A 56056-nucleotide genomic window follows, 5' to 3' on the forward strand; every position below is an offset into this window, starting at 1 on the left:
ACACCCGTCATGGCAGCCTCCTGTGTCAGATCAGGAGATTATGAACCCATGCGCAGGAGGTGCAACTGTAGTGCTAAGGCAGAGCGCGAAGGCCAGCGCGCTCAAGTCAATGTCCTTCGGCTCTCTATCCGGGTTGATCAGAAGCCTCCAAGCCTCAGCTTCGTGATGCTCATCATGAGGTCTACGCTGAAATTCTGCTGAGGGGAGAATTGGTCGAACAACGTCAAGACTGGCGAGGTTGCCACGGCACTGGCGTTGGTCGCGTCCCACATGGCGCTAAACCGCTGAATGAGCTTGTCGACCTTCTTGGGATCCTGGAGATCCTTGACGTTCAAGTGCTTCTCCAGATTTCGCACCTGCAGGTCGAGGTCGGCTTTCGAAGCCGATGCTGGTATTCCAAAGGTCGTCTGAACGAATTTCAGAAGCGCCTTGTCAGCCAAGATTCCCATGGTTGTTGTTACGGAAGGAGCCTTGCGCTTGAAATACACAGCAAGCTGAACCCCTTGGTTCTGCTCACCCTCCTTCTTCTCCAACGTGATCTGAATATATTTCTGAACGGCTTCCGTCGTGGCGCTCGCCGCTGACGTGGCAGCAGCCCCCTTCCCTACGAAATCGAACGCCTTCGCAAAATCCTTATAGAGCGGGTTGGACATCTTGTTGGCCATGCTCAGGCGGTCGGTCACGCCACCTTGAAGCATCTTCTTGAAGAGCCCTTTCGCATAGGCCATGTCCTCAAGCCCATACGCCTTCATGGCAAACTTGAAGATGCGATCGTTCTTGACGAACTCGTCGATTGTTTTGATGTTTTTGATGTTTGTTTGATAATACTCAATCTCACGTTTCGTCGTGGGATCCTTTTCAATCGTCGCCTTCGTGCGCGCCAGGTTATTCGAGATGATCTGGTAGCGTGCTGACGTGCTGATCATGGTGCGGCCTTGGATTGCCCAGGAGTCTGAAGAATCGACTTGGCGCCGAGGATATCGCGGCAATCCTTCCTGAACCTTTCGGTGACGGTTTTAGTATCACTTACGTTGAGCCGGAATTCCGACTTTTGTGTCTCATAACGATAATTCGACAGCTCGACGACAAGACGTTGCGCCCCCTCAAGTTTCTCAACGAGGGCATTCACCTGGACAGGGTCTGGAACTTGGCCGTAACGGTCGCGATAGATCCAGTGCCCCACCTCCGGGCTGTCATCGTCGACCCAGTACACGGTGCTTCTGCCGCGTGGGTCGCTCCGCCCTAAGAACTGCTTCTGAGATACGGCTATGGTGACGAAAGGAACCGACGGCCCGTCGCTCTCAAGGACCTGTCGCGAACAGGTCAGGACCAGGAGGGACCCGCTCTCTCCCGGGAGACGGGCATAGGCTGCCTGAGGGGCGCCTTCATTGTCATGCCTGAGCACGTAATGACCCGCCCCCATGAAGAGGTCCGGTTGGAATGTTAGTGGAGTGACGGCCTTTCCGCCAGTGCGGGCGGCGGGACTGGCCGGGGTTGCGGGGCAGCTCGCACGGACATGGCAGGCACGAACACCTCCGGGGCCGGAGGCCTGTAGCCGAGGGAGCCGTGAGGCCTCACGGTGTTGTAGTGGCGCCGCCAGCTTTCGATCACGATCTTTGCCTCCTTGAGGGAGTAGAAGATCTCCCCATCGAGCAGTTCATCCCGAAGCCGCGCATTGAAGCTCTCGATGAACCCGTTCTCCCAGGGGCTGCCTGGAGCGATGTAAGCCGTCCTCGCCCCGACAGCGGTGATCCATTCCTGGACCGCTTTGGCGACGAACTCGGCACCGTTATCGGAACGAATGTGGCCGGGCACACCGCGCAGGATGAACAGATCCGAGAGCGCATCAATCACATCAACCGCTTTCAGCTTCCGGTTCACCCGGATGGCCAGGCACTCATGCGTGAACTCATCGACCACATTCAGCATCCGGTACTTTCGCCCGTCATGGGTGCGATCCTCCACGAAGTCGTAGCTCCAGACATGGTTGGGCCTCTCGGCTCGCAGCCGGATGCAAGATCCGTCACCAAGCCAGAGGCGACCTTTCTTGGGTTGCTTTTGCGGCACCTTCAGCCCCTCCCGTCGCCAGATCCGCTCGACCCGCTTGTCGTTGACAACCCAGCCGGCGGTTGAACGCAGAAGCTCTGCGATCTTCCGGTAGCCGTAGCGGCCATACTGGCGGGCAAGATCGATGATATCGGCCGTGAGCCTCTCCTCATCGTCTCGCCCCCGCGGAACACGCCTTTGCGTCGAGCGATGCTGTCCGAGCACACGGCAGACCCGGCGCTCGGACAGCTTCAGGGTGGATCGCACGTGCGCGATGCAGGCGCGGCGACGGGCGGGGCTTAGAAGTTTCCCGAAGCGGCCTCCTTCAGGATCTGCTTGTCCAAGGTCAGATCGGCCACCGCGCGGCGGAGCCGGGCATTCTCCGCCTCCAGATCTTTCAAGCGCTTGACCTGTTCTGATTTGAGCCCGCCGAACTCGGATCGCCAGCGGTAATAGGTCACTTCCGTCACGCCAATGGCGCGAACCGCATCGGCCACCGATTGGCCTTGTGAGACCATCACATCGACCTGACGTAACTTGGCAACAATCTCTTCCGGCTTGTGACGCTTCTTGGGCATTTCGGTCCTCCTGTAGGCCTCAAGACATACTTCAGGGTGGACCAGTTCAATGGGGGTGGATCAAAGGCGCTGACGTAGCTTCTTCCGCAGCTTGCTGATGTGACCCTCGACGACGCTGTCCTCGACATCCTCGCTGTAGATCCCGTACACGGCGTCGAAGATCTGCTTCTTCGTCAGACGATGGGCTTTCTTTCGGACAAGATACTCGAGAATGTGCCGCTCACGACGCGGGAGAGCGAGAGGAAGTCCGTCGATCTCCGGATCTCGTCCGTCGAAGAAAACCTTCAGCCGATCGCTCTCGTTCTGAACCTTCTTGCCCGAACTTGCATTCACCCGCCGCCAGACCGCCTCCGAGCGCGCAAGAATCTCCCGGACATGGACCGGCTTACGGACGTCGTCGAATTTTGCCGTGAAGAGTTCCAGCGTCTCCTCAAGGGATCTGACGTCGCTCAGCGCGATGATTGGAGCCTTGGAGTAGCGACGGATGCTCTCGGCAGAATGGACGCGCTCATCGAAGGTGCCGAGCACGAAGCCCTGCACTGCTTCAAGGTCGGAGTCCGACGCTGTCTCCAGCCAATCGTTGAATTCATCTGCGTATAAGCCGAGGGATGATATGCCTTCACGCTTGAAACTTGCAACATATCCAGACGTAACCATCTGCCGGTCATCGACGACGATATACATTGTTTTGCCCCGCCTTAATAATTAAGTGCGATTTACGGTTTTTTTCTTGGCCGCGCTCATTGGTTACTTACTGCAACCTTTATGTGCGAACGTCATGAAATTTATGATCTTCATTGGCGACGGACAATACGTAAATTAAGGGACCGAGCTCCTGCACATGGTTAATGGTCGTTAACCCACCTTAACCAGAAATTACCGAGGCTATTTTGTGGGAACCCCCAAGGTCGATATGAAAGCGGCCGTGGCCAAGAGATTGGAATATCTGACGATTTTACTTCAAGGCGCACTGTTTTCCGTAACAGCCTGACGGTTGCACCGCATTTTGCAAGGCTATTACTCAGGGTTTTGCGAAGAACAGCTTACGTATAAGTACCTAAAGCCGGGTGCGGACAACGCCTAAGACGGCGTTTGGGACGCCTGTGATGGAACTCGTTCGCAGGCAACGCGAACCAGCGCATTTACGAGCGCTAGACACACAAGACAGACGCTCTGCGGCAGCGTTCGGCACACACAGGGTGATGCAAGTCCAGTTAACCGTAAATTGGTGTCGACAGCTGCGGATCCTTGACCCGGGTCAAGGCAGTCAGTAGCTGATGAGGTCTGATCGTATTTCCTATCGTTGCGGGAAATGCGCCGCCCCTGCACTATGGCAGGCCTTCTATGGAGGGCTTAGCATGACGCACGCCATTTTACCGGTCTAAGCCCGGATGTCGCTTGAGCAACGGATCGAGTTCAACTCGAGGCATGATGCTATTCCGTTGAGTCGGTTGGATTCCGGCATTTCCAATACAGCTCAGGTGCTCCCGAACGGGCAATTTTCATATGGCAGAGTATCTTGGTCTCAGCAGCCCACCAGAGTGGAAGGAGGTAGACCGCCTTGCCGCGCTCCAAAGATATGACGTTCTGGACAGCGATCCTGAGGTTGAGTTCGATAACATTGCGAAGGTTGCGTCCTATATCTGCAATGCTCCCATCGCGCTGATTACGTTTCTCGATGAGCACAGACAATGGTTCAAATCGAGGATCGGGGTCGATATCGCCGAGACGCCACGTGAGCTGTCGATCTGCGCCCACGCCATTCTGCAATCGGAACTGTTCGTTGTTCCTGACATAAGCAAGGACCCGCTTTTCAGCAGCAATCCTCTATTCAAGACCGAGCCGCCCTTATCTTTCTACGCTGGCGTCCCTCTTACTACGAAAGACGCCCTGCCCCTGGGCACCTTGTGCGTTCTTGATCATAAAGCTCGCCCGGAGGGACTGACTGCGAAGCAGGCAGACGCGCTCGCAACGCTCGCCCAATCCATAATGAGCCAGCTCGAGCTAAAGCTCGCAATCAAGGCGGCCGCAGAGGGCGAAGATTTCACACGACGTCTACTTGCCAGCTCTGATGATTGCATCGCGGTTTTCGACCGAACAGGGCATCTTCGCTTCATGAGCGATGGCGGCATGCGCACAATGGAGGTCGAAAACTTCACTGCCGTTCAAGGGCTTCATTGGACCGAGATTTGGAATGGTATTTCAAGTCGCGATATCGATGACGCAGCTTCCACTGCCGAGGCGGGCAAGACAGGCCGCATTCACGGTTTTCATACAACGGCCAAGGGCAGACAGAAATGGTGGGACATTGTTGTCACGTGCATCATTGGGCGTGACGGTTTCCCTCAGGGCTTCCTGTGCGTCTCTCGCGATATAACCGAGCTTCGTCAAACCGAGCAGAACTTGCGAAAGAGCGAGAAACGTCTCCGGGCCCTCGTTGATGTCATGCCTGCTGCGTTTACATCTCCGCAGGTCGTTTGGTTCAGCGATCTTGAGGGAGAGTTCACATATTGTAATGATGTTTGGCATGACTATACCGGCCTGCGTCGCGACGAGCGGGACGTAAGTTGGATATCGGTCGTTCATCCGAACCATCGAGAGCACATCTTAGGCGTATGGCGTAGTCATCTTGCGCGGAGCACATCCTTCGAGATGGAGATCCCAATCCGCCGTGCATCGGACAATACATATCGATGGTTCATCGTCCGGGGGCAGCCGCTCAAAAGCGAACAGGGCAAGATCGAGCAATGGTTCGGCATTGCGATCGACATCGATGAACGCAAGCAGTCTGAGCAGGCACTAAGCGAGAGCGAGGAGCGCCTTCAGCTTGCCTTGCAGGCTGCTCACATGATTGCATAGGATTTCAACCAGGAAACAGGCGTCACCACCCGCTCGACGAACTCACTTGCTCTGCTTGGGATCGAGGCCGGCCCCGGCAAGGATTTCATGCTGGGAGTTCATCCTGATGATCACCAGAAGATGGAACGCTTCCTGAGGCGCATACAAAAGACCGGTACAGATTCTGTCGAGTGTCGCTATGTCGGGCCGGGAGGCGAAATACGGTGGCTCCGCACCCGCGCTGAAAAGGCGGAAGCGAACAGGATTGTAGGGGTTACATTTGATATCAGTGAGCAGAAAGAGGCTGAGGAGGAGATCTGGCGTTCTGCCAATCATGATGCTCTCACCCGACTTCCCAATCGCAATCTGTTCCAGCAGCGTCTTGAGGCTGCTCTCACGCAAGCCGGTCAGAAGGGCACGAGCGTCAGCCTGCTGTTGATCGATCTCGATGATTTCAAGGACATCAATGATACCTTGGGGCACGATGCGGGCGATGCGCTCCTGCAGGAAACGGCGCGCCGACTTTCCACCATCGTCCGCAGCTACGACACCGTCGCGCGGATCGGAGGTGACGAGTTTGCGGTTCTCGTTGTCGAACCTCTGAAGCTAGAGAATGCGACTCGCCTTGGGTCGCTCATCGCGGAAGTGCTGCGCCAACCCTTCACCTACCAGAAGAGGACCCTCGTCAGTCGCGTAAGTATCGGGGTTGCGGCATTTCCCGATCACGATGGCACACCGGCCGAATTGGTCAAGGACGCTGATATCGCAATGTACCAGGCCAAATCCCAAGGACGAAACCGAGTCACGACCTATTCGCCGGAGATGCGACGGGTTCTTGAACAGCGTGTATCCCTTGGTCGGGACCTACGTGAAGCGCTCGCCAACAACGAGATTGTCCCGTTCTATCAGCCGAAGGTAAACCTCGCGACGGGAGAGATCGTGGGCCTGGAGGCACTTGCGCGTTGGCATCATCCTGGCAGAGGAGTCTTGACGCCTTCTGTCTTCGGCGCCGTATTCGAAGATCATGATATTGCTGCGTCCATCGGCAAGATGCTGACAGGAAGGGTCGCCAGGGATGTACGCCAATGGCTCGACCTTGGAATTCCATTCGGCCGCATCGCACTCAACCTGTCGCCAGCTGAGTTCAGTCAGCCTGGTCTCGTCGACAACATGTTGAGAACGTTTGACTGGATCAAGGTTCCGGCGAGCTGCTTCGAGGTGGAAGTAACCGAGACTGTCCTACTCGGAAGAAACTCGGATAACGTTTCTTGTGCCCTTGCCGAATTCCGGCAGCACGGTGTCCAGATCGCTCTGGACGACTTCGGAACCGGCTATGCGTCGATGACGCATCTGAAGCAATTTCCTGTCGACCATATCAAGATCGACCGCAGTTTCGTGAGAGATCTCGAGCAGAATTCTGATGACGAAGCCATTATTGCCGCCGTCATCAGTCTGGGCCGAAGCCTGCAATTTCAGGTTACGGCGGAAGGAGTGGAGACGCATGGCCAAGCGCGCCGCCTTCGCGAACTGGGGTGCAATCATGCGCAGGGCTACCTCTACGCGAGGCCTATGGCCGCCTCACAGGTGCCTGATGTTCTAACGCAATGGAATGCCATGCTCATCAGACCTCGTCCTGAGAGAATGACCTCTCATCTCCTGCATTATCAGAACCCCTGACTCCGATAGACCCATGGAAGTCAGCAGGCCTGATGCCTGGAATCGGGCTTCGTCCTGTTCTCGACGTAACGGATTGACGCAGCCTGATCGGCTTATGTGTAAGTTAAAGACTATCTTCCTTTGACATCGCCGTAACTGATTTCGGCCTTCTTTGTACGGACGCGGTGAGCCGCTGCTCACTGCCCGCTTAGTCACCTGGCCCTGTGCAATTCCGGCACTTTCGCCGGACTATCGCCTACTCCCTGTAAAGGTCCAGCTCGCCTTCGCCCATTGTAGAGCAGATACGCAAGCTTTGCCGCACCCCTTGTATTGGAAGATGCCAACTTCAGCTTGTGACAAAACCGTATAATAAAGCTTCATCATACGACACAGACGCCGCCTCTATAAACTTATTCTCAAGGTAAGTATATTTTCAATCTTCTAGGTGTCGTTGACAGCTGCCGCTCAGCTACCCACTAAATACCCGACTCAAGACATGCACACTTGCTGAAGCAGATTGGTCGGAGAGACATGCCATGGCTTATGAGGAACAGGCACCGATCTCGATTGCTGCCTCCGGCGCGGCGAATGCCGGCACCTCATGGAGTACGGTTCCAGCCTGGTCGGTTCGTCCAGAGACAGAATACGTTTTGCCAGCCGACACCTCGGCTGGCCCTGAATCCGCAGCCGAAGCGCTCGTCAGCGGCACCCAGGCCCTGGCGAAATCCGCCAGTCTGATCCGCTTGGGTGAAGTCCGAAGCAATCCCCTCTTCGATGGCATCAACGGAGCAGGGATGACGGTGGTTGTCATCGACTCGGGTGCCGACCTCGATCACCCGGCTTATGGCCCAGATACTGATGGCAATGGCATTTCCGACCGCATCCTGTTCCAGCACGATTTCTATGAGGCGGGTGATGCGGACGCCAGTGACGGCAATGGTCATGGAACCCATGTGACAGGAATCGTCGGATCCCAGGACAGTCAGCATCTAGGCGTGGCACCAGGGGTCAATCTTATCGTCCTGAAAATCGGGAGCGCGACTGACGGCAGTGCCCCCGTATCGGACATGATGGAAGCTTGGACATGGGTCGTCGAGAACCATTTGCAGTACAACATCGTCGCCGTGAACATGTCCTACGGCATAAGCGGCACCTCCCACGATAACGAACTCCCAACGGAACTGTCCGGCGAGATCGAAACCCTCGCAAAAGCAGGGATCGCCAGCGTCATTGCAGGAGGCAACGACTACAACAATGCGCCCGGCGTGAGCTACTTCTCAGCGTCTCCCTATGCTTGGTCGATTGCCTCGACCCTTGATGCGGCCGATGAATTCTCGTGGTTCAGCCAGCGCTCCACAACGATGTCCGATCTCGCAGCGCCCGGCTCTTTCATCATGTCCTCCACGATCGGCGGCGGCTATGGCATGATGAGCGGCACAAGCATGGCAGCTCCCATGGTAAGTGGCCTGGTGGCTCTGGCTCAGGACCTGTCGCAGGAAATTACAGGCGGCCGAAAGATCCCCGTGATGACGCTTCTCGATATGATGCGCGCAGCGGGCATCAGTGTGACTGATGGTGTTTCGACGGTGCCGAGGATAGACGCCCTCAATACCCTGAGCTCGGTTGTTGCGTACTACCAGCAGCACACGGCCCAGGATGACACCGTTTGGGGCTGGCGCGGCCATGACAGCCTTCTTGGCGCAGAAGGGCAGGACACCATCCTGGGCCATGACGGGAATGACACTCTCAATGGAGGCATAGGGTCTGATACGCTGACCGGTGGTCATGGCAATGACATCATCGACGGCGGCATCGGAAGCGACAAGGCTATCTTTGGAGGCAACCGTCAAGATTATGTCCTGGAGAGGCATGCCGATGGATCGACCGCCATCGCGGATACCCGACCCAACGGGGAAGGACGCGATAATTTGCGCAACATCGAATGGCTGCAATGGGCGGATGGAACCTTTGATCTGAACAGCCTGCTCATCTCCTCGCCGACCAACATCCTCCTCAGCAACAGTCTCGTTCAGGAGAACAGCGCGAGAGGCACAATCGTGGGGTCGCTCAGCGCAATCGACCCGGATGCGGCCGACACTCACAGGTTTGAGCTGATCGACGATGGCGGAGGACTTTTTGAGCTGCAGGGCAACACGCTCGTTGTAGCTGACGGATCGCATCTCGATCATGAGCAGGGCCTACGCCACAACGTCACGATCAGAGCCACTGATCAGATGGCTTTAAGCACGGTACGAACCTTTGTCGTCACTGTCGCGGATCAGCACTCCGAGAGGACCAAGGGTACGAGCGCCAGCGACAGGTTCTATGGCGGCTCCGGTCCGGACACCCTTGCGGGCGGTCAGGGAGCCGACCTCCTCAAGGGCGGAAGCGGCAAGGATAAGCTTTTGGGCGGCTTGGGACGCGACACCTTGTTCGGCGGATCAGGCAAGGATGCGTTCATCTTCGATACGAAACTGAACAAGAACACTAATGTCGACCGGATTGCCGATTTCAGGGTGAGCGATGACAGCATCTATCTGGATAATGCGGTTTTCAAAAACGCAGGATCTGGCACCCTGACGAGACCCAAAAAACTCGGCGTGGATATGTTCGTCTCGGGCAGCAGGGCTCAAGATGCCGAGGACCGCATCGTTTATGATGGAAACAAGGGGACGCTCTCCTACGACGCCGACGGAGCCGGAGGGTCCAAGCAGGTTCTGTTTGCCACCCTCTCCAAGCATCTCAAGATGACCTATCACGACTTCTTTGTCGTTTGAGGCTGCCTCCTGACGGCAGACCGCCTCGGGCTGCCAAAGTTCTCGGGTGCCTTGTCTCGAGCGCTCAGGCTTCCATCTGATGGTCGTCGGCCTCATGCCAGGGTTGCTCCGGGCCAAGGGGCGCCGTCCGAAGGAGCCATGTGAATGATCGTTACGCTTTCGAGCCCGCGCCTGCAGGCGCAGGTATCCGCAGATGGGGCCGAGCTTGTCCGTCTTCAGGATGAGCAGGGTCGCGATCTTTTGTGGAATGGCGATCCTGCCTTCTGGGCCGGACGATCTCCCCTGCTCTTTCCCGTTGTCGGCCGTGTGCGGAACGATCGGATTCGGGTGGACGGAGTGGAATATGAACTGCCGAAGCATGGCTTTGCCCGCATATCCCGCTTTGAAGCTGCGGAAACCGACTCGTCCCGATGCCTCTTTCGCCTCGGTTCGGACGAGAAAACGCTCGCACAGTACCCCTTTCCATTTCGGCTCGATGTCGCCTATGCGATCGAGGAAGCCACTCTGACGATTGCAGCCTCGGCCACCAATACAGGCAACTCCGCGATGCCTGTCTCATTCGGGTTCCACCCGGCGTTCCGCTGGCCCCTGCCCTACGGCGCTCCCCGCGAGGCTCATGAGATTTGCTTCGAACATGACGAACCCGCGCCGATCCGCCGGCCGGTTGACGGCCTCCTGAGCCGTCAAGCGGATCCGACCCCTGTCCAGGACGGCAGACTAGCGTTGCGCGACAGCCTCTTTGTGGCGGATGCCATCGTGTTCGATCAGCTCAGGAGCCGTTCCGTCTCTTATGGAGCGCTTGGCAGCGGCTCGATCCATGTTGAGTTTCCAGACATGCCTCATCTGGGCATTTGGACGAAGCCCGGAGCCGGGTTCATCTGCATCGAGCCCTGGCAAGGCCATGCCGATCCGGAGGGCTTCGAAGGCGAGCTTGCAGGCAAGCCGGGCATCGTCCTCGTTCAACCGGGCGAAACGGAAACCTTTACGATGAGCATCACCATCAACAACGCAGGCCTTTGAGGCGGATCCGCAACAAGAACCAACCTTATATGAATGCTTGTTCAGGGATCAGTCGTGGATCACGAGCTCGCGAATGTGCTGAACAACGGCATTGCTGCAATAGGGCTTTGGCAGAAAGCGGCCGTCCTCGGGAAGCTGACCGGGATGAGGCTTGTGATAGCCTGAGGAAATCAAGAGCGAAATATGGGGCCATCGCTGCTGGACGCTCTCGGCCAAGGCAAGGCCATCCATGGAGCCGGGCATGTCGATATCCGTAAAAAGCACCTGAACGTCTCCGGAGCAGGCTTCCAGGACGGAAAGGGCAATATCGGCGTTGGCAGCTTCCAAGACATGGAAGCCGGCCTCCTCCAGATCGTCGGCCGCGGACATCCGCACGAGCGGCTCGTCCTCCACAAGCAGGACGACAGGAGCGTCTTGTGAGTTGCTGATCATCATAGGGCGTGGAACGAAACTAACCTATGTTAGTTCCTACTGCTCAGTTAGCTTTGTGAGTGGGCAAACGAGCCATGACGTCGCATAAGTTCCAGCTTGGAGACCGGGTCCGCCTGGTCAAACGGGCAAGCACCAACACCGTTGAGGCTTTCCTCAACATGGTGACAACAATCGACGCCACTCAGCCTCAGGACATCTGGGAGATCACCCGTCTGCTTCCGGCAAATGTGAGCGGCTTCCAGTATCACATCCGGGGAAGCCGCGAGGGGCCGGAGCGGCTGGTCTACGAAACGCAGCTGACCCCGACCTAGCTCAGCCATGAACTTGTGGCAGGGAACAGTCTGCCTATGGCAGACCGATCGGAAGCGTTCCTTGCCGAGCTTCTATGAGGTGGCAAGCCTTGCTCCTCGCCACCCTCCAATCACCCGGCCTTCTGCAGGGGCATTTCCGTGCTCTGGCTCTCGGCGCCGGTTTCCGGCCGATGCCGGGTGCGGAAATCGTGCAATTCCTGCCGAACAGTCTCGAGCATCGGATCGAAGGCGGATCCATGTTCCTTCGCGATCTCGACGAGCACATCGATCGCTCGGAGCAGGCGCTCCTCGGTGACAGGCTCCCACTTGCGCCCTGACCAATCATCCATCTCGCAACCTCCTCGTCGGTTGGGGAGACACTGATCCAGGGATTCTTGCATCCGGGTTAAAGCCGCGCTCGAAAATAACGGCCATGCACAACGGGACCGGCTACCTGTACAAACGGCTCAGCCCTCTCCGAATAAAGAGGCGGGGAGATGAAACTTTTCACGGCCGCGTTTGTTAGTTTGCAGTCAAGTTGCGCAGTGTGTCCGTGCGCGGCACAGAGCATTGCTCTGCTACCGGGGGCACTGGGCTCAAAAGAAAAGCTGCCAGATAGGCGCCTTCAGTCCCAATGAGACTGGGGCGAGAGAACGGCATAGTCGAGATGCGTTGATGTGTTGAGACCGGGCGCTCCAGCACGAAGGGCATGCTCCAGTGGGCTCATCAACGCATGCTTCGATCGTAAAATTGGTTAATTCTTTCATAAGGGGAGCATGGGCTCTTGGCGCAGTTCGAACTTAAACCACAGCGCTTGCACCGGACCGCCCTAGGCCCGCGCTATGGCGAGTCAGTTGAACGTCCCTATGAGGACGACGAGACCCATTGGACAACCCTTGAGATCGAAACCCCCAGCACCGACAAGCTTCGTCCCCTCGTGGTCGATCTCGACGGCACCCTTATCGCCTCGGATCTGCTGATCGAAACAGCTTTTTCGGAGCTGGGGCGGCGTCCCCACTCCTTGTTCGAGATGCTCACAGCACTGTCGAAGGGCAAGGCCGCTCTCAAGCATCGCTTGTCCGAGCCGGTCGACTTCGACCCGAGCACCCTTCCCTATGATCCCGAGGTTCTGGCCCTGATCCGGCAGGCCAGGGCCGAGGGACGTCCTGTGTACCTGGCCTCCGCCAGCCACCAGCGATTGGTGGAAAGCGTTGCCAATCACATCGGGGAGTTCACCGGCTGGTTCGCCTCGAACGAGACCACGAACCTGGCTGGCGCCCGGAAGGCCCAGCAGCTTGTCGAAGCCTTCGGCGAGCGTGGCTTCGATTATGTGGGCAATGACGCCGCCGATCTTCCCGTCTGGGAGAAGGCTGCCAAGTCCATCGCCATCCGCACCCCCGCCGGGGTGCGCAAAAAGCTTGCGCGCCAATGCCCAGAGGCCGAGCACCTGTCCCATGTTCGCCCAACATGGCGAACCTGGGCGAAGATGATGCGCGTGCATCAATATGCGAAGAACGCTCTTATCTTCCTGCCGATCCTGGCAGCCCACCTGTTCACGGTAGAAGCATTCGCTCAGGCCCTTCTGGCCTTCGTGGCTTTCTCCTTGTGCGCGTCAAGCATCTACATCCTGAACGATCTCGTGGATCTGCAGGATGACCGGGGCCACCGCAGCAAATGCAAGCGTCCCCTGCCGAGCGGCGCGATTCCCCTCATGCACGGCGTGATTGCCATACCGATCCTCTTCCTAGGCGCATTGGCCGTCGGAGCCGCCGTATCGCTGCCGTTCCTGGGCGTGCTGCTTGGCTATTTCGCCCTCACCACAGCCTATTCCTTCGCCTTGAAGCGCATGATGGTCGTCGATGTGATCACCCTGGCCGGTCTCTACTCGGTCCGGGTCATCGGCGGTGCCGTAGCGACATCCATCATTGTCTCGGAATGGCTCATCGCATTCTGCATGATGATCTTCATGTCGCTTGCCTTGATCAAGCGCTACGTGGAGTTGGCCGCCCGTCGCGACGCCAACCTTCCCGACCCGACCAGCCGGGATTACAAGAACAGTGACCTGGACATCGTCGCGGCCCTGGCTGCGGCAGCCGGCTTCAATGCCGTGACGATCTTCGCGCTTTATATCTCCAGCGATACGGTGAACCAGCTCTACTCTCATCCGCAGATCCTTTGGCTTGTGGGACCTCTCCTGATGTTCTGGATCGCACGGGCCCTGATGCTGGCCGGGCGACGGCTCATGGACGACGATCCTGTCGTCTTTGCCCTCAAGGACCGGGTCAGCCTCATGACCGTGGCTGCCGCCGCCATCCTGATCGTCGCCGCCGTCTAAGACCATGAGCCCCACACAAGACATTCATGGTCCAGGCATGGCCCGGGGCCCGCACCGCGTTGCTCTTGAAGGGACCGGCCGATGATGTTCGTCCGCTACGTCCTGTTCGCCGTCGTGGCGACGCTTGCCAATCTCATCACCCAGGAAGTCGTGATCCGTACAACCCCTGTGGCCCCTCTGACCCTGTCGATTTTCATGGGCACCGTGGCGGGCTTCGTCCTTAAATACGTGCTCGACAAGAAGTGGGTGTTCGAGGATGAGTATGGGGGTCATCGGCAGGAACTGCAGAAGATCACCCTCTATGGCGCGTTCAGCGTCTTGACGACCCTCATTTTCTGGGGTTTCGAAGTAACGTTCTGGATGATCTGGCAGACGGATCTGGCGAAATATACCGGTGCGGTGCTCGGACTTGCCATCGGCTATGCCGCCAAGTTCGTCCTGGACCGGACCTTCGTGTTCAAGGAGCGGCAAGCATGACGGAACTCACCGGTTGGGGACGCTACCCCCGCCATCCGTCAGAGGTGCTCAGCCCCGCATCCCCCAAGGCCCTTCTGCCTCTGATCGCCCATGAGACGGGGCTCGTGGCCCGCGGGAACGGGCGCGCCTACGGCGATGCGGCCATCGGGGAACGGATCACCCTCCTGGCCCGTGGCCTCGACCGCATCCGCTCCTTCGATCAAGCCACAGGCCGCATCAGCGTAGAGGCCGGGGTGCTCCTGTCCGATCTCCTGGATCTCGTTGTTCCAAGAGGCTTTTTCCCACCGGTCGTTCCGGGCACGAAGTTCGTCACCATCGGCGGCATGATCGCGTCCGACGTGCACGGCAAGAACCATCACCGGGACGGCGGCTTCGGCGACCATCTCGAGAGCCTGACCCTTGCGCTCCCGGACGGCAGCACGGTCCTGTGCTCGCGGGACCAGAACCCCGAACTCATGTGGGCAACCATCGGCGGAATGGGCCTCACCGGCACGATCCTCGAGGCAACCTTCCGGCTTCGCCGCATCGAGACCGGCTGGATGCGGCAAAAGACGACCGTCGCCCCCAATCTCGACAGCGCCATCCGGGCCCTGAAGGACACGAGCGACGCAACCTACTCGGTCGCTTGGATCGATTGCCTCGCCCGAGGCGCCTCCCTCGGCCGCTCCCTCATCTTTGCCGCCGAGCACGCGACCCTCAGGGACGTGGAGGCGCTCAGCCCGAGCGCCGAACCCTTCCCGTCCTCCAAGCTCGGGCGGCTTTCGGTGCCGCTCGACCTCCCCTCCTTCACCCTGAACCGCTTGTCGGTCTCGGCCTTCAACGAGCTGTATTTCCGCTCCGGCGCCATAAAGGCGGGCTATCCTTTCCTGGTGCACTGGAATCCTTACTTCTTCCCCCTCGACGGCATCGGGAACTGGAACCGGATCTACGGACGGCGCGGCTTTCTCCAATACCAGTGCGTCATCCCCACGGATCGGGCCAAATCCGTGCTGGGCCATATTCTTGAGCGGGTATCCCAGCGCGGCACCGCCTCCTTCCTGGCGGTCCTGAAGCAACTGGGCTCCAGTCGGGGCGACATCTCGTTTCCCCTCGAAGGCTTCACCCTCACCCTCGATCTGCCCGTGACCGACGATGTCTTTTCCCTGCTGGACGAACTCGACCGATCGGTGGTCGAAGCGGGAGGCCGGCTCTATCTAGCCAAGGATGCACGGCAATCGCCTGCAACCTTCGAGGCCGGCTATCCCGGACTGACCCGCTTCCGTGACCTGCGGCGGGCCATCAGGGCAACCGGCAGGATATCGTCTCGTCTGTCAGCACGGCTTGGAATCTGATGACATCTTCAAAAACCCTTCTCCTCGTTGGCGGCACCTCCGACATCGGGCGCGCCACTGCGCTTCATTACGCTCAGGCGGGATGGCGCGTGCTGCTGGCAGCCCGCAACGAGGAGGAGGCCCGCCGCAATGCCGACGACATCGCCGCGCGCACCGGAGCCGAGGTCACCACGCACCGGCTCGACATTCTGGAAGCCGGCAACTTCGAAGGCTTCGTGGACGGCTTGCCTCAACTGCCGGACACGGTCGTGTGCGTTGTGGGCGAGCTGGGCGATCAGGCACGCGGGCAGAGCGATATCAACCACGCGACCCTTCTGGTGCGTACGAACTTCGAGGGGCCGGCTCTTTTTCTCGGCTTCCTGGCCGAGCGCTTTCTCGCCCGTGGATCGGGCACCATCGTCGGGGTGAGCTCCGTCGCGGGCGACCGCGGACGAGGCTCCAACTATCTCTACGGCGCCGCCAAGGCAGGCTTCACGGCCTTCCTGTCAGGCCTGCGCAACCGCCTTGCGCCCAAGGGTCTGCGGGTTCTGACGGTCAAGCCCGGCTTCGTGCGCACCCAGATGACCGCAGGCATGAAACTGCCCCCTCTCTTGACGGCGGAGGCCGACGAGGTCGGCCGCGCGATCTTCACGGCAGCCGAAAAGGGCGGCAGCGACGTGATCTATGTCCGCCGGATCTGGCGGCCTGTCATGATGGTGATCGGGAGCATCCCCGAGCGTATCTTCAAGAACCTGCGCCTCTGACCTGACGCACGAAGGATGAGGACGATGAGGACCTGGACGGAACGCGCGGCGCCAGTGGGACCGATCCTGCTTGGAGCAGCGGCTCTCTTTGCCCTGCTGCTCGCCCTGCCGGGCCAGACCGTCGCCACCAAGTACCTGAGCGACCTGTTCGTCATCCTCGACGGCACCTACCGGATTGCGGCCGGCCAGATTCCAAATCGTGATTTTCACACGCCCCTTGGTCCTTTGGCCTATTATCTCCCGGCTCTCGGTTACTGGCTCTCCGGAGCCTTGGGCCGCGCAATGCCTGTGGCCATGGCCATCGTCACATGCGGGCTCGCATTGCCGATGGCCTATGTTCTGGCATCGCGGCTGCGTCCAGTGATCGCGATCCCGTTCGGGATCTTCCTGCTTCTCATCGTGGCCGTGCCCATCAACCTCGGAGAGGGGATTACCGCCCTGTCCTTTGCCAAGTATTACAATCGGATCGGCTGGGCGGCCCTCGGCACGCTTCTGGTGATGTACCTGGCGCCCGAGCGCAACCATCCACGCCAGGAGACCTTGGATGCTCTCTGCGCAGCCTTTCTGACGCTGCTGATGCTCTATATGAAGCTCACCTACGGCATCGTCGCCGTGGGCTTCCTCCTGTTCATGCTAACCGATCGCCGACAGCGCCGCTGGTCTGCCGGGGCGGTGGGCATCACCGTCGTCGCAGCGCTCGTCATCGAAGCCTTCTGGCGATCCTCCTTCGCCCATCTTGCCGATCTGCGGCTCGCCGTGGACGTAGGCGGCGTCCTGCGCGGCACTTGGGGGCAGATTACGGATCACATCCTCTTCAACCTCACCGATTACGTTCTGCTGGGGCTGTTCGCAGGCCTCGCATTGCGCAACACCCGCAGCATCCGCGATGCCCTGTTCTACGGCTATTGTGCGGTGGCGGGCTTCCTGATCATCAATCAGAACTTTCAGGCCTGGGGCATCATAAGCCTTCACGCCGCAGCGGCCGTTGCCGCAGAGACCATTCTTCGCGCTCAGGAGCGCCAAGCGCCCGATGCCGATGAACATCGCTGGTCCACGGCGGCGGGCGCGAAGCTTCTGTTCCTGGCTGTGGTTCTGCCAACCATCGTTCATTGTGCAGCCGCTTTGGGGCTTCATACCGTTGCGGCGACCGCTAAAGCCGGCGAACCGGTCGGCCTTCCCCGCTTGGAGCAGGTGAGACTGGCAAACCTTTGGACCTGGAATGACTACGACGCTGCCATTCCATATCTCGCCACATTGCGTGATGGCGTCGAGGCCCTGTCCGGGCTCGACCCGAAGCCTGACGGCATCTTTGTGCTCGATCTTGCAAATCCCTTCTCCATGGCTCTCGATTCCTCGCCTCCCAAGGGCGACACCCCATGGCTCCAATGGGATCGCACCCTGAACGGCACGGCTCATGTGCCGGCAGAGGCGCTGTTCGCCGACGTGCAGATCGTGATGGAGCCGAAGCCGGCAGGCGACAGCAGCTCCACGCAGAGTGCAAGCCAGTCCCTCCAAACTCTGTATGGGTCGTATATCGCGGCCAACTTCGATGTTGCCCGTGAAACGGATCATTGGAAGCTCTACCGCCGCCGCCAGCTCTCCCCGCCTCAAGCGACCCTTCCTGAGGCAGGCCGCTCATGATCGGCGAGGGGGAGAGGTCTCTGTCCAGCGCCGGCGTCATCCTGGCGTCGGCAGCCCTGTTCGCGTTGCTGCTCTGGCTTCCGGGCGAGACCGTCACGACGGCCTACCTCAACGATCTCTTCATTTTCCTGGATGGCGCCTATCGCATCGTGTCCGGCCAGGTGCCGAGCCGTGACTTCCACACGGCCCTGGGTCCCCTGTCCTTCTACGTTCCGGCCCTCGGCTACTGGATATCCGGCACCCTGGGCGGAGCGATGCCAACCGGAATGGCCGCGACCACCGTCGCGCTCGCTTTGCCGATGGCGCATATCTTCAGCTCCCGGTTACGGCCGGCGGTAGCCATCCCGTTTGGGATCTTCGTGCTCCTCATCGTGGCCGTGCCGACAAATCTTGGGGAGGGCATCGCGTCGCTGTCCTTTGCCATGTTCTATAATCGGATCGGCTGGGCGGCTCTGGCCACGCTGCTCGTCATGTATCTGCGCCCTGAACGGATCAGCGCCGGTCAGAACCTCCTGGACGCCCTCTGCGCGGCAGGGCTTACGCTGGCGATGGTCTACATCAAGGCTACCTATGGCTTGGTTGCTCTGGCCTTTCTGGCCTTCATGCTGTTCGACAAGCACCAGCGCCGCTGGGCTCTGATGGCACTAGGCCTGACCCTTGCCTGTGCGCTGGTCATCGAACTTTTCTGGCAGGGAACGAGAGCCCATCTCGACGATCTCATCCTTACTGGAAAGGTAAGCGGCTCCCGCGGAATGGTCGATCTGGCGCTCGGCTTCCTCAGGCATCTGGCCGATTACGTGATCCTGGCCATTCTCGCCGTTCCGGCTGTTTGGCGGACCCGCAGCCTGCGTGACTTCCTGTTCTTCGGAATCTGTGCAGGCCCCGGGCTCATGATCCAAAATCAGAACTCCCAACCTTGGGGGATCATCACCATCTTCGCCGGCGCTGCCGTGGCGGCGGAGATCCTCATGCGCACCAGCAAGCAGCCCCAGCCCGAGGCGCGTTTCCTGACGCGCTCCGGAGCGCCCCTTGTGCTGCTGGCCTTTCTCCTGCCGACAAGCATCCATTGCTTCATGGCCCTCTGCGTGCACACGACCGCTGCCACCATGCGCGCGGGGCAGCCCTTCGGGCTGCCCCGGTTCGACGGACTCAGGCTGACAACCCTTTGGGTGCCGGGCGACCGCAGCTTCATGACCGGCTATCTTTCCAGCATCCAGGAAGGCGCGCGCCTGTTGAGCGAGCTGCCATTCAAGCCTGAGCGCGTTTCTGTGCTTGATTTCGCCAATCCTTTTTCGGCAGGCTTGGGCCTGCCGCCGCCCCGTGGCGACAATGCTTGGCTTCATTGGGGGCGCAATGTGAACGACGCCCACTTCCTTCCCCCGGAGCAGTTGCTCGGTGACGTGGATGTTCTGATGGAGCCCAAATGGGGGATCAACAACCTTCCCCTCAGCAGCCTCTATGGAAGCTACATCCGGGAGGCCTTCGAGCCGGTGCGTGAGACGGATCTATGGATCGTCCATCGCCGCCGGGAGCCTAAAGCGTTGAGCCGCTCCGAACCTTCGATGGAACCAGAGCAACTATCCCGTGTTGGGGCTGGGGACGGAATTTCACGATGACTGTTTTGACGAAGCGCCCGGCATCCGTCGCGATGCTTGTGGTTGCCATGGCGGCGATCTGCGCCCTGCTGCTCGCGCTGCCAGGTCAGACAGTCACGACCAAGTATATGAACGACTTGTTCATTTTCATCGACGGCGTTCACCGCGTCTCTTTGGGCCAAGTTCCCAACGTTGACTTTCATACGGCGCTCGGCCCACTTGTCTATTACGCTCCAGCGTTAGGCTACTGGATGTCCGGCCATCTCGGCGCGGCCATGCCGGTCGGGATGGCGCTTCTGGTTCTCGCCCTGGCGCCGGCTGCCGCCCACATCCTCAGCTCGCGCCTGCGGCCTGCCATCGCCCTTCCGCTTGCGGCCTTTCTGATTCTGATCGCAGCAGTTCCTATCAATCTCGGCGAAGGCATCGGCGCCCTCTCATTCGCCATGTTCTACAACCGGATCGGCTGGTCGGCTCTGGGCATTCTGGTGATCCTGTATCTGCAGCCTGCGCACGCTCGCCCTTATCAGAGGACCCTCGACGCCTTGTGCGCCGCGCTCCTCGTTCTCATCATGCTGTACATCAAGGTCAGCTATGGAGTCGTGTCGCTGGCCTTTCTCGGCTTGCTGCTGCTCGATTCACGCCAGCGTGTCTGGGCCGTGGCTGCCATCGGCCTTGTCGTCACGGCGGGCCTTGTAGTCGAAGCCCTCTGGGGCGGGACGGCAGCCCATATCGCCGACCTGGTTCTGGCGAGCGAGGTGAGCGGCAGCCTGAAGACCATCGACGAGCTTGCCTCGGTCGTCTTCAGAAACCTTGCCGACTACACGCTGTTCGGTCTTTTCACGGCCTTCGCCCTCTGGCGCACCCGGAGCATCCGCGACTTCCTGTTCTTTGGATTTTGCGCAGGCTCCGGCTTCATGCTCATCACGCAAAACTTCCAGAACTGGGGGATCATCACCCTTCCGGCGGGAGCGGCCGTAGCCGCGGAGATGCTGGCTCGCTCAGGCAGCTTCGAGGCGGCCGACAAGCGCCGCCGGTCATGGGCTGCCGGCACGCAGCTTCTCCTCCTGGCGTTCATCCTGCCGAGCAGCATTCACCATGCTGCGGCCCTGGGGCTTCATGCAGGCCTTGCCAGCACGCAGCAGGGGCAGGCGGTGCCGCTGCCGAAGTTTGAGCGGATCAGGCTCGTGCAGCTGTGGACGGAAGGGGATTATCCTGTCTTCTCCCGATATCTTGCCAGTCTCGACGATGGCGCGCGAGCCCTCGCGGGCCTTGAGCAGAACGTCGATCGCGTGCATGTGCTCGACTTCGTAGGCCCGTTCTCGGCCGGTCTCGGCCTCGCGCCACCGCAAGGAGACAGCACCTGGCATCACTGGGGGCGCACGGTCAACGAGTACCACTATCTGCCGCCGGAAGCGCTCCTGCGCGATGTCCGGATCGTCATGGAGCCCAAATGGCCTATCGAGGCCTCGACCGCCGAAGGGCTTCGCCGGATCTATGCCGACTATCTCTCCGAGCGTTACGAGCTCGCTCAGGAAACGACAGATTGGAAAATCTACATCCCGCGCGAGCCCTCCGAGACTGTCAGCCGGTCCTCCGGATCTGATCCGGAGGACAATCAGGACCTGACGTCGTCAAGCGGCGGCTGACCCAAAGCCCTCTCAGGAAGCGCTGCCGGAATAAGACTTTTCAGGAAGCGCCGCTCGGGTCTGCCTGCTGAGGCCACCCTCCTTCATGCGCTGCCATTCATCCATCATGAGCATGGCAAGGCAAAGCACTAGGGCCCATCCATAGACCGACCCGATGGTCAGCTGGATCCAGGTTGCTTTCGTGAACTGATCGATAACGAACGGGACGGGAATGATCAGGAGGAGCGCTACGATGCGCATCACGGGCCGATGCCAATGCACCAGGAATACCGGCAGCAGGAACAGGGTGTAGTGGATCCAGCCCAGGGGCGAAGCCAGAAGAGCGGCGACGAGCGCCAGTGCACTGGCGGCTAGAACGTTCGGCCGCAGCCGGAAGGCCCATAAGGCCAGCCCTGCCAGCAGGGCGAGGCTGAGGATCAGCCCCAGCAACGGCACCCCTGCCCGAGCCGAAAGACCCGCAAAGGATCCGTTCGTGAGAAAGAAGGCTCTCTCCCTATCGGACGCCACGAGCTCGAACCATTGCCGGTAGATTTCAGGTCCGTAAACCAGGAGCGGGATTGCACTGATGATCCCTGCCGTCAAACCGGCAGCAACCACCGGCCGGTAATAGCCGGACAGGAACAGGAGCGCAGGCCAGACCAGGAAATTCGGCTTCATCGCCACGATGATCCCGATGAGGATGCCTGCCGCGAGACCTTGGCCTCGCTCGAGCAGCAGCCAAGCCGCAACGCCTGCGAAAACCAGCGGCAGATAGATCTGCCCCAGGAACAGCGTGTCCCAGAAGCCTGCGAGCGCGAAAGCCCACAGGGCGAAGATCATGGCCTGCACCCCTCCGAAGCGGCGGGCCAGGAGAAAAACCGTGGCGGCATAGAAGGCGATCGAGATCCAGCGCCAGATCCTGTAGGCCATATGCGGGTCGGCCACGTCGAAAACCCGGAAGAGCAGCGCTGAGATCGGAGGATTGAGGTTCGGGTTCCACGACTCGAACCCTGGCAGCTCCACATGGAGCGTCAGCTCATAGATCCCGTAAGGGTTCAGGCCCTCTTTCGCAGCGCGGGCCGATGCCACGAAGGACCCGAAATCCCATAAGCCGCCCTCATGGGCAATGCGAGGAAACTCGGCCCAGATGGCAAGAACCGCCAGAACGGCCACGATAAGGCTTGGTATCCAGCGCGTTGCGGCCGTCATCATCGGGGTCCTGACTCAATGAAAAGTTTAGGGGAAGCTTGCTGGAACTAGCGCGGCACGGCCGAAGGCCTAGCCCTCCGGGACAATGCGCGAGGGCCCTTGAGGCTTTTCGCTGGCTGCCGCGGAGCGCCCCTGGGACCGGATCCCAAGCCGCATCTTTCAGGCAGCTCCTTTCCGGGACAGGGTAAGTGCATGGAACCGCTGAGTTCTTCGGGAGGTTTACGGTTGAGCCAAGCCGTTACGGCTGGCATTCGGTAAATGAGGCTCTGTTCAAACATGGCGAACAATCCGGCTGTCCGGCAATCTGAGACGAACCGATCATCATCGACAGTCACGACTATGTGGGCAGTGGTCCTCGGATGGGCGCTCGTCAGGCTCGTTGCGGGAGGAGAGCGCGCGCCCGTCCCGGCTGCAGGCCGGCGCCCTCCGCAGGCGACAGGTCAGGGCCGGCAACCCCGGCAAGCCGATACGGGATTTTCAGAGAAACAGCATGCTCCACCGCATGCCGCCGCCGAGCAAGGGCGCGGCAGAGAAGCCACTACTCCCACAGAAATACCAGCGCAGGGCTGGAAGGACGTCCTCTGGCGCACCTATGAGGAATTCGGCAAGGACCGGATCATGTCGGTGGCGGCTGGCGTCACCTATTATGCTCTGCTGGCCGTATTTCCTGCGATTGCCGCCCTGGTCTCCATCTACGGCCTCTTTGCCGACCCGGCCACGATTCAGGATCACCTCAACGCCATGTCGGGCGTCATGCCCAGCGGAGCGCTCGACATCGTGAGGGAGCAGGTCTCCCGCATCGCCTCGCAAGGCGGCGGCGCCTTGAGCTTCGGCTTCATCTTCGGCCTGGTCCTTTCGCTCTGGAGCGCCAATGCCGGCATGAAGGCCGTCTTCGATGCGTTGAACATCGTCTATGACGAGGAGGAGAAGAGAAGCTTCTTCAAGCTCAATCTGATGTCGCTTTCCTTCACCCTGGGCGCCATCTTCTTTATCCTGCTCGCCATCGCCGGCATCATCGTTCTCCCGATCGTGCTCGACTTCATCGGCCTGGGACAAGGAACGGAGTGGCTCCTGGCCCTAGCGCGTTGGCCGATCCTTCTTGCCGGCGTGGTTGCGGGCCTGTCGCTGATCTACCGCTTCGGCCCGAGCCGGGACAAAGCCGAATGGCGCTGGGTTACGCCCGGAGGCATCTTCGCCGCCATCCTGTGGGTTGCCGGCTCGATGCTCTTCTCCTGGTACGTGGCGAACTTCGGAAGCTACAACGAGACCTATGGCTCGCTTGGTGCCGTCATCGGCTTCATGACCTGGATCTGGCTTTCGACCGTTGTCATCCTGCTGGGCGCGGAGATCAATGCCGAGACGGAGCACCAGACGGCCAAGGACACCACGGAAGGCACCCATCAGCCCATGGGCGCGCGTGGCGCACAGATGGCCGATACGATCGGCGTTGCAAAGACCTGAGGTCTTCCTCCTCACCTTGTCGGAGAAGGCGCTCCGTCCAAGAGCGCCTTCATGCTTTCCTGCATATGGCGCGAAACCTGACAGGCTTCCCATGCACCGTACAGGAGCAAACCAAACCTGTTGGATCCATCATGCCAGGACGCCGGAGAAGCACCCGCTTGCTTGCAGCGGGATGATTGCTCGGGATCAGTTTATCCGGGCTCTGTCAAAGCCCCGGGAAGTCCGCACGCAGCCTCTTTCCGGCTTCACTATCGGGGCTTGGCCTGAGCGAAAAATGCGCCGGCTGGGCCAGCGCACCGTCTTCTGCGAAGCCCGCGCAAAGACGGGCTGTTTCAGCAGGTCAGCAGGTCAGACCTGACCCGCCGAAACCACGCTCTCGAGCATCGGTTGAGGGCGGACCGCCTTGCCTTCACCGGCCCGTTCATCCGAGAACCAGGAGATCGTCGCCTTCAGGCCAGCATCGAGCGGCATACGCGGCGACCAGCCAAGGAGTTGCTTGGCGCGTGTGATATCGGGGCGGCGGCGGCGGGGATCATCGACAGGCAGAGGGCGCGTGACAATGCGGGAAGAAGATCCCGTCATGGCCAGGACGCGCTTTGCCAGATCGCCAACGGTGAGCTCGACCGGGTTGCCGAGATTGACGGCTCCGGGGAACGCTCCTTTGTAGGCCATCAGGCGCATGAAGCCGTCGATGAGGTCCGACACATAGCAGAACGAGCGGGTTTGGCTTCCGTCACCATAAACCGTGATGTCTTCACCGGCGAGGGCCTGACAGATGACATTCGACACCACTCGTCCGTCGTCGGCGCGCATGCGCGGTCCATAGGTATTGAAGATGCGGGCCACCCGAACGTCTGCCCGCCCGGAGCGGTCGAAGTCGAAGGTCAGCGTCTCTGCGGCGCGCTTGCCCTCGTCATAGCATGCCCGGGGGCCTGTCGGGTTCACATTGCCCCAGTAGCTCTCGGGCTGCGGGTGAACCTCGGGGTCGCCATAGATCTCGCTCGTGGACGCGAGAAAAAAGCGCGCGCCCGTTGCCTCGGCGAAGGTGAGCAGGTTGTGCGTGCCGACCACGCTGGTCAGCATCGTGTGCTCCGGATCCGCCTGGTAATGGGGAGGAGAAGCCGCGCAGGCGAGATTGAAAACCTCGTCGATCTGCAAACGCTTGGAACGCAGGCGCGCGGGCAGCGGCTTGATGATGTCGCTGTCGATCAGATCGAACCGCGGCTCGCGCTCGAGGTGGCGGAGGTTCTGTTTTCGTCCTGTTTGAAAGTTGTCGAGAGCGATGACGTGAGCGCCTTCACTCAGAAGAGCATCGCACAGGTGAGATCCGAGGAAACCGGCTCCACCTGCAACAAGGACGTGCTTGCTTTTGCCATTCTTCATGAAGACGATCTCCCTATCAGACCGCCGACAGCGGTCCCGAGGTACAAACCTTTGTTGGTCCAACGTCGAAGCTTGGCATTGGTTCAATGCCGGCTTCAGAATCTATTCACACGCTCACACCTCGACCTCATAGGCGAGATGATGTCTCTCGCTATGGCGGCGCGAAGCCTCCAGGAGATCCCGCTCCATCGAGGCTGCGCGATGGGCAGCCGTATGTTCGGTGAGGATCCGTTGCTGCGCAGCGGCTCCCAAGGCTTCGCGCTGAGCTTCGGACCATGTATCGAGCACATCGAGAACCTCCTCGGGCTTTTCCGCGAGAACGATTTCACGACTTGGTTCCAGGAGAGTATCGATGCCATCCCAGATGTCGGAGATGATCGGGGTTCCGCAGGCTGCCGCCTCGAAGAGGCGAACGCTGGGGCTGTATCCGGCCCGGATCATGTCGGCACGCGTCACGTTGAGCGTGTAGCGGCTCTGGGCATAAAAGTCCGGGTGGTCGCTCGGCGGCACGTGGTCGATGCGCTCGACATTGTCTGGCCAGACGATGTCAGCCGGGTACTGAGGCCCCGCCACCACGAAGCGCAGATGCGGTGCGCGCCGGGCAGGCTCGATCAGGAGCTTCTCCAAGGTTGGCTGCCGGTCCGGGCTGTAGGTGCCGAGATAGCTGAGATCCCAGCGCTTTTCACTGCTCAACGCAGGATACGCGTCCGGGTCGACGGAGCAGTAGAGCGCCCTTGCGGCCGGCGAGCCGTAGCGATCCATCAGGAGATCGAGCGTCGGGCCGCCCGTGAAGGAAAAATAGATGCTGTAATCGGGGATGAGGTTCGGCGCGAGATACTCGTAATCGCCGCGTTCCAGCTTTGCGAGCGTCACAGGCGTGTCGATGTCGTAGAAAGCCACCACACCTCGTGCCGTCCGTTGAGCCCAGAGGCCGACCTCGACACCCTCCGGCACGTAGGAGCCAACGATCACGGCATCGGCGTCTGCAACCGCATCCTGGTAGCGCCCGAGATCGTCCAGGCTCGTGTAGAATTCCAAACGGCAGAAATCGGGGTCCCTCAGGTCCCGGTTCGAGGCATACCAGGGCACGTCGCGCTCAAGGAAAAGCACGTCGTGTCCGCGTGCCGCAAAAGCTTTCAGCAAGGCGCGGAACGTGGTCGCGTGCCCGTTCCCCCAGGAGGAGGAGAGGCTCAAGCCAAGAACGACGACGCGAAGCTTGGTCACGCCACGCTCCTTTCCCGCTTCTGGGACGCTTCCTGGCGCAGGATGGCGTCAACCTCGGCGCCGCGGCGCGTATAGGTGTGCTCTGCCATGATCCGCGCCCGCGCGGCATCGCCGATGGCCCGCGCACGCTCCGGCGTCAGCGCCTCGACGTGATCGGCCACGTCCTTGCCGTCCCGTGCGACAAGCACCTCCTCACCCTCCTTCAGGAAGAGCTCGAGGCCGATCCATGCGTCGGTTATCAGGCAGGCGCCGGCGCCTGCCGCTTCGAACACGCGTGTTGCGGGCGAGTAGCCGGTGGTGGCCATCGAGTCGCGGGCGATGTTGAGAACCGCGAGCGGACTGGTGTTGAAGGCGTTATGGTCGCGCGTATACACGTGGCCGATATGGCGCACGTTCGACGGCATGCCCTTCGTCTCCCAGCCGTTGCCGCCGATGAGGAAACCTCGGTTGGGCAGGCGGGACGCGGGCTCCAGGAAGAACTGCTCGACGCGTGCCTCCCGGTCGGGCAGGCGATTGCCCAGGAAGGACAGATCCGCCCTGAACCGGTCATCCGCCGGAACCGGATGGTGGGTCGCGGGATCGCAGGCATTGTAGACGGGGATGCAACGGCGAGCCCCGAAGCCTTCGTAAGCCTCGATGACTGGAGGCCCGCCCCCATAGGTGAGCACGAGATCGAGCGCGGGCATCGTGCGATGCAGCGGATGATCCGGGCTCTCGCGCAGCTCGGCCAGCGTTGCAGGGGCGTCCACGTCCCAGAAGATGCGGATAGCGTCGGGACGCGACGCGGCAACCACGCCTTCCAGGAGCTCATTGTCGAACACGCCGACACCGGAGGCCTTTACCACCACATCGGCTTTCGCGGCCTCGGCCACCACGCCACGCATCGCTTCTTCCGTTGCCGGATAGACCTTCACCTCCGCCCATTCCGGCGGCTCGATGTCGCGGTGCTTCTGCCGATCGAAAGCGTCGGGCTCATAGAAGGTTATCTGGTAGCCCCGGCGGGCGAGATCGCTCAAGAGGCCGCGGTAGTAGGTGGCGGCGCCATTCCAGTAGGACGACAGGAGGCTGGAGCCGTAGAAGGCGATTTTCATGCGGACATCTCCATCGGCGCCCCAGCGCCGTAAGTCGCGAGAATGGCGAGAAGCTGCTCGGCCCGGTGGGCACAGGAATGACGGCTGCGGATTGCGGCAAGGCCGTTTTTAACAAGGGAGCGGCGCAGATCGGCATCGTTGCGGACGGCGTTCAGGTGCTGCTCCATCTGCCGCTCATCTCGGGCGACCAGGTAATCCGTTCCCGGATTGAACAACCCTTCCGAGTCGCTCCAGGGCGCCGAGATCAACGGAATGCCGCAGGCGAGCGCCTCGAACACGCGAATGGTGGGAATGCCGGGAAGCATGTCCACATAAAAGCGGCGCGGCACATGCACCGTTGCCAGATGCCGTGCGAAGACCTCCGGAGCGCGGGCGTTCGGGAGCCAGCCGCGGTAGGTCACGCCGTAGCGGGCCAGCGTTTCGAGGGCGTGACCCGGATAGCGCACGCCATAGATCTCGAGCGGCAGGCCAACGGTTTGGGCCGGGCGAAAGAGAAAGCTCTCCAGTTCGGCGCTCCGTTCGTCATCGCCCCAGTTGCCGATCCAGACGAGGTCGTCACGCTTCGTCTCCTCGACCGGCGGGTGGAAGAGCCGCGTATCGGCAGCCTCATGCCAGACGAAGACCCGATTGCCCCAGCCCCAGCGCCGGTAGACCTCCGCGAGGGTTTCGCCAAAAGCCAAAACCCCGTCATAGCCGTCGAGATCGAACTGGCGGATGGCATTGGGATCGCTCACCGCCCTGTGATGCGTGTCGTGGAACAGAAGCGTGAACGCTGCCCCTTCCCGGCGCATCTTCCCGATGGCGGCAACAAGCCATGGATCGTTCCACTCATGTACGATGACCACGTCAGCATCGGCGAGAGCCTCACGAAGATCCAGGTCTGGATCGAACACCTGCGAGGACAGCTCCGGGTAGAGGCTATGATAGGCATCGAGCCCGACCTCCCCGTGGTCCTTCAGCAGGTTCTCCAGGCTCCAAGCGCCTCTCGGCTCATAGGCCGTGACCTCGTGCCCGCCGTGAACGAGCTCACGCAGAACGCCGCGCAGGAAATGCGCGTTGCCGTGGTTCCAGCAGGAGGCAAGGGAATGCGTGAAATAAGCAAACTTCATGCGGCAGCGCCCTCAAGGGAAGATTCATGGGATGACCGGGCGAGCACCGAACGATAGGCCGCCAATACGCCGGCGCTCATGACGTCAACCGTGTAGGCGTCGGCACGCCTGCGAGCGGCGCGACCCAGATCGGCACGGGCTTGCGCATCCTGCACGAGGCGCTCGACGGCAGCCACGATGGCCTCCTCGTCATCCGTCGGCACGAAAACGGCGGCGCCCTCCCACAATTCTCGGAAGGTCTCGATGTCGGACAGGATCAGCGGGCAGCCTGCCTGAGCCGCTTCCAGCACCGCGAGTCCGAAGGGCTCATAGCGAGCGGCTGAAACGAAAATCGGGTTCGCGCTCAGATGCCGTGCGATCTCCGTGTCGCTCACCCGGCCCAGAGCTTTGACGGCGTGGGCCTCGATCCGTGCGCCGTTCGGCCCCTGAAGAGGCCCGGCTGCGAGAACCGGAACGGAGAGGCGCGCTGCCGCGCGGTCGATGACGGCAAAATTCTTGCCTTCGTCCCACAGGCGTCCCGCGGTGAAAACGAAAGGTTCGGTGGAAGCGCGGGTCTCAAGGTTCGGACTGCGCCTTCCGTTTCTGACGACGAGAGGCGCGTCCGCAAGATCGTAGACCTGGGCGGTCGTCCGGGCGAAGGCCTGGGTCGGGGCCAGCAGCCTGTCGGCGGCTGCGTATCCCTGTCCAACCATGTCCATGCGCCAGACGAACGCTTCCGGCAGAGCGCCGCCCTTGACGGCCTGCCACCATGTGGCAACGCAGGAATGGCAGACTGCCACGACAGGAGCGTCGAACCTGGCGCTTGCGGCCAAGGCCGGCGAGTTGAGATGGACAATGTTCGGCTTGACCTGCGCGGCGATGCGGGCAATGGCGCGGCCTGCCTCCTCGACCTCTTCCCGAGCCTCGGCGGTCCAATCGAGAGGAAGACCTGTCAGGATGAGCTGCGCGCCGGCGGCTTCGGCGGTTGCCTGCTGATCGACGGACGGAGCGGGTCCAAGCACCGCAAGCGTCGTCTCGACGCCATGCCGGCGCAGGCTCTCCGCAAGATCCAAGGCATATTGCCAGACCCCACCGACCGCGTCCGCCGTCATCAGCACATGCAGGCCTGCCCCATCGAGCGAAACGGATGCCGGGACCTGCCCTGTTTCATTGAGAGAGGGCGACGACATGGCTGCTCTCGACGTGACGCAACACAGGGCCGAGAAACGCTCTCATGACAGAGCCTCGGCAGCCTGAAGGCGGGAGCCGGACGCCTCCAGGCGCGGCAGTCCCCTCTCCTGCTGCAGCCACCCTGCAAGAGCCGCAACGCCCTTGAGCCATGAGACCGGCGGCTTCAGACCCAGCTCCTGGGTCACGAGGCGGGTATCGGAGACGTAGTAGCGTTGATCCCCGGCCCGCCAATCGGAATAGATCGTCTCGACCGGCCGTCCGATCACGTCCTCGATATGCCTGATGAGCTGCCTGAGGCTGATCGCGTTTGTGGGGCCTCCGCCGAGATTGAAGGCGTGCCCCTGAACGGCGTCGATCTGCTTCCATGCGCAAGCATAGGCCTCGACCGCATCGGAGATGTCGAGCACGTCGCGCACCTGACAGCCATCGCCATAGATCGTGATCGGCTCGCCCTGAAGGGCGCGGATCAGGAAATGAGCCACCCAGCCCTGATCCTCGGTTCCCATCTGCCGCTGACCATAGATGCAGCTCATGCGCATGACGCAGGTGGGAATGCCGAACGAGCGGGCATAGTCCAGAACGTACTGATCGGCCGCTCCCTTCGAGCAGCCGTAGGGCGTATGAAAATCGAGGGGACGGCCTTCGCCGATGCCTGCATCCCGGATGGCGGGATTGCGCGGCTTGTAGGCGTCGTTCGTCTTCTCGAGCTCCACATCGGCAAGGTCGCCGTAGACCTTGTTGGTGGAGGCGAAAATCAACGGCACCCGCTCGTTGCGGGTGCGGAGCGCATCGAGCAGGTTCAAGGTGCCGCGAATGTTGATCTCGAAATCCTCGCGGGGATCGACGAGGCTCGTCGTGACCGCCACCTGGGCGGCCATGTGGAAGACGGCCTGCGCCTCGCCCGCCGCATCGGCCACGGCCGTCTCGTCCCGGATATCGCCGATCACGGACGAGATCCTGTTCGGATGCCGCTTCTTCAGCCATTCGAGATTGCGGTCGACCCCCGGGCGGGCCAGGGCGTCGTAGACGAGAACGTCATGACCCTCGCTTGCGAAGCGGTCGGCGAGGTTCGAGCCGATGAAGCCCGCCCCGCCGGTGATCAGGATGGGCTTGCGGCGGGATATGGCAGGCGCATCGGCCGTTATGTCGGTTTTTCTCATGCCACGAGGCCCCGCGCTTCAAGCTCCTTGCGAGCCTCCTGAACGAGATCCTTGGCCTCCTGCTTTGCAACCCATTCGGCGAGCTCGGCCAGGCCCTCCGAGAAATCCTTCTTGGGAGCGTAGCCCAGCTCCTGCTGAATCTTGGTGATGTCGGCGATGCAGTGGCGGATGTCGCCGATGCGCGCTTTGCCGGCGATCTCAGGCGCCATCGGCCGGTTCATGGCCTGGGACAGAAGCTCCGCCACGTCGGAGACGGTCCGATCCTGCCCGCTGCCCACATTATAGACGCCGCCCGGCGCCTTCTCGTGCTCGAGCGCGAGAACAAAGGCCTGGGCCACGTCTTCCACGTGAACGAAGTCGCGGCGCTGCTGGCCGTCCTCGAAGATCATCGGAGGCTGCCCGTTGTGGAGGCGAGATGCGAAGATGGCGAGAACGCCCGTGTAGGGATTGGACAGAGCCTGACCCGGCCCATAGGCATTCCAGAGCCTGAGCGCCACGCCCTCCATGCCGTAGGCGGGGCAAAGGGTCAGGGTCAGGCGCTCCTGGACGTATTTGGACAGCGCGTAGACGGACGCCAGAGCCGGCTTCTTCCACTCGGGGGTCGGCACCGGGACGAGGGGGCGGCCCTGCTCGTCGAGCGGATCCCAGGGGTCGCTCTCGCTGGCGCGCGGCGCGCGGACGATGTCCTCCATGATCCGGCCATCCGCATCCTTGTAGAGGCCTTCGCCATAGATGCTCATGGACGAGGCCACGACCACGCGCTTGACCGGGTTGTCGATGAGCTGCTGGAACAGCACCGCCGTGCCGTAATCGTTGACGGAAACGTAGCGGTCGACCGCATACATGCTCTGGCCGACGCCGACCTCGGCCGCAAGGTGGACCACCTTCGTGGCGCCCTTCAGAGCCCGGAGCAGGGCCGTCTCGTCGCGCACGTCGCCGACGACCACCTCGACCTCGGGATCGAGCCCATCGGCCTGCGTCTTGTCGCCGTGCACCTGCTCGATGAGGCTGTCGAGCACGCGGACCCGGTGCCCACGCTCCAGGCAAGCACGCGCAACATAACGCCCGATAAAGCCTGCGCCGCCGGTAATGAGGATCGTATCCGTCACGAGATGCCTCCGGATCTGCCAAATAATCTGCATGCCATCGAGCAGGAGGGAGAGCGCAGTCTGTTTCTTGAGTGGAAAAGCGACGCGGGACATTCGCTTTCCAGGCAGAAATCAGGCATAAGGGCATATACGGCAGCGGCCGCCATGCCTTGCATTCCCCTTAGCAAGCTTGGCCTTTCGGTTTGAAAACGCCAAAGCTTCATCTTTGTTCCTCGATCCCTGAGTAGTTTGGTCACTTGCGCACCAAGGCAAGAGTCTCAAGGGGAAATCCGCAGGGAACTACATACCTTTCTCAAACGTTGACGGCCAAGCTTAGGACCATGCCGTCCGGCGTTTGCCTGCTGCTGCCTTGGCGGCTCGCTTGAACAGCGGGGCAAATGTGCGGTGGCATAAGGGGAGATCCGTCATGAATTCGAGAAAGGTCCGCGTGGGGATCGTGGGTGTCGGCAATTGCGCCTCATCCTTCGTGCAGGGTCTTTCCTATTACAGGGATGCCAAAGGCAACGAGCCCGTGCCCGGGCTGATGAATGTCGAGATCGGCGGCTATCATGTGAGCGATGTGGAGGTATCCGCAGCTTTCGACGTGAACGCCTCGAAGGTCGGCCGGGACGTGTCGGAGGCGATTTTCGCCCAGCCCAACAACACCCAGCGCTTCGCGGCCGTGCCGCACAGTGGAATCATCGTCAACAGAGGCAAAACCCTCGACGGCATCGGCAAGTACCTGCGCGACGAGATCGAGGAGTCCGGGGACGCCGAGGCGGACGTCGCCGAGATCCTGCGCCAGTCCAAGACCGATGTTCTCGTTTCCTATCTGCCCGTGGGCTCGCAGAAGGCGAGCGAATGGTATGCCGAGCGGGCGCTCGAGGCGGGCTGCGCCTTCGTGAACTGCATTCCCGTGTTCATCGCCTCGAATCCGGAATGGCGCAAGCGCTTCGAGGAACGCGGCCTACCCATCGTGGGCGACGACATCAAGAGCCAGGTCGGCGCCACCATCGTCCACCGCGTGCTCGCCAACCTCTTCCGTGAGCGGGGCGTGCGCCTCGACCGGACCTATCAGCTCAATTTCGGCGGCAACACCGACTTCCAGAACATGCTGGAGCGGGAGCGCCTCGAGTCCAAGAAGATTTCCAAGACGCAGGCCGTATCGAGCCAGCTCGACATCCCCCTTCCGGCCGACGACATCCATGTTGGGCCCAGCGATCACGTGCCGTGGCTCACGGACCGCAAATGGGCCTATATCCGGCTGGAAGGAACGACCTTCGGCGGCGTGCCGCTGAACATGGAGGTGAAGCTCGAAGTCTGGGACTCGCCCAACTCCGCCGGCATCGTGATCGATGCCGTCCGCTGCGCGAAGCTCGCCATGGACCGCAAGATCGGCGGCGCGCTGACCGGCCCCTCCAGCTACTTCATGAAATCGCCGCCGCAGCAATTCACCGACAACGAGGCCCGGGACAGGACCATCAGCTTCATCAACGGCGATGAAGAATAAGGTGTGAGGGCGTGACCACCACGTTCTTTCTCGTGCGCCATGCAGCCCATGACCGGGTCGGCAGCGTCCTGTGCGGCCGCATGCCCGGCGTGACCCTGGGGGCTTTGGGGCAAGCCCAGGCCCAGGGCCTTGCCGGGCGCTTTGCCGACGAGAGCGTGGCCCACATCCGCACGAGCCCTCTCGAACGGGCCGTCGAGACCGCGGAGCCCATCGCGCTCCGCATCGGCCTTTCCCTCGAAATCTGTGACGACATCGCCGAGATCGATTTCGGTGCGTGGTCCGGCACGAGCTTCGAAGCATTGGCGCAGGATCCCCGGTGGGCCTCCTGGAACAACGCCCGCAGCACGAGCCGCCCGCCCTACGGGGAAACGATGCTGGAGGCGCAAACCCGCATCGTGGGCGCCATGGAGCGGCTGCGCGGGCGCTATCCGGGCCGTTCCGTCGTTCTCGTCAGCCACAGCGACGTCATCAAGGCCGCGCTTCTTTACCACCTCGGCATGCCGATCGATGCCTATGCCCGGTTCGAGGTGGAGCCCGCCTCCATCAGCACCCTCGTCGTCGGCGAGTGGGGCTCCAAGGTTCTGCGTTTGAACGAGGTGGTGGCCGCATGAAGATCGTCATATTCGGCCTCACGATCTCGTCGTCCTGGGGCAACGGCCACGCAACCCTCTGGCGAGGCCTGTGCCGGGCGCTTGCCAAGCGCGGACACAAGGTCGTCTTCTACGAGAAGGACGTGCCCTATTATGCCTCGAACCGGGACCTCTTCGAGATTCCGGGCGGCGACCTCATTCTCTACGATGACTGGACCAACATCCGGCATCGCGCCGAGACGGAGCTGGCCGACGCGGATGTGGCGATGGCCACATCCTATTGCCCGGACGGCATTGCCGCGAGCGATCTCCTGCTGAATGCGCCACGGGCGACCCGCGTCTTCTACGATCTCGACACGCCTGTCACCTTCGCGCGCCTCGATGCCGGTGAGCCCATCAGCTATATCGGCCCGCGCGGCCTTCGGGATTTCGATCTCGTTCTCAGCTACACGGGAGGCCGCGCCCTGGACAGGCTGCAGGCGGAACTTGGGGCAAGACGCACTGCACCGCTCTACGGGCACGTGGACCCGGACGTGCATCGCCCGGTCCAACCGGTCGAGCATTACGTCTCCGACCTGTCCTATCTCGGCACCTACGCCGAGGATCGCCAGGTTGCCCTGCAGCGCCTTTTCATCAGCCCCGCCGGCTTGCGGCCGGAGCAGCGCTTCCTGATCGGCGGCGCGCAATACCCCGACAGCTTTCCCTGGCAGCCGAACATCCACTTCGTGCGGCATCTGCCCCCGCCGGAGCATCCTGCCTTCTTCTCGTCGTCCCGCATCACGCTCAACATCACCAGGCACGCGATGGCCGAAATGGGCTGGTGCCCCTCCGGGCGCCTCTTCGAAGCGGCGGCCTGTGGTACGCCGATCCTGTCCGACACCTGGGAAGGTCTCGACCGCTTCCTCGAGCCGGGTCGGGAGATCCTGATCGCGCAAACGACCGAGGATGCCGTGGGCGCGCTCGACCTCACCGATGCGGAACTGCAGCGCATTGCGAGAGCCTGCCGCGAGAGGGTACTCGGGGAGCATACGTCGGAGCATAGGGCACGTGAGCTTGAGATATTGCTGGCAAGCTCCAGTTCCCTCCTGTCCTCAACCGCCATGATGGAGGCCTGACCATGTGGGGCATCATACCCGCCGCAGGGATCGGCAGCCGCATCCAGCCGCTGGCTTTCTCGAAGGAGCTGCTGCCGGTGGGGAGCCGCCTCGACAACGGCATCGAACGTCCCTGCGCGGTCAGCGAGTATCTGGTGGAGCGCATGATCCACGGAGGGGCCAGCAAGATCTGCTTCGTGATATCGCCGGGCAAATCCGACATCATGGAATATTACGGGGCAAGCTACGGCAGCGCCTCCATCGCCTATGTGGTTCAGCCGCGGGCCAGCGGATTGTGCGACGCCATTTTCCAGGCAGCCCCTTTGATCCCGGCCGACGAGAGCGTGATCGTCGGCTTGCCCGACACGGTCTGGTTTCCGGAAAGAGCCCTCGCGGAGCTGCCGGACAGCACGCTCTCGTTCCTGCTCTTTCCCGTCGACAACCCGCAGGTCTTCGATGCCGTCGTGCTGGATGACGGCATGCGGGTCCAGGAAATCCAGGTGAAGCGGGAGGACGCCTCCTCTCGCTGGATCTGGGGTGCCTTCAAGATGCCCGGGCACGTTCTGGAGGCGTTGCGCCAGCTCTGGTTGTCGCGCAATCGCGAGGACGAATATTTCGGCACCCTTGTGAACGCTTATCTGGCGCAAGGCGGCGAGGCCATCGGGGTCAAGGCGGGCGAGTCCTACGTGGATGTGGGAACCCTGCACGGCTACCGCTCGGCCATCGGACTCTTGAGCGAGGCGGCCCAGCACGACAACCTGACGGGCGCACGCGTCGCCCTCGGATGGCCGGCAGGCCGGCTGCCGCGCGAGCTTCATGATTTGAACAGGGAGTAGGCTCCACGATGAACGCTATCGATCCCATGCCGCCAGATGAGATCCGCCGGAAAGCCGAGGCGCTCGGCCCCTGGTTTCACAACATCGAACTGAAGGGCGGCGTCTGGACCGCGCCCAACCATTTCCTCGGCAACTACCCTGCGGTCAAGTGGCAGCAATTCGCCGATGCGATCCCGCAGGATCTCACCGGCAAGAGCGTGCTCGACATCGGCTGCAACGGCGGCTTCTACTCCATGGAGATGAAGAAGCGCGGTGCGGAGCGCGTGCTCGGCGTCGATTTCGACGACACCTATCTGGCACAGGCGCGCTTTGCCGCGCAGACGATGGGTTTCGACATCGAGTTCCGCAAGCTCTCGGTCTACGATCTCGGCCAGCTGGGAGAGCGCTTCGACGTGGTGCTCTTCATGGGCGTGCTCTATCACCTGCGCCACCCGCTTCTGGCCCTCGACCTCATCCATGAGCATGTGGCGGGGGACGTTCTCGTGTTCCAGTCGATGCAGCGCGGGTCGACCGAGACCATGCCGGTCGAGGAGAACTACACCTTCTGGCAGACGGATCACTTCGACGATCCGCGCTATCCGAAGATGCACTTCATCGAGCATCGCTATGCGGATGATCCGACGAACTGGTGGGCGCCCAATTCCGCCTGCGTGGAAGCCATGCTCCGCAGCGCCGGATTCGAGATCGTCCAGCATCCTGAAACCGAAGTTTACATCTGCCGCCGTGTCGATGCCCCGTCTGGCGCGGGCGCCGTCTATCCGGCCCAAGGGAGAACCCGATGATCGAAGCCGCAATGATCTGGAACGAGCCGAACAACAAGTCCCACTGGGACCCGGAGATCGATCCGGACTGGAAGCTCTTTTCCGAAATGGTGATTGCTGCGGGCCGAGCGATCAAGGCCGAGAATCCTACCCTGCCGCGCGTGCTGGGCGGCATCTCCCCCATCGATCCCGGCTTCATCAAGAAGCTGGAAGCGCACGGCGCCCTCGCCGAGCTGGATGTGGTGGCTGTCCACGGCTTCCCGCTCGACTGGAACCTGTGGCAGATCCACGACTGGCCTGCGAAGATCGACGAGATCCGGGCCGTGACCGACAAGCCTATCTGGGTGAGCGAGGTCGGCATCTCGACCTTCGGCGCCGAGGAGGTTCAGGTGTGGGGTCTCAACCGCACGGCGGAACTGCTCATCGGCAAGGTGCCGAGGATCCACTGGTACAGCCTCTACGACCTTCCCCGCGCCTGGGAAGCCACGACCCGGCACCGGGAGGCTGAAGGTTCGTCCTATTACCGCCATTTCTACATGGGCCTCCTGCGCGAGGACGGCACGCCCAAGCCCTCACTTGAGGAATATGCGAAATACGCCTCCCAGATGGGCCTGTGCCAATGGTTCCACTACGAGGATCACCGCCTCGACGATGCGGTCGCATGGATGAAGCGGCTCGGCGTGAAATACCTGCGCACGGGCCTGTCCTGGGCAGACAGCTTCCGCCCGAACGCGCTGGATTGGTTCGACCGCCAGATGGAAGCGCTGGCCGATTTCGACGTGACGGTGACGTTCTGCTTCACGCCGGAGCATCGCGGGATCGCGCCGCATCACACCAGCGCCCCGCAGGTGAAGGAGGAGTTCGCCGAGTTCTGCGCCAGCATGATCCGGCGTTATGCGCCTCACACGGCAACCGCTCAGCCCAGCAAGGTTCTGGAAGTTTTGTAAGGCGGCTCTGAACGTTCAAAGCCCTCATAATAAAGGCGGCTGAACCCGGTTCAGCCGCCTTTCTTCTTTCCGTGGTTCAGCACGCAAGAATTTATCGGCCGTAGATCCTGTCCAGCACGCGGGCCACATCCACGAGTTGCTCCGAGGCGGGATCGAACCGCGCCCCTGCGGCCAGGCGGGACGCCCAGTCGGCGGCGGCCCGGCCGCCCCACTCGTCGGGGGGCATCGCCAACGTCTCGCGCGCCGTGCCGCGATAGCGTTCCGCGGTGAAATCGTAGAACGAGCCGTTCACGTTGCGCAGGCTCACGCCGCCCTGCGTTCCATAGAAGGTTGCGGAGATCATGGCATCGCATCCCGCCTGCAGACGCCAGGAGCAGGCCAGCTGCACCGCCGCTCCCGTGTCCAGCTCCACGGTGGCCACCGCATAGTCCTCGACCTGCGAGGCGTGATTCTTCAGCGGTGCGCCGCCCGCAAAGAGCTTGCTCGATACGCCGGCGATGCCCGGGTTGTTCAGTGTCCATAGGGCGAGGTCGACCAGATGCACGCCTAGGTCCATCACGCAGCCGCCGCCGGAGAGCGCGGGATCGTAGAACCAGGGCTTGTCGGGCCCATAGGCATTGTGGAAGACGAGATCCACCGCATAGATCTGCCCCAGCTCCCCTGAGGCGACGACCTCGCGGATGCGGCGCATGCCTTCGGTGAAGCGGTAGGAGAGATCCACCCCCAGCAGCCGGTCGGCCTTGTGCGCCGCGTCGACAACCGCCCGCACCTCCGCCTCCGTCCGGCCGAGCGGCTTCTGGCAGAATACGGCGACGCCGCGTTCGAGGGCCCGGATCGATTGCTCCGCATGCATGGCGCTCGGCGTGGCGATCACCACCCCGTCGACGCCCGTATCGAGGATCTCGTCCAGGGTGGAGACCAGCCTTGCGTCGGGTGCGAGCTTGCCGGCCTCCGCCGCCATCTCCGCCGATGGATCGGCAATGGCCGCCACATCGACGGCTCCGGTGCCCAGGATCGCCTGCATGCGGTGCCGGCCGATCCAGCCGACGCCCAGAAAGCCAAGACGCGGGCGCGCGAGCGATGCTTCGGGTTTCGTCTTGAGGAGAGCCTGTTGCATCATCCGTAGGTCACCAGAGCTTTGAGGAACCCGTCGGGCCGGTCGCGGGTGGCGTCGAGCGCTTCGCCCAGACGGTCCAGAGGGTAGGTGTGCGTGTAAAGGAAGCCGGGATCGAGACGACCCGACGCGATGGCATCCACCGCCTCGCGAACGCCCTGCATGTAGACCGCTGGGTCCCGCTCATGGGCGTTGATCACATCGATGCCGCGCCAGTTCCACAGCCACATATTTACCTGCCGCGGCCCGTCCTGGTGGTATCCGGCCACGATCAGCTTGCCGCGCTCACGGGTGAGCTCGCCGGCCAGATCCAGCGGCCATTGCTTGCCCACGGCCTCGATCACGCGGTCGCAGAAGGTGCCGCCGGTGAGCGCCTTCACCTGCTCGATGATGGCGTGGTGATCCTCCATGGGGATCGTCTCCGCCGCGCCCATGCGGCGGGCGAGATCCAGCGAGAAGGGACGCCGCGAAATCGCGATTACGCGCGCACCCGCGTCGGTGGCGAGCTTGGTCAGAATGGCGCCGAGAAAGCCGATGCCGATGATCGCGACAGTCTGGCCGGCCTCGATCCCGCTGCGGCGAAAGATGTTCATGGCACAGCCGAGCGGCTCGCCCGGGAAGGGTTGGCCCGCCAGCGCGTCCGGCAGCCGAACCACCGACGTGACCTCGGCCAGATCGTATTCCGCATAGGACTTGTAGGACAGCGCAGCGACCCTGTCGCCGACCGACAGGCCCTCGACGCCTTCGCCAACCGCGTCCACGACGCCCCAGGCCTCATGCCCGAGGGAGCCCGGCTCCGTGGGGTACTGCATCCATTCGGGACCGGCCCAAGGCGTGAGGTTCGAAGCGCACACGCCGCAGCCCTCCAAGCGCAGGCGCACCTGGCCTTGGCCCGGTTCGGGACGGGCAACCTCGCTGATGCGGATCTGTCCTGGTCCGGTGAGAACGGCGGCCCTCATGGTCGGGGCCGCAACGCTCTTCTCACCTGCGGCTGCATCGCCATCGTTCGTGGTGGCGGAAGCGGAATTGTCGCTGCTCAAGCCGTTTTCGTTCAGCAAGTCTTTGTCTCCACCTTGATGCCCGAGCAATTAGAGACAGGGGAGGAGACTTCAAGGCTTGGCCGTTTGCGTTGACGAGCCCGACGGAAACCGATGCGGCCGATCCTGACAACGCTACTTGGGAGCGTTCTCCGCCGCGTAGCCCGTGCGTGCCGCACTGCCGGGCTCCACCCCCTTCTCGGCGCACCAGCGGGCGAAAGCCTCAGGTTCGATCATGACGCGGACGATCTTGAGGCCCGCCTGCCGTCCGACACTCTCGTTGTTCTCCGCAGCGGCCAGCCACTGGTCGTAGGTTGGCGCAAGATTGTGCCGATCGCTCATCATCTCGCGAAGGCGGGAATAATCCTCGCGGCGGTACCACGGCAACCCGATCCTGCGAGCCGGCGTCTCTGACATTCGGAAATCCTCATGCTTCGTTCGAATGTCATATATGCGGCGATCGCCGGCTGACAGGTGTCTCGTCGAGCCCTCTCCCTTAAAGGCGGGAGAGGGCTCGATCCTGAAAGGCGTTCAGCCCAGCAGGTACAACACGCCAGGCACCGCTGTGAGCAGCCCGGCGGATGCAAAGAGCAGGAGACGATGGTCTGGATTGGCGAGACGATGAACTTTGCGGGCCGTGGAGCCTGCTTCCATGCTCCAGCCGTTCATGCACGAGCAGAGGAGGCGGTGCGATGCCCGCTCGGACAGGTCGAAGAACTCCATGGCATCCCCGAGCGTGTCGCCCTTCAGGCCAGCCGCGCGAAGAACGGGATCCTCGAACGCAACGGTGATCGGGGATTCATCGGATCGCAGTTCCGGACGTTTCTCCACCGGGACGAACTCGATTTCGCCCAGGGATCTCAGGCGCCGTTTCGGCTGCCGCTCCAACACTTCGGCCCAGCGCTCGAGGCGCTCATGCCGTGACAGGAAACCTTGGTTGAACTCATGCACTTCAGCGACGCTACGCAGCTTCTCTACAGGCTTGTGTTCCATAGGTATTCTCCTGCAAGGGAGCCGACCTTCACCAAGGCCGAGCCCAGGGAAACCTATGATCGCGCGAGTCCCAGGCTTTTTTGCGTCAGCCGGACCGTCAGAACAGCGTTTCGTGGGGGTGAGCCACATGCTCCTGGAAGATCGCTCCCGTGGCCGGCTCCACCTCCTTGAGCACGACGGCGTATCCCCAAAGGTTGGCCACCATCTGCAACACCCGCTGAGCATCGTCCTTATGAAGCAGGGTGCGATTGAGAACATGATGATGCAGGATCAGGCGTCGGTCCCCGGCAAGATCGACATCGATGACCTGAATGTCGGGGTCGCTCCAGCCGACGTCGTAATGGCGCGACAGCGAACGACGAAGACGGCGGTAGCCGCGCTCATCGTGGATCGCCTCGATCTTGAGCTCCGGCCGGTCCGGATCGTCGACCAGATGGAACATGCGCCATTGCCGGATCAGATGCGGACTCAAATATTGCGAGATGAAGCTCTCATCCCGGTAGTTCGCCCACACGTCGCGCAGCACCCCCATGGCATCGCCTCGTCCGGCGATATCGGGGAACCAGTCGCGGTCCTCGTCCGTCGGGACGGTGCAGATGCGCTCGATATCTTGCATCATGCCGAAGCCGAGCGCGTAGGGGTTGATGCCGCCGTAATGCGGGTCGTCGAATTCCGGCTGCCGGGTCACGTTGGTGTGGGACTGAAGGAATTCGAGAAAGGCGCCGTCGCTGATCTGCCCCGTCTCGTGCAGGCGGGTCATGATGCGGTAGTGAGTGTAGGTGGCGCAGCCCTCGTTCATCACCTTGGTCTGGCGCTGAGGATAGAAGTACTGCGCGATCTGGCGCACGATGCGCAGGATCTCGCGCTGCCACGGCTGCAGGCGCGGCGCGGATTTTTCCAGGAAGTACAGGATGTTTTCCTGCGGCAGCTCCAGAAGCGCTCGGCGGCGTTCGTCGCTCAAGGCCGGCTTGGCGGACGCTCCCTTGGTGGGCACCGTTCGCCAGAGATCGTTGAAGGTCTGCTCCTGGTGAAGATGGCGCTCACGCTCCCGGCGCTCCTCCGAGCGCAGGTCGGGCTTCTTCTTGCGCGGATAGCGGTGGACGCCGTGGGACATGAGAGCATGGGCCGCATCGAGAACCCTCTCGACGGCGGCATGTCCGTAGCGTTCCTCGCAGCGCGTGATGTAGCCCTTGGCGAAGTCGAGATAATCCAGGATCCCGTCCGCGTCGGTCCACTCCTTGAAAAGATAGTTGTTCTTGAAGAAGTGGTTGTGCCCGAAAGCCGCGTGGGCGATCACGAGGGTCTGCATCGTCGCCGTGTTCTCCTCCATGATGTAGGAGATGCACGGGTTCGAGTTGATGACGATTTCATAGGCGAGCCCCATCAGCCCTTGGCGGTAGCTCGATTCATGCATCGCAAAGCGCTTGCCGAAGGACCAGTGCTTGTAGAACAGGGGCATGCCGATCGACGCATAGGCGTCGAGCATCTGCTCGGCTGTGATCACCTCGATCTGGTTGGGATAGACGTCGAGCCCGAGCTCTCCCACGCCGATGGCTTCGACTGCATCGAAGATGCGCTGGATCGTGCCGAAATCCCAGTCGGCGCCATGGAACAGCAGGCTGTCACGCTCGATCAGGCTCATGGCGCCCTTGCTCCTGCCTCCGCGTCGCGCCGGCGGAAGAGTTCACGGAAAACGGGATAGATCTCGCGCCTGTGATTGACCTTGCGCATGGCGAGATTGGCGCTCTGCCCCTGCAGGGTCTCATAGGTCTGCCACAGGGAGGTCTTGTGGTTGATGAAGCCCGTCTGCATCCGGTCGCTGTCGCTGCCGACCTCGAGATAGGCGTAATACTGGCAGACCGGCAGGATCTCGTCCCTCAGCAGGGTCGCGCTGGTGCTGCCGTCGTTGGGGGAATTGTCGCCGTCGGAGGCCTGCGCCGCATAGATATTCCAGCTGTCGGGGGAATACCGCTCGGCGACGATCCGCTGCATTTCCCGCAGCGCCGACGACACCACGGTTCCGCCGGTCTCCGGGCTGTTGAAGAAGGTCTCCTCGTCCACCTCCTTGGCCTCATGGGTGTGCCGGATGAAGACGATCTCCACATGCTTGTAGCGCCGGGTCAGGAAGATGTAGAGCAGCATGTAGAAGCGCTTGGCGAGATCCTTCATGTGCTCGGTCATGGAGCCCGACACATCCATCAGGCAGAACATCACCGCCTGCGCGACGGGCTTCGACACGGGCTCGAAGCGGCGATAGCGCAGGTCGATGGGGTCGATATAGGGGAAGCGCTTGGTGCGAAGCTGCAGCTCCTCCAGCTCCCGCCGCAGCTCGGCCAGGCGCTCGGGCGAGCCGTTCTCCTGCTCAAGGAGCGCGATCTCCTCCTGCAGGCGCAGCAGTTCCGCGGGCTTTGGCCGGCGCATGGCAATGCGCCGGGACAGGGAGTTTCGCATGGAGCGCAGCAGCGCCAAGTTGACGGGCGACCCCGTGACCGTATAGCCCGCGCGCCGCACCCCTTGCGTTTCAACCGTCGCGACGCGCCGTTTGGCGAGATCGGGAAGCTCGAGATCGTCGAGAAAGAGATCGAGGAATTCGTCGCGGGTCAGGACGAAGCGGAAATCGTCCGCACCCTCGCCATTGTCGCCGCCGCCGGAGCCGCCGCCTCCGCCGCCCGGCGGCCTGTCGACCGTATCGCCCTCCACGAAGCGCTTGTTCCCGGGAAGAATGTGATCGTGCACGCCTCCCTCGCCCGAGCGGCGGAAGCTGGGCTCGCGAACCCCGTCGGCCGGGATCGAGACCTCTCCTCCTCTCTCGAGATCGGTGATGTCCCGATCACCGGCGGTCTGGCGTACGGCTCGCTGGATCTGCGCCTTGGCGCGGCGAATGAAACGCTGACGATTGGCTAGACTCTTGCCCCCTGGGTTGAGGCGCCGGTCGATGATGTACATAGGAACGCCTAAACTGCCTCCATTATCCCCGTCAGCCCGCCTGCTTCACGCGCATGTACCATTCCACGAGACGCCGGACCTGGCGCTCGGTGTAACCACGCTCCATCATCCGCTGCACGAACTCCCCGTGCTTCTTCTCGGTCTCGCCGTCCTTCTTCGAGCCGAAGCTGATGACGGGCAGGAGTTCCTCGACCTGCGAGAACATCCTGCGCTCGATGACGTCGCGGATCTTCTCGTAGCTCGTCCAGGAGGGATTGCGTCCGTTGTTGCCGGCGCGCGCCCTGAGGGAGAACTTGACGACCTCGTTGCGGAAATCCTTCGGGTTGGCGATGCCTGCCGGCTTCTCGATCTTGGTCAGCTCCTGGTTCAGGAGCTCCCGGTTCAGAAGCTGGCCCGTATCGGGATCCTTGAAGTCCTGATCCTCGATCCATGCATCCGCGTAGGAAACGTAGCGGTCGAAAAGGTTCTGGCCGTAGTCGTGATAGGATTCCAGGTAAGCCTTCTGGATCTCGTGCCCGATGAAGTCCGCATAGCGGGGCGCAAGCTCCGCCTTGATGAACTCCAAATAGCGCCGCTCCACGTCCTGAGGCAGCTGCTCCCGCCTCAAGGATTGTTCGAGTACGTACATGAGGTGCACCGGATCGGCCGCAACCTCGATCGTGTCGTGGTTGAAGGTTGCGGACAGAACCTTGAAGGCGAAGCGAGTGGAGATCCCGTCCATTCCTTCGTCGACCCCGGCCGAGTCCTTGTACTCCTGGAGGCTGCGCGCCCGTGGATCGACCTCGCGCAGGCTCTCGCCGTCGTAGACGCGCATTTTCGAGTAGAAATTCGAATTCTCGTGCGCCCGCAGGCGCGACAGAACCGAGAACCGGGCCAGCATCTCCAGCGTGGCGGGCGCGCAGGGAGCGCCTGCCAGCTCCGAGCTCCGGATCAGCTTCTCGTAGATCTTCTGCTCCTCCGTGACCCGCAGGCAGTACGGCACCTTGATCACGTAGATGCGGTCGATAAAGGCCTCGTTGTTCTTGTTGGCCCGGAAGGTCTGCCATTCCGCCTCGTTGGAGTGGGCCAGAATGATGCCTGTGAACGGAATGGAGCCGATATTCTCCGTCCCCACATAGTTCCCCTCCTGCGTTGCCGTCAGAAGAGGGTGGAGCATCTTGATCGGCGCCTTGAACATCTCGACGAATTCGAGAACGCCCTGGTTGGCGCGGTTGAGGCCGCCCGAATAGCTGTAGGCGTCGGGATCGGCCTGGGACAGCGTCTCGAGCTTGCGGATATCAACCTTGCCGACAAGGGACGAGATGTCCTGGTTGTTCTCGTCGCCGGGCTCCGTCTTGGCAATACCGATCTGCCGCATGCGGGACGGATTGAGCTTCACCACCCGGAAGCGGGAGATGTCGCCCTTGAACTCGTCGAGCCGCTTGATGGCCCAGGGGCTTAGAAGATTGGTCAGGCGCCGGCGTGGAATGCCGTAGCGCTCCTCCAGCATAGGTCCCATCTGCTCCGGGTCGAAGAGCCCGAGCGGGCTTTCGAAAACCGGGCTGATTTCGTCGCCCGCTTTCAGCACATAGATGGGGTTGACCTCCATTAGGGCCTTCAGGCGCTCGGCCAGGGAGGATTTGCCGCCGCCCACGGGGCCCAGCAGGTAGAGGATCTGCTTGCGCTCCTCCAATCCCTGCGCGGCATGGCGGAAGAAGCTCACGATCATCTCGATCGTTTCTTCCATGCCGTAGAATTCGGAGAAAGCCGGATAAACCCGGATCGTGCGGTTCATGAAGATGCGGCCGAGGCGTGCGTCCTTGGACGTGTCGACGAACTGCGGCTCGCCGATCGCTGCCAGGATGCGCTCAGGGGCGCTCGCATACATCATGGGATCGTTGCGGCACCCTTCCAGGTACTCCGCGAGAGACATCTCCGCCTCCCGGCGGGTCTCGTAGGACTTTAGGAAACTCGAGAACAGGTCGTCGGAATGAAGCATGGCGCCACCGAAATCCAATCCCTCTCAGAGACAACTATTGTGCACCGCTAAGGTTGCCCAGACCATGCGATACGATGATGCGGTCAAGTGATGCGGCACGTTCCTTTCGTCATGGCGGAGGATCGGCAAGTCGCGATCGGCTCGGCTCTTTTCAGCAGCCCTGTGCGACTTGTGAAGTTTGCCCGCCCTTGCCCCTCTAGCCTCGCGGATTGCGGTCGCAACGGCAAGTTAAAGTTTGCAACAGAGGCTCGATATCCCCTGTGCCGCATTGCCGCCCGGAGGATCATGCAGCCCCACCTCGGCAGCCGCATGGCCTCATATGACAGTTAGATCTCCGCCCCCCGGAAAACCAGCAGCCGCCGGTCAATTGAACGTGACCCGGCATGGATCGGCAGGCCCCTTTTTGCGCCGCATCATCGGGGTTGATCGAGAGGAGCCCCGCCCCATCATCTAGTGGGCACGACTTCCTCTGAACGAACCCTGAACCGTTGCGTTGCCGCTGGGCCATTCCAGCCTGTCATCCTGACTCCGAGCCCTCTGGGACCGGCCAGACCGGGATGGGACCTGCCGCAATTGCTTATCGAACTTGGAGAATCCGCCCGTGATCAAAGCTTTCGGCTACGCCGCCCAGGACGCGACCACCCCTCTTGCACCCTTCAGCTTCGAGCGCCGGGAGCCCGGCGAGCGGGATGTTCAGATCGACATTCTCTATTGCGGGGTCTGCCATTCCGATCTGCACACGGTCCGCGGCGAATGGGGTGGCACTCTCTTCCCGTCTCTGCCAGGCCATGAGATCGTCGGCCGCGTGACCCGCGTCGGCGGGGGCGTACAGAAGTTCAAGGTCGGCGATCTCGTCGGCGTCGGCTGCATGGTCGACTCCTGCCGCACCTGCAGCAGCTGCCGCGAGGGCCTGGAGCAGTACTGCGAAGTCGGCTTCACCGGCACCTACAACGGTCCCGAGCAGGGCACCGGCGCCAACACCTATGGCGGCTATTCCGACAACATCGTCGTCGACGAGAGCTTCGTGCTGCGGGTGCCGGACGGAATGGACCTGGCCGCCGCCGCGCCTCTGCTCTGCGCCGGCATCACCACCTTTTCGCCCTTGCGCCGCTGGCGGGTGCAGGCCGGACAGAAGGTGGGCGTCGTCGGCCTCGGAGGCCTCGGGCACATGGCCGTCAAGATCGCGCGCGCCATGGGGGCGCATGTGGTGCTGTTCACCACGTCGCCCAACAAGCGGGAGGACGCAATAGCCCTCGGCGCCCACGAAGTGGTCGTGTCGAAGGACAAGGAAGCCATGAAGTTGCACCGGAACAGCTTCGACTTCATCCTCGACACCGTTGCGGCTCCGCACGATCTCGACAGCTACCTCGTGCTTCTTGCCCGCGACGGCGCCATGGTGCTCGTGGGGGCTCCGGCCGAGCCGCATCCGGCCACGACGGTCTTCAACCTGATCATGAAGCGCCGCCAGCTCGCCGGCTCCCTGATCGGCGGGATCGCCGAAACGCAGGAGATGCTCGATTTCTGTGCCGAGCACGGGATCACCGCCGAGATCGAGATGATCCCGATCCAGCAGATCAACGAGGCCTACGAGCGCATGCTCAAGAGCGACGTCAAATACCGGTTCGTCATCGATATGGCCTCGCTGAAGCAGGAGGCTGCGGCGTAGCCCGACCATGCTCGTCTACGGCGATGTGGAACGGGTCGAGACGGTCGGGGCCAAGCAGGCCTTCATCCGGGCGGCCCTGTCGGAGGCCAAACAGCTGCCGCCGGGCATCCGGCGGCACGAAGCCCTGGTGGGCGCCTTCATCGCAACGGGCGAACTCGTCCAGAGCCTCATAGACGCCGAGTTCCAGGAACGCGGCTTCGATGCGCGCTCGCCCCTTCACGACACCGGGATGGAGTGCCTTTGCGTCCTGGCCGATGCCATCGCGCAGTCGTGGCGGAACGAAGCGGGGGCGGCGTCGCTGCCCCTGAGGTTCTTCGACAAGCTCCTTGGCTTCGAGCCATCCCGCGCCATCCGGACGAAGCAGGCGGAGGGCTATGCCTTTTACGCCCTCTACCCGGAAAGCTACATCGAGGCCGCGAAAGCCTCGGGGCTGGGCGCCGACACCCAGGTGATCGGCATCCGCAGCATCGGCGCGGGCCTCAGCGCCCTCGTTGCGGCGGCCATCGGAGCCCCGCCTCCTTTCACCGTTCGCCCCGTGGGCCATCCCTTCGAGCGTGAGATCAAGGTCGACCCGGCCCTGACGGCGGAGCTGGCGGCGCGCAGGGGGAGCCCATTCGCCGTCGTGGACGAAGGCCCCGGCCTCTCGGGCAGTTCGTTCGGAGCGGCCGCCGACTGGCTGGAGAGCGCCGGCATCCCGCGGGAGCAGATCCACTTCTTTCCCAGCCATGCCGGCGGGCTCGGCCCCCAGGCCAGCGGCCGGCACCGGGAGCGCTGGAACACCGCCCCGCGCCATCTCGTCTCCATGGACGATCTCCTTTTCCGCAGGCGACCCCCGCACACGCTCGCCGCGTGGGTGGAGGATGTCGTCGGCCCGCTGGAAGGGCCGCTCGAGGAGCTTTCAGGCGGCGCCTGGCGAGCCCGGCGCTACCGGGACGAGGGAAGCTGGCCTCCTGCCAACGTTCAGCAGGAGCGCAGGAAATACTTGGCCCGTGCGGGGGGCGCGTCATGGCTCGTCAAGTTTGCAGGCCTCGGCGAGACCGGCTCGAGAAAGCTCCGGCAAGCTCTGCAGCTTCACGAGGCGGGCTTCACGCCCGAGGTCGCAGGTTTGCGCCACGGCTTCCTCATCGAACGCTGGCAGGAGGATGCCCCTGCCCTCGACCAGGCTTCTTTCGGCCGTGACCATCTTGTCGCTCAGGCAGGAGCCTACCTGGCCTTTCGCGCGCGGCATTTTCCGGCGGCGGACCGCCACGGAGCCGATTTGGACAGCCTTCGCCGCATGGCGATCTACAACACCGGGCAGGCCCTCGGAGCCGAGGCCGCAGCCGACCTGGAGCGTCGTTTAAGCTCCGCAAGCGCTCTCGAGGGAGAAGTTCGTCGGGTGTGCACCGACGGGCGGATGCACCCTTGGGAGTGGCTGGTTTCCGGCAGCCGGCTCATCAAGACGGATGCCCTGGATCACAGCGCCGCTCACGATCTCATCGGGCACCAGGACATCGGTTGGGACATCGCGGGAGCGGCGGTCGAGCTTGATCTTTCGCACGGCGAGGTTTCACGCCTCTGCGGCATCGTTCAACAGGAGGGCGGCCATCCCGTCTCCCCCGATCTCCTCGCCTTCCTGATCCCCTGCTATCTGGCGTTTCAGATGGGCGCTCATGCCATGGGAGCAGACGCGCTCGGCGAGGGGCCGGAGGCGGTTCGCCTTCGCCAAGCGGCGGTCCGGTACGGCAATCGCCTGAGGGCGCTCGAAAGCCGGGACGGCCTGCTCGGCATAGCGCAGGAACAAGACGAAGCAGCCGCCAGTTAAAAGCCAAGTCAACACACTTGCAGTTGCCGGGCACACGCCTGGCAGGATCGGTTCTTGCATGTTTTCCGAGACAGGGCGGCTCTTGAAGGTGGCCTTCACAGGCTGGTGGAATGACCGCGCCATGAGCCTTGGCGCCTCCATCGCCTTCTTCACCGTATTTTCCCTCGCCCCCATGCTGCTCGCGGCCATTGCGGTTGCGGGGCTGGCCTTCGGCCGGGAGGCGGCGCAGGGTGCCATCGTGGCCGAACTCGGCGGCATGATCGGCAACAACGAGGCCTCATTCCTCGAAACCATGATCGCCAGTGCCGGCAATGTGGGGTCCGGCCTCATCGGCACTGCGGTCGGGGTCGTGACGTTTCTGCTGCTTGTCACCGGCGCCGTCGTCGAACTCCAGGACGATCTGAACATCATCTGGAAAGCCAAGCCGCCTGCGAGCTACGGTGTGATGGACTTCATCAAGACGCGGCTGATCAGCTTTGCGCTGGTGCTGGGGATTGGCTTCCTGCTGCTCGTGTCCCTGGTCATCGATACGGGGCTGACGGCCCTCGGGTCGTACCTGGAGGCGAACTTCTCGGGCGCCACGGTTCTGCTTCGTTTCCTCAACAGTCTCGTCTCCTTCATCGTCGCCACGCTTCTGTTCGCGATGATGTTCAAGATCCTGCCAGCGGTCGACATCCAATGGAGCGACGTCTGGACGGGCTCCCTCGTCACGGCCCTCCTGTTCACCGTGGGCAAGTTCCTGATCGGGTACTATCTCGGCAAGAGCAATGTCGCGTCGAGCTACGGGGCTGCCGCGTCGATCATCACGATTCTGCTTTGGATCTACTACTCGTCCCTGATCCTGCTCTTCGGCGCTGAGTTCACGAAAGCCTATGCCGAGAGCCAGGGCAGCCGAAGGGGCCGCAAGCCTCCTCAGCCATGACGAAAAACGGGCCAGGAATTCCTGACCCGCTCATCTTCAATCGACAGCGACGGCGCCTGGCCTACTCGGCAGCCTCCTTGGTGGCCGGAGTGGTGGGTACATCGCGCATGCCGCCTAGGACCTCCTCGGCCGAGGCCTTGTAGTTCTTCACGGAACTCGTCCACTGGCCCCAGACGGTCGGGTCGATCTTGTCGCCGTTGTTGCCGAGGTTCTGCAGCCGGCGCTTGTCCTCGTCGGTCAGCACCTGCTTCGGAAGCGGCTGGAGGTGGCGCACGTCGTCGGCGGTGATGCCGATCGCCTGCCCCACCCGGCTGCCGTAATCGTCATGCACCAGCAGCAGGTGCCACACCATGCGCTCCTGCACGTCGCGCTCGCATTGGCCGAGCAATGTTCCCATGTTGAGAACGAGGTCGTCGCGCTCCCAGTCCATCATGGTGCAGTAGCGGCCGCGCGCCTGAACATAATCGTTGCGGCGCTCGATCACGCTGCGGGTCAGCCGCCCGCGGATCTCGGGCTGGTTGTGCGGCTCCTCCCGCGGCGATTCATGCAGGCCGTTGTGGATGGACGGCTCGAAGTTCACATGCGGGTTCTGCCCCGGCGCCAGATCGCGGCGGAAGGACATCTGCCCCCCGTTCAGGTTCGTGGACACCTTGGCGTTCTTCGCTTGGTTGACCGGCAGCTGCAGGTAGTTCGTGCCGACGCGGTAGCGCTGGGTGTCGGAATAGGAGAAGGTCCGACCGACCAGCATCTTGTCCTCGGAGAAGTCGAGCCCGTCCACGAGCACGCCGGTGCCCATGGCGATCTGCTCGTTCTCGTTGAAGTGGTCCTCCACATTCCGGTTGAGCGTCATGACGCCCACGTGCCTCAAGGGGAAATCCTTCTCCGGCCAGATCTTGGTATCGTCGAGCGGATCCCAATCCAGCTCGGGATGGTCGTGATCCTCCATGATCTGGACATACATGTCCCACTGCGGGTGCTCGCCCCGCTCGATGGCCTCGTAGAGGTCCTTGGAGGCGGAGCCGAGATCCTGGCCCTGCACCTTGGCCGCTTCTTCCGCCGTCAGGCTGGCAAGGCCGCAGCGGGGGTGGAAATGATACTTCACCAGCACCGTGTCGCCCTGGGCGTTGACCATCCTGTAGGTGTTGACGCCGAAGCCTTCCATGTGCCGGTAGCTCGCCGGGATCCCGCGCGGGCTGAACAGGTGCGTCAGCATGTGCATGGACTCGGGCGTTTGGCTCATGAAGTCGAAGATGCGGTTCGGCTCCTGGCGGAACGTGATCGGATCGGGCTTCAGGGAGTGGATGACATCCGGGAACTTGATGGCGTCGCGGATGAAGAAGACGGCGAGGTTGTTGCCCACGAGGTCCCAGTTGCCGTCTTCCGTGTAGAATTTCACCGCAAAGCCGCGCGGGTCGCGGGCAGCCTCGGACGAGTCGCGTCCCCCGATCACGGTGGAGAAGCGGATGGCGAGCGGCGTCCTCTTGCCGGCCTCCTGGAACAGCTTGGCGCGGGTGTATTTCGATGCGGGCTCGTCGCCGATCTTGCCCGTGACCTCGAGCTCGCCGTAGCACACGAACCCGCGGGCATGGACGACCCGCTCGGGGATGCGCTCACGGTCGAAATGGGTGATCTTCTCGAGGAACTGGTAGTTCTCCAGCGTCGCCGGGCCACGGCTGCCAACGGTGCGCTGGGACTGGTTGTTGGTGATCGGATGTCCCTGCCGGTTCGTCAGGACCTGATCCGAAGTGCCCGACGGTGCTTTGGGGTTTTTGTCCATGGCTATCTCCCTTGATTTGCCGGCCACAGCTCGATTGTTCGGAGCCAAACATCCGACGCAGGCAATGGTTTTGCGGTCTCATGCGGATGCGGCGAATGGGAATACCTGATGCAGGGAGCCTGAAAGGAAATAGACGCGGCCGAAGATGAAGCATCCGGGACGCAGGTGCCCTTTCACAGGAAACGTCGCGAAACCTTGGCCCTCAGGCGAAGACCCGGTCGCCCTGCTCGTCGATGATCTGCTTGCCCTTGGCAATCGCGAAGGCTGCCGCATCGTCCTTGCTGGGATGGGTTTCGGCACGCACGAAGCGATGCTCCTTCATGCCTGCTTCGAAATCCTTCTCGATGACGCCCGCGGTCTGGTACCCTCCCTTGGCGGAATAGGGCGCAGGCCGGATGCGAAAGCCCTTGTACTCGACGGCGTCGGCGGCAGGCTCCTCCCGCCCGCTTGCGCCGCCGCCCGTGAGACGGGTCCAGAAGTCCTTGAAGAGTGATGCCATCGCTGCAACTGAACGGATGTTTGATTCGCTACGGTGCAGCATAGCCCGAGACGCCGCGGCAGAGCCACCTCCCGCTATCTTCCATCCCGATCCACCGCGTCCACGCTGCCGCTGGGCTTAAATGCCTTGACGGCAGGACGCCCGCGGCCAAGTCTAGCAGCCAGGGGCGGCTTCGAGCGATATGGGGTTTACGGCCATGAGGTATCCTTTGTTCGGCTTATGCCTGTTCGGCGCCCTCCTGACCGGAGGCCTGGCCTTCGCCCATCATGGCTGGGGCAGTTACGATGCCGCAAGGCTCGTGTCCATGACGAGCGCCGTCCAGCAGGTTCAGTGGGAGAACCCGCACGTGACCCTCGTCGTGAGCCATGAGAGCAAGAATTGGGATGCTGTGCTGGCGCCTCCTTTCCGGATGAGCGCCCGGGGCCTGCAGCCCGAGATGATCAGGCCCGGCACGTCCGTGACGCTGGAAGGCTATCCGTCGACCAGAGCGGATGCGGAGATGAGGGCGGAGCGCATCATCGTCGGCGGCAAGACCTACGAGCTGCGCTAGGCCCACCATGTATCTCGATCTGCTTGCGGCCCTGGAGGGCTCCTGGGTCGGCCATGCGGGGCGCCACTCGGCCTGGCTCTACACCACGGCAAACCTGCTGCACGTGCTCGGAGCCGCCTTCGTGGTCGGAGGGATCGCGGTCTTCGACCTGAAGGTGCTGGCGGAGCGCGGCAAGCATGCGTGGCAGGTCGGGCGCTATGCCATTCCGCTCGCCGGCGCCGGACTGGCGCTCCAGATCCCCACCGGGGTCCTCCTCCTTGCCGTAGAGGCCCGTGCTCTCGGGGTGAACCCGGCCTTTTACCTCAAGCTTGCCTTCATCGCCCTGGGGCTCGTCAATGTGGCGCTGTTCCATGCCCGGTTCAGCGCAAGCTTGCGCGCCGGCTCTCTTGCGCCGGAAGCGCGCGGCTACGCCCTCATTTCGCTGGTCGCCTGGATCGTTGCGCTCTTGGCGGGGCGAATGATCGCCTATCTTTAAGGAAAGACGAAGCCACCCCAGGCCGCCGTGCGCAGGCGCGGCAGCATCGTTTCAACCCATTCTCATGAGGTCTTCCATGCGCGCCCGGCTGGCGCTTTGCGGGCTCTTCCTTTGCTGCGGCCCGGCCTGGGCCAATCCAGGCGGATCGACGGAAACGGTCGAGCAGGCCATGTGCCGCCTGATCGAAGGCGCCGCGCGGGCCCAGCAGATCCCCCAGGATCTGCTCACCCGGCTGATCTGGCAGGAAAGCTCATTCCGCCCCCGCGCGGTCAGCCCGGCGGGAGCGCAGGGGATCGCCCAGTTCATGCCCGGAACGGCCAGGGAGCGAGGGCTGACCGATCCTTTCGACCCCGAGCAGGCCATTCCCAAGGCCGCCGAGTTCATCGCCCATCTTGCGGAGCAGTTCGGCAACCTCGGTCTTGCGGCCGCCGCCTATAACGGCGGCCCGGCGCGGGTGTCATCGTGGCTTGCGGGCCAGGGGGGACTGCCCGCCGAGACCCGCAACTATGTGGTTGTCGTGACGGGCCGGTCGGCGGAGGAATGGGCTGCGGACGCAAAGGAGCGGAAGAAGGCCGAGGACCAGGATGCCGCCGCCGCGGAACAGCAGACCTGCCGGCAGATCGTCGCAACCCTGCGCCTGCCCGGTCGTCGCGATACCATCGAGGCTCCGTTCGCACCCTGGGGCGTTCAGCTGGCTGGAAATTTCTCGAAGGACAGGGCCCTGGGGGCCTTCAGGCGCGCGAGCCGGGCCTATGCCTCGCTGCTGAAAGACGCGCGTCCCATGATCATCGGAACGAGGCTGCGCTATCGCGGCACACGAACCTTCTACCGCGTCCGTGCGCCTGCCGAGACGCGGCAGGCTGCGGAGCAGCTGTGCCGAAGCATCCGGACGGCCGGGGGCAGCTGCATCGTGCTGCCGAGCTGACAGCAAAAGGCCTGCATCGACGATCAAACCGCGGTGCAGGCCTGCTGCGGGTTAGCGGCGCTGCGGCCGGAGGGAACGGGCCAGCTCGCGGATGACATTGTCCTCGATGTTGAGGTTCAGATCGTTGTCATCCTCGGAACCCTCCTCATCGTCCGGAGCCGGCGTCGCCGGCCTGGACAGAACGGCCCCTTGAGGAGGCGTGCCCCTTTCGGCGGCAGGCGCCTGAGCGGCAGCGTTGCGCTGGCCTGCCGCGGGCTCCGCAGCATTGCGCGCCGGCGCGTGGGCAGTGTAGCCCCGCGGGGTTGCATAACGGTTCTCGAGGGTATCAAGCAGGCTGTTGAGCGCAGCGTTCGACATCGGGACGTCGGGAGCCTGAGGGGCTCCGTCCAGCGCGATGGAACGGTTCTGGTAGGTAACCTCCGTGGTCACATCCGGGCCGAACCAGGCGAGAGGCCGGAAATCCCTGGCTTCGTCTTCGCTCTCGAACAGGACGGAGATCATGTCCAGAGGACCGGGCGTCACGTAGCGGGTAATCTGGATGTCGCGCGTTCCGACCGTCAGATGGGTGAGCAGGTAGTCGAGCTTGCCGGGGGTCACGTCGAGCAGAGCCTCGGCATGCGCGCGCGGAACTTCGGTGCGCTCCTCGACCAGCCCGCCGGAGCCCGGCTGGATCAGCACGAGACTGCCCTTGTCGCCTTCGACAACCACGTAGGAACTGCGGTCGGCCTGATTGGGGAAGTGGCCTTCCGTGACACGATTGCCTCCTCTTTCCTTGCGGATCAGACGCGCAAGGGACGAAGCAATGAGATAACGTCTGGAAGTAACCATATCGAGTTCTCTACTATTAACGGACCGTTACTTACCAGCTCTGTAGAACTAGCGGCATATCTTATCAATAGAACGAAATTGCAAATCCTACCGATGAGGTAACCAGCCTCGGTTTGACACGCAACAACGTTTGCAAGTGTGAAGGCTCGAGTTCGTAAGCACCGGTTCTCTGAAAGCCTATGATGGCGTTCCCATGGCAAAGTTCAATGGATTGTGACAAAAGCTTCCAGAGTTTTGCCAATAAAGTTAATTTGTGGAAGCCATCTCGTTCCGCGCCTCCTCCCACCCGAAAAGCCCTCGCGCACGTCTCACCGGCACATGACGATGGGATCCGGGCAGGGCGGCGTCCCTCCAACGAAACCGCAGCCTCCCGGGCGCTGAAAAAAGAGCCTCGGCATCTTTCGCGGATGCCGAGGCTCCTGTCATTCCGTCAGCAGCGAGAAGCCGCTTACTCGCTCGACTTCGTCTTGGGCACGTAGGGGCCGTTGCCGTCGAAGGTGTAGGCGGTCTTCACCGTGGTGTAGA

49 protein-coding genes are annotated in these 56056 nt (G+C 62.2%); 25 read left to right on the forward strand and 24 right to left on the reverse strand.

Annotated elements, in window-relative coordinates:
* Nucleotides 1-137: 137 nt before the first annotated feature.
* The 4 genes from JKG68_RS18445 to JKG68_RS18460 form a co-directional block, all read right to left on the reverse strand.
* The gene (locus JKG68_RS18445) at nucleotides 138-926 is read right to left on the reverse strand and encodes a DUF1217 domain-containing protein (RefSeq protein ID WP_202062479.1); all 789 of its coding nucleotides are present in this window, start codon (nucleotides 924-926) and stop codon (nucleotides 138-140) included.
* On the reverse strand, nucleotides 923-1213 hold the full coding sequence (locus JKG68_RS18450) for a hypothetical protein (protein ID WP_202062481.1): 291 nt from the start codon (nucleotides 1211-1213) through the stop codon (nucleotides 923-925). Before JKG68_RS18450 ends, JKG68_RS18445 begins: the two co-directional genes overlap by 4 nt.
* 230 nt (nucleotides 1214-1443) lie before the next feature.
* Nucleotides 1444-2624 (reverse strand): IS3 family transposase gene (locus JKG68_RS18455; RefSeq protein WP_376773171.1). Its coding sequence is split into 2 segments (ribosomal slippage): nucleotides 1444-2360 and nucleotides 2360-2624, totalling 1182 coding nucleotides; the frame shifts between segments, so codons are not numbered across the junction.
* Between the two features lie 60 nt (nucleotides 2625-2684).
* Nucleotides 2685-3308, reverse strand: a complete 624-nt coding sequence (locus tag JKG68_RS18460) for a response regulator transcription factor (protein ID WP_202062485.1) — start codon at nucleotides 3306-3308, stop codon at nucleotides 2685-2687.
* An 822-nt stretch (nucleotides 3309-4130) separates the two neighbouring features.
* On the opposite strand from JKG68_RS18460, the gene JKG68_RS18465 reads away from it, so the two are divergent.
* The 4 genes from JKG68_RS18465 to JKG68_RS18480 all read left to right on the forward strand — a co-directional run bounded on the left by JKG68_RS18465 (nucleotide 4131) and on the right by JKG68_RS18480 (nucleotide 10915).
* Nucleotides 4131-5483 carry a PAS domain S-box protein gene (locus JKG68_RS18465; protein WP_202062487.1) on the forward strand — a complete coding sequence of 451 codons (1353 nt, stop codon included), beginning with the start codon at nucleotides 4131-4133 and terminating at the stop codon, nucleotides 5481-5483.
* An 87-nt stretch (nucleotides 5484-5570) separates the two neighbouring features.
* Entirely contained in the window at nucleotides 5571-7139 is a 1569-nt protein-coding gene (locus JKG68_RS18470; protein WP_202062489.1) for a putative bifunctional diguanylate cyclase/phosphodiesterase, read from the forward strand.
* Between the two features lie 515 nt (nucleotides 7140-7654).
* Entirely contained in the window at nucleotides 7655-9895 is a 2241-nt protein-coding gene (locus JKG68_RS18475) for a S8 family serine peptidase (protein ID WP_202062491.1), read from the forward strand.
* Between the two features lie 144 nt (nucleotides 9896-10039).
* Entirely contained in the window at nucleotides 10040-10915 is an 876-nt protein-coding gene (locus tag JKG68_RS18480) for an aldose 1-epimerase family protein (protein WP_202062493.1), read from the forward strand.
* A 48-nt stretch (nucleotides 10916-10963) separates the two neighbouring features.
* Here JKG68_RS18480 and JKG68_RS18485 read toward each other — a convergent pair whose 3' ends face one another.
* Nucleotides 10964-11347, reverse strand: a complete 384-nt coding sequence (locus tag JKG68_RS18485) for a response regulator (RefSeq protein WP_376773173.1) — start codon at nucleotides 11345-11347, stop codon at nucleotides 10964-10966.
* 74 nt (nucleotides 11348-11421) lie between these two features.
* Here JKG68_RS18485 and JKG68_RS18490 point away from each other — a divergent pair, with 74 nt between their 5' ends.
* Nucleotides 11422-11658, forward strand: a complete 237-nt coding sequence (locus tag JKG68_RS18490) for a hypothetical protein (protein WP_202062497.1) — start codon at nucleotides 11422-11424, stop codon at nucleotides 11656-11658.
* Nucleotides 11659-11768: 110 nt separating this feature from the next.
* Here JKG68_RS18490 and JKG68_RS18495 read toward each other — a convergent pair whose 3' ends face one another.
* A complete protein-coding gene (locus JKG68_RS18495) occupies nucleotides 11769-11987 on the reverse strand; it encodes a hypothetical protein (protein ID WP_202062499.1) in 219 nt (72 codons plus the stop codon).
* 434 nt (nucleotides 11988-12421) lie between these two features.
* Here JKG68_RS18495 and JKG68_RS18500 point away from each other — a divergent pair, with 434 nt between their 5' ends.
* The 7 genes from JKG68_RS18500 to JKG68_RS18530 all read left to right on the forward strand — a co-directional run bounded on the left by JKG68_RS18500 (nucleotide 12422) and on the right by JKG68_RS18530 (nucleotide 21405).
* Nucleotides 12422-13972 carry a UbiA family prenyltransferase gene (locus JKG68_RS18500; protein WP_246515584.1) on the forward strand — a complete coding sequence of 517 codons (1551 nt, stop codon included), beginning with the start codon at nucleotides 12422-12424 and terminating at the stop codon, nucleotides 13970-13972.
* Between the two features lie 81 nt (nucleotides 13973-14053).
* On the forward strand, nucleotides 14054-14449 hold the full coding sequence (locus tag JKG68_RS18505; RefSeq protein ID WP_202062501.1) for a GtrA family protein: 396 nt from the start codon (nucleotides 14054-14056) through the stop codon (nucleotides 14447-14449).
* Complete coding sequence (locus JKG68_RS18510) at nucleotides 14446-15780, forward strand: FAD-binding oxidoreductase (protein ID WP_202062503.1); 1335 nt, start codon at nucleotides 14446-14448, stop codon at nucleotides 15778-15780. Before JKG68_RS18505 ends, JKG68_RS18510 begins: the two co-directional genes overlap by 4 nt.
* On the forward strand, nucleotides 15780-16523 hold the full coding sequence (locus JKG68_RS18515; protein WP_202062505.1) for an SDR family oxidoreductase: 744 nt from the start codon (nucleotides 15780-15782) through the stop codon (nucleotides 16521-16523). The genes JKG68_RS18510 and JKG68_RS18515 overlap by 1 nt, the downstream gene beginning before the upstream one ends.
* A gap of 24 nt (nucleotides 16524-16547) precedes the next feature.
* Nucleotides 16548-18164 carry a hypothetical protein gene (locus JKG68_RS18520; protein ID WP_202062507.1) on the forward strand — a complete coding sequence of 539 codons (1617 nt, stop codon included), beginning with the start codon at nucleotides 16548-16550 and terminating at the stop codon, nucleotides 18162-18164.
* Nucleotides 18161-19780 carry a hypothetical protein gene (locus JKG68_RS18525; protein ID WP_202062509.1) on the forward strand — a complete coding sequence of 540 codons (1620 nt, stop codon included), beginning with the start codon at nucleotides 18161-18163 and terminating at the stop codon, nucleotides 19778-19780. Before JKG68_RS18520 ends, JKG68_RS18525 begins: the two co-directional genes overlap by 4 nt.
* Nucleotides 19777-21405: a hypothetical protein gene (locus tag JKG68_RS18530; protein ID WP_202062511.1), complete on the forward strand. Its 1629-nt coding sequence runs from the start codon at nucleotides 19777-19779 to the stop codon at nucleotides 21403-21405. The genes JKG68_RS18525 and JKG68_RS18530 overlap by 4 nt, the downstream gene beginning before the upstream one ends.
* A 12-nt stretch (nucleotides 21406-21417) precedes the next feature.
* Here JKG68_RS18530 and JKG68_RS18535 read toward each other — a convergent pair whose 3' ends face one another.
* Nucleotides 21418-22596, reverse strand: a complete 1179-nt coding sequence (locus JKG68_RS18535; RefSeq protein ID WP_202062513.1) for a glycosyltransferase family 87 protein — start codon at nucleotides 22594-22596, stop codon at nucleotides 21418-21420.
* A 273-nt stretch (nucleotides 22597-22869) separates the two neighbouring features.
* Between JKG68_RS18535 and JKG68_RS18540 the strand changes: the two genes are divergently transcribed.
* Nucleotides 22870-24054 carry a YihY/virulence factor BrkB family protein gene (locus JKG68_RS18540; RefSeq protein WP_202062515.1) on the forward strand — a complete coding sequence of 395 codons (1185 nt, stop codon included), beginning with the start codon at nucleotides 22870-22872 and terminating at the stop codon, nucleotides 24052-24054.
* Between the two features lie 348 nt (nucleotides 24055-24402).
* On the opposite strand, the gene JKG68_RS18545 is transcribed toward JKG68_RS18540, so the two are convergent.
* From JKG68_RS18545 to JKG68_RS18575, 7 genes are all read right to left on the reverse strand, one after another.
* Nucleotides 24403-25437, reverse strand: coding sequence for a UDP-glucuronic acid decarboxylase family protein (locus tag JKG68_RS18545; RefSeq protein WP_202062517.1), 1035 nt, complete (start codon nucleotides 25435-25437; stop codon nucleotides 24403-24405).
* 114 nt (nucleotides 25438-25551) lie between these two features.
* Nucleotides 25552-26661, reverse strand: coding sequence for a CgeB family protein (locus JKG68_RS18550; protein WP_202062519.1), 1110 nt, complete (start codon nucleotides 26659-26661; stop codon nucleotides 25552-25554).
* A complete protein-coding gene (locus JKG68_RS18555; RefSeq protein WP_202062521.1) occupies nucleotides 26658-27752 on the reverse strand; it encodes a CgeB family protein in 1095 nt (364 codons plus the stop codon). The genes JKG68_RS18550 and JKG68_RS18555 overlap by 4 nt, the downstream gene beginning before the upstream one ends.
* On the reverse strand, nucleotides 27749-28861 hold the full coding sequence (locus tag JKG68_RS18560; protein WP_202062523.1) for a CgeB family protein: 1113 nt from the start codon (nucleotides 28859-28861) through the stop codon (nucleotides 27749-27751). The genes JKG68_RS18555 and JKG68_RS18560 overlap by 4 nt, the downstream gene beginning before the upstream one ends.
* On the reverse strand, nucleotides 28858-30030 hold the full coding sequence (locus tag JKG68_RS18565; RefSeq protein WP_202062525.1) for a glycosyltransferase family 4 protein: 1173 nt from the start codon (nucleotides 30028-30030) through the stop codon (nucleotides 28858-28860). Before JKG68_RS18565 ends, JKG68_RS18560 begins: the two co-directional genes overlap by 4 nt.
* A gap of 42 nt (nucleotides 30031-30072) precedes the next feature.
* Complete coding sequence (locus JKG68_RS18570; protein WP_202062528.1) at nucleotides 30073-31191, reverse strand: NAD-dependent epimerase/dehydratase family protein; 1119 nt, start codon at nucleotides 31189-31191, stop codon at nucleotides 30073-30075.
* Nucleotides 31188-32333 (reverse strand): NAD-dependent epimerase/dehydratase family protein, encoded by a 1146-nt coding sequence (locus JKG68_RS18575; RefSeq protein ID WP_202062574.1) that lies wholly within the window; start codon nucleotides 32331-32333, stop codon nucleotides 31188-31190. The genes JKG68_RS18570 and JKG68_RS18575 overlap by 4 nt, the downstream gene beginning before the upstream one ends.
* 373 nt (nucleotides 32334-32706) lie before the next feature.
* Between JKG68_RS18575 and JKG68_RS18580 the strand changes: the two genes are divergently transcribed.
* From JKG68_RS18580 to JKG68_RS18605, 6 genes are read left to right on the forward strand one after another with little or no spacing between them, the layout of a single operon-like run.
* The gene (locus tag JKG68_RS18580; protein ID WP_202062530.1) at nucleotides 32707-33789 is read left to right on the forward strand and encodes an inositol-3-phosphate synthase; all 1083 of its coding nucleotides are present in this window, start codon (nucleotides 32707-32709) and stop codon (nucleotides 33787-33789) included.
* Between the two features lie 11 nt (nucleotides 33790-33800).
* Nucleotides 33801-34400, forward strand: coding sequence for a histidine phosphatase family protein (locus tag JKG68_RS18585; RefSeq protein ID WP_202062532.1), 600 nt, complete (start codon nucleotides 33801-33803; stop codon nucleotides 34398-34400).
* Nucleotides 34397-35494: a CgeB family protein gene (locus JKG68_RS18590; protein ID WP_202062534.1), complete on the forward strand. Its 1098-nt coding sequence runs from the start codon at nucleotides 34397-34399 to the stop codon at nucleotides 35492-35494. The genes JKG68_RS18585 and JKG68_RS18590 overlap by 4 nt, the downstream gene beginning before the upstream one ends.
* A gap of 2 nt (nucleotides 35495-35496) precedes the next feature.
* The gene (locus JKG68_RS18595; RefSeq protein WP_202062536.1) at nucleotides 35497-36309 is read left to right on the forward strand and encodes a nucleotidyltransferase family protein; all 813 of its coding nucleotides are present in this window, start codon (nucleotides 35497-35499) and stop codon (nucleotides 36307-36309) included.
* Between the two features lie 8 nt (nucleotides 36310-36317).
* Nucleotides 36318-37091 (forward strand): TIGR04290 family methyltransferase, encoded by a 774-nt coding sequence (locus tag JKG68_RS18600; protein ID WP_202062538.1) that lies wholly within the window; start codon nucleotides 36318-36320, stop codon nucleotides 37089-37091.
* Nucleotides 37088-38017 (forward strand): glycoside hydrolase 5 family protein, encoded by a 930-nt coding sequence (locus tag JKG68_RS18605; protein ID WP_202062540.1) that lies wholly within the window; start codon nucleotides 37088-37090, stop codon nucleotides 38015-38017. The genes JKG68_RS18600 and JKG68_RS18605 overlap by 4 nt, the downstream gene beginning before the upstream one ends.
* 91 nt (nucleotides 38018-38108) lie before the next feature.
* On the opposite strand, the gene JKG68_RS18610 is transcribed toward JKG68_RS18605, so the two are convergent.
* From JKG68_RS18610 to JKG68_RS18640, 7 genes are all read right to left on the reverse strand, one after another.
* A complete protein-coding gene (locus tag JKG68_RS18610) occupies nucleotides 38109-39137 on the reverse strand; it encodes a Gfo/Idh/MocA family protein (protein ID WP_202062542.1) in 1029 nt (342 codons plus the stop codon).
* Complete coding sequence (locus JKG68_RS18615) at nucleotides 39134-40090, reverse strand: MDR/zinc-dependent alcohol dehydrogenase-like family protein (protein ID WP_202062576.1); 957 nt, start codon at nucleotides 40088-40090, stop codon at nucleotides 39134-39136. The genes JKG68_RS18610 and JKG68_RS18615 overlap by 4 nt, the downstream gene beginning before the upstream one ends.
* A gap of 213 nt (nucleotides 40091-40303) precedes the next feature.
* Entirely contained in the window at nucleotides 40304-40585 is a 282-nt protein-coding gene (locus tag JKG68_RS18620; protein WP_202062544.1) for a DUF8829 domain-containing protein, read from the reverse strand.
* 114 nt (nucleotides 40586-40699) lie between these two features.
* Nucleotides 40700-41161 carry a hypothetical protein gene (locus JKG68_RS18625; RefSeq protein WP_202062546.1) on the reverse strand — a complete coding sequence of 154 codons (462 nt, stop codon included), beginning with the start codon at nucleotides 41159-41161 and terminating at the stop codon, nucleotides 40700-40702.
* A 97-nt stretch (nucleotides 41162-41258) separates the two neighbouring features.
* A complete protein-coding gene (locus JKG68_RS18630) occupies nucleotides 41259-42803 on the reverse strand; it encodes a SpoVR family protein (RefSeq protein WP_202062547.1) in 1545 nt (514 codons plus the stop codon).
* Nucleotides 42800-44107, reverse strand: coding sequence for a YeaH/YhbH family protein (locus JKG68_RS18635; RefSeq protein ID WP_202062549.1), 1308 nt, complete (start codon nucleotides 44105-44107; stop codon nucleotides 42800-42802). The genes JKG68_RS18630 and JKG68_RS18635 overlap by 4 nt, the downstream gene beginning before the upstream one ends.
* A 31-nt stretch (nucleotides 44108-44138) precedes the next feature.
* A complete protein-coding gene (locus tag JKG68_RS18640) occupies nucleotides 44139-46085 on the reverse strand; it encodes a PrkA family serine protein kinase (RefSeq protein ID WP_202062551.1) in 1947 nt (648 codons plus the stop codon).
* A 601-nt stretch (nucleotides 46086-46686) separates the two neighbouring features.
* Between JKG68_RS18640 and JKG68_RS18645 the strand changes: the two genes are divergently transcribed.
* Genes JKG68_RS18645 through JKG68_RS18655 form a run of 3 tightly spaced genes read left to right on the forward strand, consistent with a single transcriptional unit; the run spans nucleotide 46687 to nucleotide 50477 of the window.
* Nucleotides 46687-47751: an NAD(P)-dependent alcohol dehydrogenase gene (locus JKG68_RS18645; RefSeq protein WP_202062553.1), complete on the forward strand. Its 1065-nt coding sequence runs from the start codon at nucleotides 46687-46689 to the stop codon at nucleotides 47749-47751.
* A 7-nt stretch (nucleotides 47752-47758) separates the two neighbouring features.
* Entirely contained in the window at nucleotides 47759-49555 is a 1797-nt protein-coding gene (locus JKG68_RS18650) for a hypothetical protein (protein ID WP_202062555.1), read from the forward strand.
* A 58-nt stretch (nucleotides 49556-49613) separates the two neighbouring features.
* A complete protein-coding gene (locus JKG68_RS18655) occupies nucleotides 49614-50477 on the forward strand; it encodes a YihY/virulence factor BrkB family protein (RefSeq protein ID WP_202062557.1) in 864 nt (287 codons plus the stop codon).
* Nucleotides 50478-50538: 61 nt separating this feature from the next.
* On the opposite strand, the gene JKG68_RS18660 is transcribed toward JKG68_RS18655, so the two are convergent.
* Together JKG68_RS18660 and JKG68_RS18665 are read right to left on the reverse strand one after the other, a co-directional pair.
* Nucleotides 50539-52254: a catalase gene (locus tag JKG68_RS18660; RefSeq protein WP_202062559.1), complete on the reverse strand. Its 1716-nt coding sequence runs from the start codon at nucleotides 52252-52254 to the stop codon at nucleotides 50539-50541.
* 202 nt (nucleotides 52255-52456) lie between these two features.
* Nucleotides 52457-52753 (reverse strand): HlyU family transcriptional regulator, encoded by a 297-nt coding sequence (locus JKG68_RS18665; RefSeq protein WP_202062561.1) that lies wholly within the window; start codon nucleotides 52751-52753, stop codon nucleotides 52457-52459.
* Nucleotides 52754-52949: 196 nt separating this feature from the next.
* Here JKG68_RS18665 and JKG68_RS18670 point away from each other — a divergent pair, with 196 nt between their 5' ends.
* The 3 genes from JKG68_RS18670 (at nucleotide 52950) to JKG68_RS18680 (ending at nucleotide 54703) form a co-directional block, all read left to right on the forward strand.
* Nucleotides 52950-53303: a DUF6152 family protein gene (locus JKG68_RS18670; protein WP_202062563.1), complete on the forward strand. Its 354-nt coding sequence runs from the start codon at nucleotides 52950-52952 to the stop codon at nucleotides 53301-53303.
* 7 nt (nucleotides 53304-53310) lie between these two features.
* Nucleotides 53311-53778: a DUF2214 domain-containing protein gene (locus tag JKG68_RS18675; RefSeq protein ID WP_202062565.1), complete on the forward strand. Its 468-nt coding sequence runs from the start codon at nucleotides 53311-53313 to the stop codon at nucleotides 53776-53778.
* A gap of 76 nt (nucleotides 53779-53854) precedes the next feature.
* Nucleotides 53855-54703 carry a lytic transglycosylase domain-containing protein gene (locus JKG68_RS18680; RefSeq protein ID WP_202062568.1) on the forward strand — a complete coding sequence of 283 codons (849 nt, stop codon included), beginning with the start codon at nucleotides 53855-53857 and terminating at the stop codon, nucleotides 54701-54703.
* Nucleotides 54704-54754: 51 nt separating this feature from the next.
* Here the strand turns inward: JKG68_RS18680 and JKG68_RS18685 are convergent, their stop codons facing one another.
* Nucleotides 54755-55531: a CYTH domain-containing protein gene (locus tag JKG68_RS18685; RefSeq protein WP_202062570.1), complete on the reverse strand. Its 777-nt coding sequence runs from the start codon at nucleotides 55529-55531 to the stop codon at nucleotides 54755-54757.
* Nucleotides 55532-56056: the final 525 nt, after the last annotated feature.

The organism is Microvirga aerilata, from assembly GCF_016743775.1.
GTDB classification, from domain to species: domain Bacteria; phylum Pseudomonadota; class Alphaproteobacteria; order Rhizobiales; family Beijerinckiaceae; genus Microvirga; species Microvirga aerilata.

What these genes read in the sequence shown, in the direction of transcription:
- JKG68_RS18485 (WP_376773173.1), bottom strand. Translation starts at nt 11,347, where the DNA reads ATGATCAGCAACTCACAAGACGCTCCTGTCGTCCTGCTTGTGGAGGAC.
- JKG68_RS18465 (WP_202062487.1), top strand. Translation starts at nt 4,131, where the DNA reads ATGGCAGAGTATCTTGGTCTCAGCAGCCCACCAGAGTGGAAGGAGGTA.
- JKG68_RS18525 (WP_202062509.1), top strand. Translation starts at nt 18,161, where the DNA reads ATGATCGGCGAGGGGGAGAGGTCTCTGTCCAGCGCCGGCGTCATCCTG.
- JKG68_RS18685 (WP_202062570.1), bottom strand. Translation starts at nt 55,531, where the DNA reads ATGGTTACTTCCAGACGTTATCTCATTGCTTCGTCCCTTGCGCGTCTG.
- JKG68_RS18505 (WP_202062501.1), top strand. Translation starts at nt 14,054, where the DNA reads ATGATGTTCGTCCGCTACGTCCTGTTCGCCGTCGTGGCGACGCTTGCC.
- JKG68_RS18515 (WP_202062505.1), top strand. Translation starts at nt 15,780, where the DNA reads ATGACATCTTCAAAAACCCTTCTCCTCGTTGGCGGCACCTCCGACATC.
- JKG68_RS18510 (WP_202062503.1), top strand. Translation starts at nt 14,446, where the DNA reads ATGACGGAACTCACCGGTTGGGGACGCTACCCCCGCCATCCGTCAGAG.
- JKG68_RS18590 (WP_202062534.1), top strand. Translation starts at nt 34,397, where the DNA reads ATGAAGATCGTCATATTCGGCCTCACGATCTCGTCGTCCTGGGGCAAC.
- JKG68_RS18560 (WP_202062523.1), bottom strand. Translation starts at nt 28,861, where the DNA reads ATGAAGTTTGCTTATTTCACGCATTCCCTTGCCTCCTGCTGGAACCAC.
- JKG68_RS18630 (WP_202062547.1), bottom strand. Translation starts at nt 42,803, where the DNA reads ATGAGCCTGATCGAGCGTGACAGCCTGCTGTTCCATGGCGCCGACTGG.
- JKG68_RS18495 (WP_202062499.1), bottom strand. Translation starts at nt 11,987, where the DNA reads ATGGATGATTGGTCAGGGCGCAAGTGGGAGCCTGTCACCGAGGAGCGC.
- JKG68_RS18580 (WP_202062530.1), top strand. Translation starts at nt 32,707, where the DNA reads ATGAATTCGAGAAAGGTCCGCGTGGGGATCGTGGGTGTCGGCAATTGC.
- JKG68_RS18520 (WP_202062507.1), top strand. Translation starts at nt 16,548, where the DNA reads ATGAGGACCTGGACGGAACGCGCGGCGCCAGTGGGACCGATCCTGCTT.
- JKG68_RS18575 (WP_202062574.1), bottom strand. Translation starts at nt 32,333, where the DNA reads ATGCAGATTATTTGGCAGATCCGGAGGCATCTCGTGACGGATACGATC.
- JKG68_RS18460 (WP_202062485.1), bottom strand. Translation starts at nt 3,308, where the DNA reads ATGTATATCGTCGTCGATGACCGGCAGATGGTTACGTCTGGATATGTT.
- JKG68_RS18635 (WP_202062549.1), bottom strand. Translation starts at nt 44,107, where the DNA reads ATGTACATCATCGACCGGCGCCTCAACCCAGGGGGCAAGAGTCTAGCC.
- JKG68_RS18680 (WP_202062568.1), top strand. Translation starts at nt 53,855, where the DNA reads ATGCGCGCCCGGCTGGCGCTTTGCGGGCTCTTCCTTTGCTGCGGCCCG.
- JKG68_RS18480 (WP_202062493.1), top strand. Translation starts at nt 10,040, where the DNA reads ATGATCGTTACGCTTTCGAGCCCGCGCCTGCAGGCGCAGGTATCCGCA.
- JKG68_RS18445 (WP_202062479.1), bottom strand. Translation starts at nt 926, where the DNA reads ATGATCAGCACGTCAGCACGCTACCAGATCATCTCGAATAACCTGGCG.
- JKG68_RS18650 (WP_202062555.1), top strand. Translation starts at nt 47,759, where the DNA reads ATGCTCGTCTACGGCGATGTGGAACGGGTCGAGACGGTCGGGGCCAAG.
- JKG68_RS18605 (WP_202062540.1), top strand. Translation starts at nt 37,088, where the DNA reads ATGATCGAAGCCGCAATGATCTGGAACGAGCCGAACAACAAGTCCCAC.
- JKG68_RS18540 (WP_202062515.1), top strand. Translation starts at nt 22,870, where the DNA reads ATGGCGAACAATCCGGCTGTCCGGCAATCTGAGACGAACCGATCATCA.
- JKG68_RS18570 (WP_202062528.1), bottom strand. Translation starts at nt 31,191, where the DNA reads ATGAGAAAAACCGACATAACGGCCGATGCGCCTGCCATATCCCGCCGC.
- JKG68_RS18545 (WP_202062517.1), bottom strand. Translation starts at nt 25,437, where the DNA reads ATGAAGAATGGCAAAAGCAAGCACGTCCTTGTTGCAGGTGGAGCCGGT.
- JKG68_RS18600 (WP_202062538.1), top strand. Translation starts at nt 36,318, where the DNA reads ATGAACGCTATCGATCCCATGCCGCCAGATGAGATCCGCCGGAAAGCC.
- JKG68_RS18470 (WP_202062489.1), top strand. Translation starts at nt 5,571, where the DNA reads ATGCTGGGAGTTCATCCTGATGATCACCAGAAGATGGAACGCTTCCTG.
- JKG68_RS18665 (WP_202062561.1), bottom strand. Translation starts at nt 52,753, where the DNA reads ATGGCATCACTCTTCAAGGACTTCTGGACCCGTCTCACGGGCGGCGGC.
- JKG68_RS18620 (WP_202062544.1), bottom strand. Translation starts at nt 40,585, where the DNA reads ATGTCAGAGACGCCGGCTCGCAGGATCGGGTTGCCGTGGTACCGCCGC.
- JKG68_RS18565 (WP_202062525.1), bottom strand. Translation starts at nt 30,030, where the DNA reads ATGTCGTCGCCCTCTCTCAATGAAACAGGGCAGGTCCCGGCATCCGTT.
- JKG68_RS18555 (WP_202062521.1), bottom strand. Translation starts at nt 27,752, where the DNA reads ATGAAAATCGCCTTCTACGGCTCCAGCCTCCTGTCGTCCTACTGGAAT.
- JKG68_RS18675 (WP_202062565.1), top strand. Translation starts at nt 53,311, where the DNA reads ATGTATCTCGATCTGCTTGCGGCCCTGGAGGGCTCCTGGGTCGGCCAT.
- JKG68_RS18475 (WP_202062491.1), top strand. Translation starts at nt 7,655, where the DNA reads ATGGCTTATGAGGAACAGGCACCGATCTCGATTGCTGCCTCCGGCGCG.
- JKG68_RS18490 (WP_202062497.1), top strand. Translation starts at nt 11,422, where the DNA reads ATGACGTCGCATAAGTTCCAGCTTGGAGACCGGGTCCGCCTGGTCAAA.
- JKG68_RS18530 (WP_202062511.1), top strand. Translation starts at nt 19,777, where the DNA reads ATGACTGTTTTGACGAAGCGCCCGGCATCCGTCGCGATGCTTGTGGTT.
- JKG68_RS18535 (WP_202062513.1), bottom strand. Translation starts at nt 22,596, where the DNA reads ATGATGACGGCCGCAACGCGCTGGATACCAAGCCTTATCGTGGCCGTT.
- JKG68_RS18610 (WP_202062542.1), bottom strand. Translation starts at nt 39,137, where the DNA reads ATGATGCAACAGGCTCTCCTCAAGACGAAACCCGAAGCATCGCTCGCG.
- JKG68_RS18670 (WP_202062563.1), top strand. Translation starts at nt 52,950, where the DNA reads ATGAGGTATCCTTTGTTCGGCTTATGCCTGTTCGGCGCCCTCCTGACC.
- JKG68_RS18640 (WP_202062551.1), bottom strand. Translation starts at nt 46,085, where the DNA reads ATGCTTCATTCCGACGACCTGTTCTCGAGTTTCCTAAAGTCCTACGAG.
- JKG68_RS18625 (WP_202062546.1), bottom strand. Translation starts at nt 41,161, where the DNA reads ATGGAACACAAGCCTGTAGAGAAGCTGCGTAGCGTCGCTGAAGTGCAT.
- JKG68_RS18595 (WP_202062536.1), top strand. Translation starts at nt 35,497, where the DNA reads ATGTGGGGCATCATACCCGCCGCAGGGATCGGCAGCCGCATCCAGCCG.
- JKG68_RS18655 (WP_202062557.1), top strand. Translation starts at nt 49,614, where the DNA reads ATGTTTTCCGAGACAGGGCGGCTCTTGAAGGTGGCCTTCACAGGCTGG.
- JKG68_RS18660 (WP_202062559.1), bottom strand. Translation starts at nt 52,254, where the DNA reads ATGGACAAAAACCCCAAAGCACCGTCGGGCACTTCGGATCAGGTCCTG.
- JKG68_RS18615 (WP_202062576.1), bottom strand. Translation starts at nt 40,090, where the DNA reads ATGAGGGCCGCCGTTCTCACCGGACCAGGACAGATCCGCATCAGCGAG.